This window comes from uncultured Mediterranea sp. (genome assembly GCF_902493215.1).
In the GTDB taxonomy this organism is placed as follows: Bacteria; Bacteroidota; Bacteroidia; order Bacteroidales; family Bacteroidaceae; genus Bacteroides.
This window is the reverse complement of record NZ_CABUOL010000001.1, coordinates 57,672-115,342: the sequence shown is the minus strand read 5'-3', so window position 1 is coordinate 115,342 and position 57,671 is coordinate 57,672. Positions and strand designations below refer to the sequence as shown.

The 57,671-nt window shown below is 50.7% G+C and carries 46 protein-coding genes and 1 tRNA gene (2 of these 47 cut by a window edge); 22 read left to right on the top strand and 25 right to left on the bottom strand.

The window, feature by feature from the left end; translation table 11 throughout:
• Nucleotides 1-1,043: the 3' portion of a hypothetical protein gene (locus RDO88_RS00445; RefSeq protein ID WP_307757474.1), read on the top strand. Its footprint begins 487 nt before the window's first position; only the last 1,043 of its 1,530 coding nucleotides appear in the window; its start codon lies beyond the left edge, outside the window; the stop codon is at nt 1,041-1,043.
• 28 nt (nt 1,044-1,071) lie between these two features.
• Here RDO88_RS00445 and lepB (RDO88_RS00440) read toward each other — a convergent pair whose 3' ends face one another.
• From lepB (RDO88_RS00440) to RDO88_RS00405, 8 genes are all read right to left on the bottom strand, one after another.
• Entirely contained in the window at nt 1,072-1,821 is a 750-nt protein-coding gene (lepB, locus tag RDO88_RS00440) for a signal peptidase I (protein ID WP_307757473.1), read from the bottom strand.
• Nucleotides 1,822-2,619: 798 nt separating this feature from the next.
• Nucleotides 2,620-3,783, bottom strand: a complete 1,164-nt coding sequence (locus RDO88_RS00435; protein WP_307757472.1) for a 6-bladed beta-propeller — start codon at nt 3,781-3,783, stop codon at nt 2,620-2,622.
• Nucleotides 3,784-3,821: 38 nt separating this feature from the next.
• Entirely contained in the window at nt 3,822-5,330 is a 1,509-nt protein-coding gene (locus RDO88_RS00430) for a transglutaminase domain-containing protein (protein WP_307757471.1), read from the bottom strand.
• Between the two features lie 35 nt (nt 5,331-5,365).
• On the bottom strand, nt 5,366-6,124 hold the full coding sequence (lepB, locus tag RDO88_RS00425; protein ID WP_307757470.1) for a signal peptidase I: 759 nt from the start codon (nt 6,122-6,124) through the stop codon (nt 5,366-5,368).
• Nucleotides 6,121-6,744, bottom strand: a complete 624-nt coding sequence (locus tag RDO88_RS00420; protein WP_307757469.1) for a hypothetical protein — start codon at nt 6,742-6,744, stop codon at nt 6,121-6,123. Before RDO88_RS00420 ends, lepB (RDO88_RS00425) begins: the two co-directional genes overlap by 4 nt.
• Nucleotides 6,745-6,831: 87 nt before the next feature.
• Nucleotides 6,832-8,007: a 6-bladed beta-propeller gene (locus RDO88_RS00415; RefSeq protein ID WP_307757468.1), complete on the bottom strand. Its 1,176-nt coding sequence runs from the start codon at nt 8,005-8,007 to the stop codon at nt 6,832-6,834.
• A gap of 9 nt (nt 8,008-8,016) precedes the next feature.
• Complete coding sequence (locus RDO88_RS00410; protein ID WP_307757467.1) at nt 8,017-8,409, bottom strand: hypothetical protein; 393 nt, start codon at nt 8,407-8,409, stop codon at nt 8,017-8,019.
• 12 nt (nt 8,410-8,421) lie between these two features.
• Complete coding sequence (locus RDO88_RS00405) at nt 8,422-10,209, bottom strand: O-antigen ligase family protein (protein WP_307757466.1); 1,788 nt, start codon at nt 10,207-10,209, stop codon at nt 8,422-8,424.
• Nucleotides 10,210-11,240: 1,031 nt separating this feature from the next.
• On the opposite strand from RDO88_RS00405, the gene RDO88_RS00400 reads away from it, so the two are divergent.
• From RDO88_RS00400 to RDO88_RS00375, 6 genes are all read left to right on the top strand, one after another.
• Entirely contained in the window at nt 11,241-12,716 is a 1,476-nt protein-coding gene (locus RDO88_RS00400; protein WP_307757465.1) for a VapE domain-containing protein, read from the top strand.
• 82 nt (nt 12,717-12,798) lie between these two features.
• Nucleotides 12,799-15,309, top strand: a complete 2,511-nt coding sequence (locus tag RDO88_RS00395) for a GDSL-type esterase/lipase family protein (protein WP_374043877.1) — start codon at nt 12,799-12,801, stop codon at nt 15,307-15,309.
• A 90-nt stretch (nt 15,310-15,399) separates the two neighbouring features.
• A complete protein-coding gene (locus RDO88_RS00390; RefSeq protein WP_307757463.1) occupies nt 15,400-15,534 on the top strand; it encodes a hypothetical protein in 135 nt (44 codons plus the stop codon).
• On the top strand, nt 15,535-16,026 hold the full coding sequence (locus RDO88_RS00385; RefSeq protein WP_307757462.1) for a CYTH domain-containing protein: 492 nt from the start codon (nt 15,535-15,537) through the stop codon (nt 16,024-16,026).
• On the top strand, nt 16,026-17,315 hold the full coding sequence (locus tag RDO88_RS00380) for a DUF4010 domain-containing protein (RefSeq protein WP_307757461.1): 1,290 nt from the start codon (nt 16,026-16,028) through the stop codon (nt 17,313-17,315). Before RDO88_RS00385 ends, RDO88_RS00380 begins: the two co-directional genes overlap by 1 nt.
• A gap of 156 nt (nt 17,316-17,471) precedes the next feature.
• The gene (locus RDO88_RS00375) at nt 17,472-20,012 is read left to right on the top strand and encodes a TonB-dependent receptor domain-containing protein (RefSeq protein ID WP_307757460.1); all 2,541 of its coding nucleotides are present in this window, start codon (nt 17,472-17,474) and stop codon (nt 20,010-20,012) included.
• A 95-nt stretch (nt 20,013-20,107) separates the two neighbouring features.
• On the opposite strand, the gene RDO88_RS00370 is transcribed toward RDO88_RS00375, so the two are convergent.
• Nucleotides 20,108-20,482, bottom strand: coding sequence for a DUF3127 domain-containing protein (locus RDO88_RS00370; protein WP_307757459.1), 375 nt, complete (start codon nt 20,480-20,482; stop codon nt 20,108-20,110).
• 175 nt (nt 20,483-20,657) lie between these two features.
• On the opposite strand from RDO88_RS00370, the gene dnaN reads away from it, so the two are divergent.
• From dnaN to RDO88_RS00335, 7 genes are all read left to right on the top strand, one after another.
• The gene (dnaN, locus tag RDO88_RS00365; protein ID WP_307757458.1) at nt 20,658-21,782 is read left to right on the top strand and encodes a DNA polymerase III subunit beta; all 1,125 of its coding nucleotides are present in this window, start codon (nt 20,658-20,660) and stop codon (nt 21,780-21,782) included.
• 131 nt (nt 21,783-21,913) lie between these two features.
• On the top strand, nt 21,914-22,687 hold the full coding sequence (locus RDO88_RS00360) for an exonuclease domain-containing protein (protein WP_307757457.1): 774 nt from the start codon (nt 21,914-21,916) through the stop codon (nt 22,685-22,687).
• A 12-nt stretch (nt 22,688-22,699) separates the two neighbouring features.
• Nucleotides 22,700-23,923: a bifunctional phosphopantothenoylcysteine decarboxylase/phosphopantothenate--cysteine ligase CoaBC gene (gene coaBC, locus RDO88_RS00355; protein WP_307757456.1), complete on the top strand. Its 1,224-nt coding sequence runs from the start codon at nt 22,700-22,702 to the stop codon at nt 23,921-23,923.
• 17 nt (nt 23,924-23,940) lie between these two features.
• The gene (gene recN, locus RDO88_RS00350; RefSeq protein WP_307757455.1) at nt 23,941-25,605 is read left to right on the top strand and encodes a DNA repair protein RecN; all 1,665 of its coding nucleotides are present in this window, start codon (nt 23,941-23,943) and stop codon (nt 25,603-25,605) included.
• Nucleotides 25,606-25,622: 17 nt separating this feature from the next.
• Nucleotides 25,623-26,363, top strand: a complete 741-nt coding sequence (gene rlmB, locus RDO88_RS00345; RefSeq protein WP_021846501.1) for a 23S rRNA (guanosine(2251)-2'-O)-methyltransferase RlmB — start codon at nt 25,623-25,625, stop codon at nt 26,361-26,363.
• Nucleotides 26,364-26,372: 9 nt separating this feature from the next.
• A complete protein-coding gene (locus RDO88_RS00340) occupies nt 26,373-28,073 on the top strand; it encodes a trypsin-like peptidase domain-containing protein (RefSeq protein ID WP_307757454.1) in 1,701 nt (566 codons plus the stop codon).
• Nucleotides 28,074-28,302: 229 nt separating this feature from the next.
• On the top strand, nt 28,303-28,677 hold the full coding sequence (locus RDO88_RS00335; RefSeq protein WP_075317285.1) for a RidA family protein: 375 nt from the start codon (nt 28,303-28,305) through the stop codon (nt 28,675-28,677).
• On the opposite strand, the gene RDO88_RS00330 is transcribed toward RDO88_RS00335, so the two are convergent.
• A complete protein-coding gene (locus RDO88_RS00330) occupies nt 28,645-29,898 on the bottom strand; it encodes a glutamate ligase domain-containing protein (RefSeq protein WP_307757624.1) in 1,254 nt (417 codons plus the stop codon). The two genes, RDO88_RS00335 and RDO88_RS00330, sit on opposite strands and share 33 nt — an antisense overlap.
• A gap of 130 nt (nt 29,899-30,028) precedes the next feature.
• Here RDO88_RS00330 and RDO88_RS00325 point away from each other — a divergent pair, with 130 nt between their 5' ends.
• Nucleotides 30,029-31,354: a PhoH family protein gene (locus RDO88_RS00325; RefSeq protein WP_307757453.1), complete on the top strand. Its 1,326-nt coding sequence runs from the start codon at nt 30,029-30,031 to the stop codon at nt 31,352-31,354.
• A 555-nt stretch (nt 31,355-31,909) separates the two neighbouring features.
• Nucleotides 31,910-33,001 (top strand): 6-bladed beta-propeller, encoded by a 1,092-nt coding sequence (locus tag RDO88_RS00320; RefSeq protein ID WP_307757452.1) that lies wholly within the window; start codon nt 31,910-31,912, stop codon nt 32,999-33,001.
• Between the two features lie 95 nt (nt 33,002-33,096).
• On the opposite strand, the gene RDO88_RS00315 is transcribed toward RDO88_RS00320, so the two are convergent.
• From RDO88_RS00315 to RDO88_RS00305, 3 genes are read right to left on the bottom strand one after another with little or no spacing between them, the layout of a single operon-like run.
• Complete coding sequence (locus tag RDO88_RS00315; protein WP_307757451.1) at nt 33,097-34,077, bottom strand: dihydroorotate dehydrogenase-like protein; 981 nt, start codon at nt 34,075-34,077, stop codon at nt 33,097-33,099.
• Nucleotides 34,078-34,095: 18 nt separating this feature from the next.
• Nucleotides 34,096-34,761: a YggS family pyridoxal phosphate-dependent enzyme gene (locus tag RDO88_RS00310; RefSeq protein WP_374043876.1), complete on the bottom strand. Its 666-nt coding sequence runs from the start codon at nt 34,759-34,761 to the stop codon at nt 34,096-34,098.
• A 15-nt stretch (nt 34,762-34,776) separates the two neighbouring features.
• Nucleotides 34,777-35,241: a DUF4494 family protein gene (locus RDO88_RS00305; protein WP_307757450.1), complete on the bottom strand. Its 465-nt coding sequence runs from the start codon at nt 35,239-35,241 to the stop codon at nt 34,777-34,779.
• Between the two features lie 242 nt (nt 35,242-35,483).
• Between RDO88_RS00305 and tpx the strand changes: the two genes are divergently transcribed.
• Nucleotides 35,484-35,984 carry a thiol peroxidase gene (tpx, locus tag RDO88_RS00300; protein WP_307757449.1) on the top strand — a complete coding sequence of 167 codons (501 nt, stop codon included), beginning with the start codon at nt 35,484-35,486 and terminating at the stop codon, nt 35,982-35,984.
• Between the two features lie 99 nt (nt 35,985-36,083).
• Here tpx and RDO88_RS00295 read toward each other — a convergent pair whose 3' ends face one another.
• From RDO88_RS00295 to RDO88_RS00285, 3 genes are read right to left on the bottom strand one after another with little or no spacing between them, the layout of a single operon-like run.
• Nucleotides 36,084-36,974, bottom strand: a complete 891-nt coding sequence (locus RDO88_RS00295; protein ID WP_307757448.1) for an undecaprenyl phosphate translocase family protein — start codon at nt 36,972-36,974, stop codon at nt 36,084-36,086.
• Nucleotides 36,975-36,989: 15 nt separating this feature from the next.
• Complete coding sequence (locus RDO88_RS00290; RefSeq protein WP_307757447.1) at nt 36,990-38,429, bottom strand: tetratricopeptide repeat protein; 1,440 nt, start codon at nt 38,427-38,429, stop codon at nt 36,990-36,992.
• A 20-nt stretch (nt 38,430-38,449) separates the two neighbouring features.
• Entirely contained in the window at nt 38,450-40,189 is a 1,740-nt protein-coding gene (locus RDO88_RS00285; protein WP_307757446.1) for a glutamine--tRNA ligase/YqeY domain fusion protein, read from the bottom strand.
• A 346-nt stretch (nt 40,190-40,535) separates the two neighbouring features.
• Between RDO88_RS00285 and phoU the strand changes: the two genes are divergently transcribed.
• The 3 genes from phoU (at nt 40,536) to RDO88_RS00270 (ending at nt 42,774) form a co-directional block, all read left to right on the top strand.
• The gene (gene phoU, locus RDO88_RS00280; protein WP_307757445.1) at nt 40,536-41,228 is read left to right on the top strand and encodes a phosphate signaling complex protein PhoU; all 693 of its coding nucleotides are present in this window, start codon (nt 40,536-40,538) and stop codon (nt 41,226-41,228) included.
• A gap of 374 nt (nt 41,229-41,602) precedes the next feature.
• The gene (locus RDO88_RS00275; protein WP_307757444.1) at nt 41,603-42,205 is read left to right on the top strand and encodes a riboflavin synthase; all 603 of its coding nucleotides are present in this window, start codon (nt 41,603-41,605) and stop codon (nt 42,203-42,205) included.
• Between the two features lie 35 nt (nt 42,206-42,240).
• Nucleotides 42,241-42,774, top strand: a complete 534-nt coding sequence (locus RDO88_RS00270; RefSeq protein WP_307757443.1) for a nitroreductase family protein — start codon at nt 42,241-42,243, stop codon at nt 42,772-42,774.
• Nucleotides 42,775-42,827: 53 nt separating this feature from the next.
• Here RDO88_RS00270 and RDO88_RS00265 read toward each other — a convergent pair.
• From RDO88_RS00265 to RDO88_RS13525, 8 genes are all read right to left on the bottom strand, one after another.
• A tRNA-Leu gene (locus RDO88_RS00265) sits at nt 42,828-42,909 on the bottom strand.
• A 277-nt stretch (nt 42,910-43,186) separates the two neighbouring features.
• Nucleotides 43,187-44,209 carry a S41 family peptidase gene (locus tag RDO88_RS00260; protein WP_307757442.1) on the bottom strand — a complete coding sequence of 341 codons (1,023 nt, stop codon included), beginning with the start codon at nt 44,207-44,209 and terminating at the stop codon, nt 43,187-43,189.
• Nucleotides 44,206-45,054, bottom strand: a complete 849-nt coding sequence (locus tag RDO88_RS00255; protein ID WP_307757441.1) for a DUF3316 domain-containing protein — start codon at nt 45,052-45,054, stop codon at nt 44,206-44,208. The genes RDO88_RS00260 and RDO88_RS00255 overlap by 4 nt, the downstream gene beginning before the upstream one ends.
• A gap of 30 nt (nt 45,055-45,084) precedes the next feature.
• Nucleotides 45,085-47,757, bottom strand: a complete 2,673-nt coding sequence (locus RDO88_RS00250) for a DNA gyrase/topoisomerase IV subunit A (protein WP_307757440.1) — start codon at nt 47,755-47,757, stop codon at nt 45,085-45,087.
• A gap of 421 nt (nt 47,758-48,178) precedes the next feature.
• Nucleotides 48,179-48,766, bottom strand: a complete 588-nt coding sequence (locus RDO88_RS00245) for a DUF4369 domain-containing protein (RefSeq protein WP_307757439.1) — start codon at nt 48,764-48,766, stop codon at nt 48,179-48,181.
• 97 nt (nt 48,767-48,863) lie between these two features.
• Nucleotides 48,864-49,748, bottom strand: coding sequence for a BT1926 family outer membrane beta-barrel protein (locus tag RDO88_RS00240; protein ID WP_307757438.1), 885 nt, complete (start codon nt 49,746-49,748; stop codon nt 48,864-48,866).
• Nucleotides 49,749-49,770: 22 nt separating this feature from the next.
• Nucleotides 49,771-52,605: a hypothetical protein gene (locus tag RDO88_RS00235; RefSeq protein ID WP_307757437.1), complete on the bottom strand. Its 2,835-nt coding sequence runs from the start codon at nt 52,603-52,605 to the stop codon at nt 49,771-49,773.
• 29 nt (nt 52,606-52,634) lie between these two features.
• Nucleotides 52,635-53,135 (bottom strand): helix-turn-helix domain-containing protein, encoded by a 501-nt coding sequence (locus RDO88_RS13525; RefSeq protein ID WP_374043875.1) that lies wholly within the window; start codon nt 53,133-53,135, stop codon nt 52,635-52,637.
• Nucleotides 53,136-53,560: 425 nt separating this feature from the next.
• Between RDO88_RS13525 and RDO88_RS00230 the strand changes: the two genes are divergently transcribed.
• Nucleotides 53,561-55,102, top strand: coding sequence for a glycine--tRNA ligase (locus RDO88_RS00230; RefSeq protein ID WP_307757436.1), 1,542 nt, complete (start codon nt 53,561-53,563; stop codon nt 55,100-55,102).
• A 108-nt stretch (nt 55,103-55,210) separates the two neighbouring features.
• Nucleotides 55,211-55,855 carry an FKBP-type peptidyl-prolyl cis-trans isomerase gene (locus RDO88_RS00225; protein ID WP_307757435.1) on the top strand — a complete coding sequence of 215 codons (645 nt, stop codon included), beginning with the start codon at nt 55,211-55,213 and terminating at the stop codon, nt 55,853-55,855.
• Nucleotides 55,856-56,187: 332 nt separating this feature from the next.
• Here RDO88_RS00225 and RDO88_RS00220 read toward each other — a convergent pair whose 3' ends face one another.
• On the bottom strand, nt 56,188-57,671 hold the 3' portion of the coding sequence (locus RDO88_RS00220; protein WP_307757434.1) for a serine hydrolase. The gene runs 367 nt beyond the window's last position; the window shows 1,484 of its 1,851 coding nt (coding positions 368-1,851); its start codon lies beyond the right edge, outside the window; it ends in the stop codon at nt 56,188-56,190.

The following is a 57,671-nucleotide window of genomic DNA, read 5'->3' as shown; positions in this document are numbered from 1 at the left end:
TGAGTAAGAATTTTGTGTTTGGCTATGGGGTACCTTCTGCGTGGTATATGGGATGGAATCGTTTGGATACGTTGAAAAAAGGAGATTGCTGGCATATGGCAAAATCTGTTTTATATCCATTGCGTGCTTTAGGTTATCCGGCTACGATTGATTATTCCCCTTGTTGGGGTAATACGACAGGTGGACACGCCTGGAACGTGGTTTATACCGGCAAACAAATGGTTGCTTTTATGGGAAGGGAAGAAACTATTTATAAATATAATCCGTTCCGTTTGTTTGATTTCAAAGATTCGGTCAAAATGCTAAGGGCTGAACCTTATCGGTATCCGGCCAAGGTTTATCGGAAAACATTCTCTGTGAATAAAAAGTGGAAGCAATTGTTGGAAGGAGTGGAACGTGCAGATATACCTGCATTTTTGAGGGATTGGCGTATGGCCGATGTAACAGAGGAATATTTTCCGGTTGCGGATGTTGAAGTAAAGTTGGATGCAAATGTCTGTCCAAATGAATTGGTTTATTTGGCTGTTTATTCAAGAGATTGGACAATTACGGCTGTACAGGAGTGTAGGGAAGATGGGAAAGTCCTTTTTAAGGATTTGAAACGGAAGATGCTGTATCTTCCGGTGGTTTATCGTGATGGCAGGGCATATCCGATAGATGATCCATTCATTATCGAAGCAGATGGTCGAAAGAGGGTGCTTGTCCCGATTCCAGGTGCTATGGTATCCTGCCGTATTCCCTACCTGTTGCCGTTGAGGCAGGAACTCTCTTGGGCTGTCGGAAAACGGAGCAGTTTGCCTAAGGACATATTTGACCGCCTTTACTCTGGTGAAAACCGCAAGAAACCGAAAAATGGTGAAACCTATTCACTTTATTATTGGGATAAGAATTGTTGGATGTTTGTCGAAAAAAGTCAGGTGGCTGGGAGTGAGTTGGTCTTCAGGCGAGTCCCAAAGAATTGCTTGTTGTTCTTAGCCGACAAGGAAGGACATTTCATAGGACGTTGTTTTACGGTGGAAAAAGGTGAAATGGTATGGTGGTAAAACCGTTTACAGATTATTCGAGGTCCTTTCAAAGTTTCCGGAACATCCGCTCCCACCGTACCTCCCCGCTGTCCGGATTGCGGGAGAACCAGATGAACTGTCCCACGCCGAGGATGAAGTCGTCGGGCAGCGGCCCCCAGAAGCGGGAATCGTAGGAGTCCAGGAAGTTGTCGCCCCGCATGAAGTAGTAGTCGTGCCGGAAGCGGTAGGTACGGACCACGGAATCACCCAGCAGCACCGTGTCGCCCCGCAAAGACAGTGTCTGCCGGGTCTCGTACTCAATGCAGCGGCGGTACTCCTTCCAGGCCGTGCTGTCCAGCGGGATTTCGTCCCCCTTGGCAGGCAGGTATAGGCTGTGCCTCCGCCCTTTCCACCACCAGCCGTACTCCTGCCCCGGCGTGGCCACGCACCGCTTGCAGTAGAACAGGTCGTTGCACAGCGTCATCCGTTCCTTGCTCCGGGCGTAGGGAAAGTTGAACACCACCACGTCGCCCGTCCTCACTTCCCGCCGTCCCTCCTTCCGCCGCACGGTGTATCCTCCCTGTCCGTCCTTCTGCCATTCCCGCCGCCCCGGTATCTGTAGCGAAGCGATGAGGTAATCTCCGCGAATCAGCGTGGGCGACATGGACCAGGTGGGGATGACGCACGAGGCGAACAGGTACAGGCGGGCCAGGACATAGAGTTGGAAAAGGGCGAAGAGAATCAGCAAACTCTTACTTATAGTATAAAATACCCGTTTGTATACCTTTATACCTTTTCCCTTCATATACTTTTCCATGAGGAGATGTTTTAATTGTGAAAATTGGAAGAAAAATGGGATAAGTATTTATCCAATTCGTTTATCAATACTGATGTCACTAGAAAAAAACTGTTGACCTGTTTAGTTCTTTCATTCCAAATGAACAAATAGGGAGTTTCAAGTTCGTCCGCTGGCAATGGTATCTTGTTTACTTTTAAATAAGGATGTTGTATGCGGTACACAGACAAGCCTTCAATGAAAGCCGAGTTCTCATAATCGGTAATAAACAATATGTTTTTCAAATGTTTGTAATTTTGCAGTTTGCTCATTAGAATATTGATGCAGGGCTGACAATGATTTTGTGATAACCTGACAATCAAGAAGGTATTCATATCATCTGTTATGGCAAAATCTATGTTCTGTTTCTGTTCAAGGATAATATTGGACAAATCGATGTATGTGCCATTATTTTTTATTGCGGCATTTATTACACTCTTCATTGCTTGGCCGTTATATGTCTCCGTTTTTGCTTTCTGTTGGCAGAATGCAAGCTCCTTTTGAATACTATGCAATATTTTGTTTTGTTTGAAAAACAAATACCATGTGCAAGACGCACATGCGATTAGGATACTTAACAGGATATAAATCAAGGATTTCATCATGTCTTATGGTTCCAAATGTAAATCAGTCAATAGTCTGTGGTAAAAAGACAAGCAAAGATAGAAAGACGGATGTCCTTTTATTCTTTTATTTGTCAATCTTTACCACAAACTATCGTTATGAAATTCAGCGTTTTCAGTCCTAAGGGTAAATAGTAACACGTCAAAATGTATATTCCTATTTGTGAGGCAATTCGTATAAACAGAGTATCGGATTGTCTTCCTCGTCGAGGTTCTCATACACACGAAGATACTCGTCTGTGAATTTGCCTTTAGGCAATATGTTATATTTGATGAGGTTGTCTATGTTCTTTTTGAACATGGAAGCTCTATGAACTTGTGCAATCATGGGAAGCCCGTTGACAGCCAGATAGCCGGTGTGTCCTCCTCCCAACACTCCGTTTGTTATCATAAAACATTCCGTCAACTCCTTTGTCTGTTTGTCCAACAGGAAAACAGATGGATTTGTCTGAAACATCAAGTAGGAATCGTTTTCTACGACATTCCCCATGCTATGTATGTATTTTTCCCGATCTATCATATCCAGAAAATCTTTGGGGCTGATGTTTTGTTCCAATAACGTTTGGGGAATTTCCCTTTCACCGAAGTCAATCGTGTATTTAGCTTTAGGCATATCTTGCTCTACGGTATAGATGGTATAGTTCAAAGGACATGTAAACAAAAGGTTTCTTGAAGCCGTCAATAATCGTCCACTACCGAAACTGTACCCGACTCCCTCCTGTTCGGCCTTAATATATCGTCCCTTAGGGAATGGAATTTCTTTCAAGTTTTGATCCTGTTCATTATAAATTCCCAATTTCTGCCTGCCCAAACTTCCGTTTTCATATAGATACACTCTGTCATTTATCACAGCTATGTTACTGAAATAGTTCGGTAAACTTTCTTCCTCGACAAACTGCCCCCGAAAATTGTATTTCATGATTTTGTAAGGAATGTCACATAATACGACCAACAAATCCTTATCAACACAGATATCTGTAATGGAGGCATATTCATGAGGCCCGTTGCCTATATCTTGAATGACATGTATAAATTTCCCTTTTTTGTCGTAGATGAAGATTTTCTTCAAAGAGCGGTCTAAAATAAAGAGCGTGTCATTTGCAATGCAAATTGCATCAATTTTGCGAATCAGTGCATCATCAGTCGTCTCAAGTGGAATCAGACTGCTACGTGCAAAAAAAGCAGTGTCAACTATGCTCTTTTTTTTACCTGAAAAAATGATTGTCTCCCCTTCGGCAGACGGATGGCCCCCTTGTTCCTTACAACTGTAAGCGGTAAAGAACAACATACATGCAAATATGCAGAATGTCAGTTTACGCATAGGCGATATATTTAACCAATTCATACATTCTCTCTTGTTTAATAGTAATTCAAGAGGCTGTCCCGGATAACCGCAATACGTTGGTTGAGAATCTTCTCAGGTATGGTAAACCACAACAGGGCATTACGGGGAATGTTATCATAAGTCTGGGAGGTCCGGGTATCTTCCGAAGCTTGTAGCGGAACAAATTCATCTGCCCCGACATCCCAATAATGCAAAGTGTACAGACTTTCCAATTTCTTGGGCCGTTTCGGGAAACAGAATGTCTGTCGGTTCAAAGTGTCGGGTATCAGTTTGTGGATTACATTGTTCCACCCGACATAAAAAGGAGCTGTCAGGCTGCGCAACCGTTTCCCGTCCGGCGCGTGCATGACGAGAAAAATGTTATCCCCGGCAGTGATTCCCAGACGGCAATCTCTACCCTCTCTCTCGCCAATGGCCACAGGAACCCAATTATAATGGTTGTAAATACATAGATAAATCAGTTCTTTTCCTCGCCCGACTTCCTTGTCAGCCGCCACTTGAATGGACACAGGGCGGTCGATATATTCACCCGTAACATCGTAAAGCAGGGGACTCTTCAGATAAGTGGTGTAACCGTCATCTTTAGCAGGCAAACTTATTTTGCGGGGTGAAAAACGGGAACGGTACACCTTGACCGGACGCAGGCATGTTACTTCGGCAAGGTGTTCTCTGTATTCTCCCGGCTGTTTCTCGCCCGGCCCGAAACAATGGAAGGTTCCCTGATTCCAGACAGCACACCACTTGTGTCCAAGATCCATTTTAGGCCAAATGGTCTGCTCCACCGATACGGGAATGCCACAAGCCCGCATGACGGTTACGCCCAGGTCACACATGGCATCACATTCCCCTTGGCCGAAATGCAAGGTTTCCTCCACCTTGGGATAGAGAGGCAGGTTAGGGTGTCCGTATCTGATTACCTCCTTCAGCTTGTCGTTGAGTAGCAGGCAGGCTTCCAGCGGCGTTTTCACGCCGGCCGAATCCAGCAGGGGGAGAAAAAGCTCCTGCATCCGGGTGCGCAGCGATGACAATTCTTCCGTCTGTGCCCGGTAGGGAAGGATGTATTCGCAGAAGATATCAAAAGGCACTTCGCGCACCCATGGCCTGTCCTTGATGCGAAAAGCGGCCTCGATGTGATCAATGAGGAAACGGCTGTCCACCGCCCGCACGTCCATCCTCACCTCCGTGTGGGGTTGGTATCCTTCACCGGTCAGGGAGTCGTGATAGCGGCTCACCTCCTCCGGAGTGGCAAACGTGGTGAAGTCCGGCCGGATGTTTTCCCGGCCCGGTGCCGCGTAATACTGCTTTCGTCCGTAGTGATAAGGCATATTCTCTATCAGAAAGCGGGCAGCCTCCCGCTTCAGGGAGTCACCGGCATAGTGGCGGAGCACCTGCTCCAGTTCAGCGCGGTTGTCGCCCGCCAGTTCCAAGGCCGTTTCCAGCCGGTCGGGATGGGAAAGACCGCAGGAAGCGGCCAGCAGAGCCGGGGCCATCCATCCGAGTAAGTTCTTCCAAAGTTTTCTCATGTGCATCTCCTTTTAGGATTGGTTATACGATTCTTTCAAAGTTTTCGGAACATCCGCTCCCACCGTATCTCACCGCTGTCGGGATTGCGGGAGAACCAGATGAACTGCCCCACGCCGAGGATGAAGTCGTCGGGCAGCGGCCCCCAGAAGCGGGAGTCGTAGGAATCGTGGAAGTTGTCGCCCCGCATGAAGTAGTAGTCGTGCCGGAAGCGGTAGGTGCGGACCACGGAATCGCCCAGTAGTACCGTGTCGCCCCGCAAAGACAGTGTCTGCCGGGTCTCGTACTCGATGCAGCGGCGGTAGTCCTTCCAGGCCGTGCTGTCCAGCGGAATCTCGTCCCCCTTGGCGGGCAGGTACAGGCTGCGCCTCCGCCCTTTCCACCACCAGCCGTACTCCTGTCCCGGCGTGGCCACGCACCGTTTGCAGTAGAACAGGTCGTTACACAGCGTCATCCGTTCCTTGCTCCGGGCGTAGGGGAAGTTGAACACCACCACGTCGCCTGTCCTCACTTCCCGCTGCCCCTCTTTCCGCTGCACGGTGTATCCTCCCTGTCCGTCTTTCTGCCATTCCCGCCGCCCCGGTATCTGTAACGAGGCGATGAGGTAGTCCCCGCGAATCAGTGTGGGCGACATGGACCAGGTGGGGATGACGCACGAGGCGAACAGGTACAGGCGGGCCAGGATGTAGAGCTGGAAGAGGGCGAAGAGGCTGAAAAACACATAAAAGGTTTTCCAGGCCAAACGCTTCAACTGTGGCCAGTTTATTCTCTTTCTGATTTTTTCGGTTACGGTCATACGGATAATCTGTCTGTCATAATCTCAAAGCACTTTTCGACCTCGTCCAACATTTCTTTATGTGGGACGTACAGGCATTCTATTTGCATGTCTTTATCCGTAATGAACAGATACGGCACACTCAACTCTTCCATAGGGATCGGAAAGAGTTTTTTGATGCGATAGCAAGGATAAGTGATGTGATGGTTTTCCTTGATTTTCTTAAGGAACCGCTTGTTGGTGTAATCCGCCAATAAGATAATAGATTGGTTGTCTACTTTGTTCAGCAACGGCAATATCACATCCAAGCAAACCATGCAGTTGGCTTGGGATATCCTTACAAGCAGGGTTTTGCGGGATAAAAGGTCTTGCAGCCGGATAGCCGTGTCCGTATCCGCATCATAGACCATCGTACCGGGGGGAAGGCTCAGTCCGTCGCTCCGCAAATAGGATTGTATGTCGTTTTTCAATTCAAACGAATCGAATTGGTGTCTGCCACTTTCCTGGTCTGCTTTTTGTTTGATTTCGTTTATGGCACTGACGAACCGTTTGCTTTGTGTCTGGGATACGTAATATTGAAACAGGTTTCCCAACAACAAGAACGAAATCAGACTGACAATTAGTATCTCCCTTTTTGTCATAGTAACTTTTACATTGAAAAAAATATCAGGCTGTCGTTCCCGTACTGATAAAAAAGAGCAAGCGTGCAACAGCCTGATATCATTTGTTTATTCTTTAAACTTCTGGATAATGATAACCGGATTGGATTCTTCGTCCATCTGCTGGAACTTCTTGAACAGGGATCTAGTATGTTCCGAATGAAATTCATAATCATCATAATTAACATGGCCATATCGGGCTCCAATAACCCAAGAACTTATTTCTTGGGATTGTACAATATATCCATTTTGTATATAAGAACGTATGGGGTTTATAACAAATTCTCCTAATTGGCTATTATACAATTTACGAGTGATTGCAATTTCCCCTGTTTTTCTATTATACACAATGACAATGTCCCCATCTTTGTCATGACATGAAAACAAAATATAATAACTAGATAATCCAATCCATTCTATCCCCGTAATGTAATTGTCTCGTATAGCAGCTGTTAAAGCAGTTACTCCATCGGCTTTAATATATTGTTCCGGCAAACGCCTATTCCCGAAATCCACTTTATAGACAGGCCGGGGAATACCGTTTTTCAGCAGATACAGCATATCATAAGGCCACATGGTGAACAATACTTCATTTTCTACTGCACTGGTATATCTATTAATACTCCATCCAGCTGTTTCTTGGTATTCAAATGGGAAGGAAGCTTTTGCCTCGTCTTTACCTTCTTCCGTATCTAGTTTGAACAGGGAGTAGTAGCCCATGTCAGTACGGCTACTGCTATTAAACAGATAAAGATCGTTTCCTTGAAAGAACATTTCTCTTCCCCATATTTTAGAAACATCTTTAGTGTACAAGAATTGACCGTCGTCATTATATATAAAGATTTTTTCTTTCATCTTGTCATAAATGAACATACGACCGTTCAATACTGAAAAAGCCGAGATTTCCAGATATTCTTCTGGACCGTTCCCTATTGCTCTAACTTTAGAGTATAAATGCCCTGATTCATCAAAAACATATACAGCTTTACTTAAGCCGTCCGCAATATAAATCCGATGGTTTTGATAGACTAGATTGGAGATTTCACCAATCAAGCAATCGTCCCTCGTTTCCAGGGGAACCACCAGTACACTATCTTCTACCCACGAGGAATAATCCATCTCCTTGGAGATGTTACTCCAATCAATGACGATTGGAGTAACATCCTGTAGATTGTTATTCTTTTTGTCGCTACACCCTATCATGAAGAGAGTGAGCAACGATATGAAAACAATATCCTTTCTCATGATGAAAAGTTAAGGAGTTTGACGGCAAGAGTATACTGTACAACCGTTTCCTTTATCAGGACATTTCTCATACAACCCATCAAGTGAAATTTTAGTATACTCAGCACCTAGTTGTTCATTACCATTCGTACTAATAATAATGTTACCATTTACACTGATATATTTGTATAGCGTACAAGTTTTAGGTTCACCAAGACGGTGTTCATAAAAGAATGGATTTCCTCCATTATTATTACTCTCAGTTCCACCTCCGCTTTCGGTCCCTCCGTTTTCAGTAAACGTCAGTACCGTTTGCATGAGCAACTCGTTTGCTTCGTTGGCATCCAAAGCAACTTTTACATTCACCAGTGCTACTGCACCTACGGCGACGATAATTGCCGTCCATTTCCAAAGTTTTTTCATAATCGTAACTTTTTATTGGTTAATAATTTGATTATATAGAGATGAAATCTCTGTTTTCATTTTTTCAACAGCCTTGGAATCCACCTTGGGAGGCTTGGTCAATACAATACGAGCCATCTCCAACGCCCGTTTCTTATTCAGAAAACCTTCTTCCAAGTACAGTTTGGTCAGCAGATAATAAGGATATATCCGTTCGGGAGCCAGTTGCAGGGAATATTGGAAGCACGCTTCCGCTTCCCGGTAATGGCCTGCTGCCTGATAGTACCGCCCTTGGACATTCCATACCGTCGGGTCGCAACTTACCATTTTCTCCCGCTCCAATATACGACATGCTTCCAGTGTACGGCCTCCCTTTTGCAACGCATTGGCATAATTACGCAGGAAAGCCGCATGCCCGCTCAAATAGGAATACAGCCCCCGATATTCTTTAGCGGCCACGTCATAAACCGACTGGCGGTACAACATGTCCGCACCTTGCCAATACCTGTATATTTCCGGCACCTTTCCGAGTTGCCACATAGCCACACCTCCACCCATGCCAACCAGCAAAGACACGGCAACCGTTTTCGGATAAGCATATCGGGAATGCTTACAAGAATGGGGATATACAGAAAGGGCACCGCATACCACGACCAGTATGCCAAACGGCAACACCTGTAACGGATAAGAAGCCAGCGCAAAGATAGCGAAGGCCAGCAAGGCACCGCATACGCCGTACTCACGCATTCTCATGCCCGAACGGAAGACAAGTACTCCCCAGCCCAGCACCAGCAACAACAGCACCACACCGCCCTCCAAGGCGAGTTGCAGGTAGTCGTTGAAAGCATATTCCACGTATCCCGCTACGCGCTTTTCGGTGTCCGTGGCCTGTCCCGAAGCGAAATAGTCCGCCTGCGCCCGACCGTAGACGGATGGGAAACGCCCCACGCCATACCCCGCAATAGGCTGTTCGCTGACGGCCCGAAAGGTGTTCTTCCAGATCAGCAGCCGCCCACGGGCCGAGTCGGCTTTCAGCAGGAACAGGCCTGTACCTGCAAGCACAATAACGACACATCCCGCCGCCACCCAGCCCGCCGTCTTGCGGGGATGTTTCCGGTAATATGCCCGCAACCGCCCCAACCATCCCTGCCGCATGGCCGCCACCCACAGCAGGCTGACGGCGATAGCTATCCACGCCGAACGGCTCATAGCCGCGGGAAGGATGCAAATCATGGACAGGATAGACAGGACGTGTAGGGAGCGGAGCCATCCGCGGGCGGTCAAGGCACCATACAGGGATATGGGAAGCAGCAGGGCCAGGTAGCCGGAGTAAGGGCCGGGATTGAAGAACGGCCCGGTGATGCGGAACAGCGGATGGCCGGGATTGGCCCATCCGTACAGTTGCAGCATGCCCCATCCCGCCAGTAGGCATCCCAACAGCGAAAGGCAGACGGGCAGGTATTCCCGGACATCCGGACAGAGGGAAAACATGATTCTCGCCGCCCACCACAGCAGCCACAACAACGCCGCATAAATGACCTTCCAGTCCGCTAGGTGGAGCGAATAGTCATAGCGTAACAAGTACCAGGCCACTCCCGCCGTAACTAGTCCGTCCGGCCAGGTGAAACGGAAGGTGCCGCTACGGAACTTCAACGCAAGTATCAGAGCCGTCACGCAGGCCAGTCCTGTCCCGACGGCCATCGGAAACAGACGGAAATAGCAGTCGTTGATGGCGAAAGGTACAAACGGACTGCACAGGGCACCGCATAGTATCAAGGATACCGACGCAGGCCAAAGACGGGATAATAGATACTGCTGCATACTTTTAAAAGACAGGTATTTGACTTGATGTTTCAATCTATGAAAATGGAGAGAATGGAGACTTCCTGCCACATTGTAACAGGAAGTTTATAAAGGGAATTTGAGTCGGACGGTAGAAAGTCTGCTACACAATGAAATACTGGTAGAAAGGAAGGGGACTGTTGATGTCTGCAAGAGGCTGAAGGTACAATTCCTCATTTGTGTTCCTATGACATAGCGTTTTTTCATTATTGTTATAATTTTGTTTCAAAGTTCAACAGAAAAAAGGTAAAAAGCAAACGTTTTGTAGATTTTTCTTGTAAATATGTCAAGAAACATGTTTTTACAGGAAACACCTCGGGTGGAGAGGAAGGAACGTTACATACCAGCAAGTTTATTCCCTTCCCAACAACCCCGCTTTTGCTCCATAACAAGGAATGTTATCGTGTATAAGATACCATCTTGTGCATGCTAACTATGAATGTTATTTCGCTAACTATGGATGTTGTCGGGCCAATGTAGGTAGTTGTTTAAGCTGGGCAAAGTAACCGTTTACTCAGCTTAAACCAACGCTTTGCCCGGCTTAAAGCATTGCTTTTCCCAGCTTGAACGGATGGTTTGGGCTGGGAAAAACGGGAACGCATCAGAACTCACCACAGATTACCCGGATTCACACAGATTGTTTCTGAAGTTCTGATTGTCAGATTCGGATAATCTGTGGTAAAAGTCTTTCGATATGCTTCTTTTGCCTTCACAGTTTCACAGTCTCTAAACAGCTGTCAATGAGATGGATTTTGTGAAGGATGAGGTGAAGGTGTGAAGGTTCATGAATTGAGAATGGAGAATTGAGAATTGAAAATGAATATCCGTATTCTTCGCTTTCACAACAAGTTGCTTATAATCAGTGTGTTGTAGTGAAACTTCACCGAGCCACACCGCTCATACTCGGTGAAAGATATAAAAGATTCTAAAGGCACTCCGTGAAGCCTCCGGAGGTCTTGACAAAGGTCTCGAAATGTTGTATCTTTACGGGAAATAAAACGCATCCGCTTATGAATCTGATTTATCAGTTAAGAAACCTGTTTACCCCTCGTCGGGAGGCAGACCTGCCTGCTCCCGCCAGTTCCTGCAAGGAGCTGCTTTCGAACCTCGACCAGCTCTGCGCCCGCCTGCCGGAGGGTGAAGCCTTCCTCATTACCGGCGACGGCGAGTTCACCGTCCGCCTCACCTGGAAACCGCAGACAGAAAAGCCTGCCAGACGGACTTTCAGCCTGAACGGACACAACGAGGCGGTGGAATGGATAGAGGACGGCGACACGACAGAAGAAAATAAGACAGAAGAACAAAAGGACAAAAAGGAATCGAAGCAGCGGCGGATGATGCAACGGCTTTCGCGCTACCTGAAACTGCACTACGCCTTCCGCTACAACCTGCTGACGGAGCGCACGGAGTGCGCCCGCCTGAATACGGAGGCTGCGGACGACTCCCACCACCTTATATATACACCCGTGGACAACCGTACCCTGAACGGCATCGCCCTCGGCGCGATGGAGGACGGTGTGGACTGCTGGGACCGTGATGTCAAACGCTACGTGGAGTCCGACCACGTGCAGGCCTATCATCCCTTTGACCTGTATTTCAAAAGCTTACCTGAATGGGATGGCAAGGACCGGGTGGATGAGCTGGCGAAGCGTGTTTCCGACAAGGACGTATGGATACGTTCCTTCCACCGCTGGATGCTGGCCGTCACGGCCCAATGGACAGGCACGGGCGACCGCGGCCGACGGGCCAACAGCGTGGCCCCGCTCCTCGTCAGCACCACGCAGGGCCTGGGCAAGTCCACCTTCTGCCGCCTGCTGCTGCCCAAGGAATTGCGTGATTACTTCACCGAAAGCTTCGACCTGACCAACGCCTCGTCGGCGGAGAACAAACTGGCCTCTTACGGCTTAATCAACCTTGATGAGTTCGACCGCCTGCCTGCCAGCCGTATGCCCCAGCTGAAGAACCTGATGCAGATGGAGGACCTGCGGGTACGCCGTGCCTACCGCCGTTCGGCGGAAGCCCTGCCGAGAATCGCCTCCTTCATCGGCACCAGCAACCGCCTCGACCTGCTGACCGACCTCTCGGGCAGCCGCCGCTTCATCTGTGTGGAAGTGGAGCGTCCCATCGATTGCACCACCCCCGTTGACCATGCCCAGCTTTACGCCCAGCTCTTATATGAACTAAAGAACGGCGAGCGTTGCTGGTTCAGCAAGGCCGAGGAAGCGGAAATCCAGGCAAACAACCGTCCGTTCTACCGCGTGACACCCGCTGAAGAACTGATAGGCAGCTGCTTCGAGCTGGCCGAGGCGGGCGAACAAGGTGCGCATCTGATGTCGGCGGCAGACATCTACGCCGTGTTGAAGAAGAAGAATCCGGCGGCATTGAAGGATTGTTCGTGTACGGCGTTCAGCCGCCTGCTGGCGCAGATGGGGAGGCGGGTACATACACGGTACGGCAACGGGTATTGGGTGAAAATAAAAAGGTGAGAATAGGCTTGGATATATCCGTAAAGTATGGTAGATTTGCATCTGACTAAAAAATAATCACAAGTTTATGATACGATTTAACATGAAATGGGGCATGGCGTTGCTGCTGTGCCTGATGTCGGTGGCCGTATGGGGAGCCGGCGAGAGAGAGCCTGTGCGCGTGGCGTGCATCGGCAACAGCATTACGTATGGAGCCGGGTTGCAGAATCCGTTCAGGGACAGTTATCCGGGAGTATTGGAACAATTGTTGGGTACGGGCTACGACGTGCGGAACTTCGGTATCAGCGGGCGAACGGCGTTGCAGAAGGGGGACCATCCTTACATGCGTGAGCAGGCCTATACCGAGGCACTGGACTTCGCTCCGAATATCGTGACCATCAAGTTGGGTACCAATGACACAAAGCCGTGGAACTGGGCGCACAAGGAAGAATTTGAACACGACCTGGCTGAACTGGTCCGTTCGTTCCAGACGTTGGAAACCCGTCCGAGAGTCATCCTCTGCCTGCCGGTTCCTGCGCCGGAAGGTGGCAAGTCCATCAACGAGGAGACGTTGGTGCGCGATGTGATTCCCGCCATCCGCAAGGTGGCCCGTCGTAGTGGGGCGGAGATACTCGACCTGCACGAGGCGTTGAAACCTTACTATCCCCGCTGTTTCCCCGACGGTGTGCATCCCGATGCGGAAGGTTCGCGGGTGATGGCCCGGACACTATATACTTGCATTACCAAACAACCGGCCCCCGAGGTGGAGGCATCGGGGGCTTTCCCCGGCAAGAAGTCGGCATGGAACGGTTACGACCGCTATGACTTTGTCTGTGCGGGCAGGGAGGCGATTGTGGTTGTTCCGCAAAAGGCGGCTCCCGGCAAGCCTTGGATCTGGCGGCCTGCCTTCTTTGGTGCTTTCCCCGCGGTGGATGTGGCATTGCTGAAGGAAGGTTTCCACGTGGCCTACTACGACCTGACTCATCTGTACGGCAGTCCGCGGGCCATGCGGCTGGGCGATGTGTTCTACGACCGGATGGTGGGTCGTTTCGGCCTCTCACCCAAAGTGACACTGGAAGGATTCAGCCGGGGAGGCCTGGTAGCATTGAACTGGGCGGCCCACCGACCCGACCGGGTAGCCTGTGTCTATGTGGACGCGCCGGTGTGCGACCTTTCGAGCTGGCCGGGTAGGGAGCGGAAGGATCTTTGGGCCGACATGCTGGCGGAATGGAAGGTGACGGACGAAGAAGTGACCTCCGATTTCAAGGGAAATGCTTTCCAGGCTCTTCCGACGCTGGCCAAATACAGGATACCCGTGATGGCAGTCTGTGGAGACAGCGACCAGGTGGTGCCCTACGAGGAGAACATGAAACGGCTCCGTGACCGGTACGCGTCGATGGGCGGCGTGGTGGAAGTGATTCTGAAGCCCGGTTGCGACCATCATCCCCACAGCCTGGAACAGCCGGAAGCGGTGGTGGACTTCATCAAACGCTATCAGAGCGGTGAGGCGAAGTACAGACGCATCGTGCGGCGCGGAACGCTGGCCAATGCCTTCTCCAAGTTTGAGCGGGAAAAGAAAGGGACGGTAGCCTTCCTGGGCGGTTCCATTACCGAGATGAGAGGCTGGCACAACATGATGATGGAAGACCTGAAGCAACGTTTCCCCGAAACGGCATTTACGTTCATCGAAGCGGGTATCGGTTCTACGGGCTCCACGCCCCACGCTTTCCGGCTGGAGAACGACGTGCTGCAAAAGGGAACGCCCGACCTGATGTTCGTGGAGGCAGCGGTCAACGACCATACCAACGGTTTCGGACCTGTAGAGCAGGTCAGAGGCATGGAAGGCATCGTGCGGCATGCCCTCGAAGCGAATCCCCGGATGGATATCGTCATGCTGCATTTCATTTACGATCCCTTTATAGACATGGCCGAAGCGGGCCGGCGTCCCGATGTGGTGCTCAACCACGAACGGGTGGCCAATCATTACGGTCTTTCTTCCATCGACCTGATTCAGGAAATCTTTGCCCGCATGAAGGACGGGCAGTTCACCTGGAAGGAGTTTGGCGGAACGCATCCGGCGTGGGGCGGCCACAAGTATTATGCGGCGGCTATCAATACCCTGTTCGATGCGGAACAACAGGAAAAGGCCGGATGGAAACCGGGACCTCATTCCTTGCCGGAGAGGCCGTTGGATGCTTTCAACTATGACAAAGGATGTTTCGTAGGGATAGACCAGGCTGCTTCGCTGAAGGGATTCCGGAAAGTGGACGACTGGACGCCGGAAGAGAAAAATGTGGAAGCCCGCAGAGGTTTTGTCCATGTTCCCATGTTGGTGGCCGAAAAGGCGGGCGCTTCCCTGCGTCTGGACTTTGAAGGACGTGCGGTCGGGCTTTTCTGTGTATCAGGCCCCACGGCCGGAGTCATCGAATACAGTGTGGACGGCGCTGACTGGAAGAAGCTGGATACGCATACCCAGTGGAGCAACGGCGTATATCTGCCGTGGGTATTCATGCTGGAAGACGAACTGCCTGCCGGGAAACATACCTTGAAACTGCGGATGACCAAAGGGGAGAAAACGGGATGCTGGATACGGAATTTTGTGGTGAATCGTTAAACGGTTCTGAAAATTCTTTCCGTTTCGCTTGCATTCTTCCCAAATTCTCTCTTACTTTGTTACACGTTGAACTTAAATGAAGGACATATTATGGGAAAGAAAGAAAAAAAAGTGATGCATACCCGTAGAGAAGAACAGCAGGGCAAGCGGGTGATGATTGGTCTGGGCGTGGCCGCCGTTGTTTTGGCCATCCTGATGATTGTAGCCTTTGCTTACCTGGCCTGAATGGGACAAGAAATAGAACGGAAGTTCCTGGTCGACGGAGAATACAAGTCGCAGGCCTTTGCCAGCAGCCGCATTGTACAGGGATACATATGCAGTGCGCGGGGTCGGACGGTACGCGTCAGGATTCGCGATACGCAAGGGTATCTTACCATTAAGGGAGCTTCGGATGCAGCAGGCATGAGCCGCTACGAGTGGGAAAAGGAAATCCCGCTCGTAGAGGCACAGGAGCTGATGAAACTTTGCGAACCGGGTGTGATAGACAAAACACGCTATCTGGTGCGCAGTGGCAGGCATGTGTTCGAAGTGGATGAGTTTTACGGCGAGAACGAAGGTCTGGTAGTGGCCGAAGTGGAACTTGCTTCGGAAACGGAGTCTTTCGAGAAACCGGGTTTCATCGGTCGGGAAGTGACAGGCGACGTTCGTTACTACAATTCACAACTGATGAAGCATCCGTATGCGGAATGGAAGATGCAAACGGATGGTGACAGATAATGGAGCAAATCTATCAATACCTGCCGGAAGAGCTGGTTACCTTTGTGCTGGTAACCTTGTTCTCTTTACTGATCGGGCTTTCACAGCGGAGAATCAGCTTGAAGCGCGAGGGGGAGACTACGCTCTTCGGTACGGACCGTACTTTTACGTTCATCGGTATTCTGGGTTATCTGCTGTATATCCTTGACCCGACGGAATATAGGCTCTTTATGGGCGGCGGACTGGTGTTGGGAGTGCTGCTGGCGCTGAATTACTATGTGAAGCAGACGCGGTATCATGTTTTCGGTGTCACAACCATTGTCATTGCTCTCATTACCTACTGTCTGGCACCGATTGTGGTTACCCAGCCTTCGTGGTTCTATGTGATGGTGGTGGTGACCGTTCTGCTTTTTACCGAGCTGAAGCATACCTTCACCGAACTGGCGCAGCGCATGAAGAACGACGAGATGACGACGCTTGCCAAGTTTTTGGCCATCAGTGGAATCATCCTGCCCATGCTGCCCAAATCAAATCTGATACCCGGCATCAACCTGACGCCTTATGCGATATGGCTGGCGACGGTGGTTGTTTCGGGTATATCCTATCTTTCTTATTTGTTGCGTCGCTATGTGTTCCACCGTTCGGGTATTCTGGTGTCCGGCATCATCGGCGGATTGTACAGCAGTACGGCCACCATTTCCGTGCTGGCACGCAAGAGCCGTACGGCTACGGCCGAAGAGGCGCCCGAGTATGTTGCTGCCATGCTGATGGCGGTCAGCATGATGTTTCTGCGTTTTCTGATACTGATCGGTATTTTCAGTCAGGCAACGTTGGCAGCGATTTATCCGTATCTGTTGGTTATGGCTGTGGTGGCTGCTGGAGTGGCCTTGTATCTGCATACGAAACGTCCGGCTCCCGTGACGGGAGAAGTTGAGGAAGAAGACAGCAGCAATCCGCTGGAGTTCAAGGTTGCCTTGATATTTGCCGTGCTTTTCGTTATTTTTACGGTGGCTACCCATTATACGTTGATGTATGCAGGTACAGGTGGTTTGACCCTGCTTTCCTTCATTTCGGGTTTCAGCGACATCACTCCTTTTATCTTGAACCTGTTGCAGGGTACCGGCGGAGTAGCTACACTTGTGATTACGGCATGCAGCATGCAGGCTATTATCAGTAACATTGCCGTGAACATGTGCTACGGCCTGTTCTTTGCAGGGAAAAAAAGCGCTTTGCGTCCCTGGATGCTGCGCGGCTTTGGGGCGGTCATTGGTGTCAATCTGGTTCTTCTCCTTCTTTTCTATCTGCTTTAATTCTCCATACTTTCTTCTTACTAACCTTTTTTAACTCCGAAACAGTCGTAGTTATAGGAAAAGCAATTATTTTTGTCAGGCCGTTTGTGATTTTAGGGCACATGCGGCGTCTGATACGATGTAAACAAGAATAGTCAACTCTTAAAAAGGAAACGCATGAAATTGAGAACAACCGTGCTGCTGTGGATATGTCTGATATCCGTGCTGGCAGTGGCACAAAATTCAGCTGTATCCACTTTTCAGCTGAAAGGTATCCTGCTCGATTCGTTGACGCAGGAGGGAGAACCATACGCTACCATTCGTGTGGCACGTAAGTCGGCACCCGACAAGCCGGTGAAAATGATGGTTTCGGATATGAAAGGACGCTTTCAGGAAAACGTGAAGGGAACCGGTGATTTCATTATGACCATAACTTCGGTGGGGCGTAATTCCATCATAAAGAATTTCTCGGTCAAGGCCGGGCAGAAGTTGGTGGACTTTGGGACAATGTATGTCACCGACGCGTCCAACGAACTGGGACAGGTGGAAGTCGTGGCACAGAAGCCGCTGGTAAAGGCTGACATCGACAAGATTGAGTACAATGTAAAAGACGATCCCGACTCCGAAACCAATACCCTGCTCGAGATGCTCCGCAAGGTGCCGCTGGTAACGGTAGACGGAGAGGACAACATCAAGGTGAACGGCAGCAGCTCGTTCAAGGTTTATGTGAACGGAAAACCCAACAACATGATGAGCAACAACCCGACGGAAGTACTGAAGAGCATGCCTGCCAATACCATCAAGCACATCGAAGTCATTACCAACCCGGGGCCGAAGTATGATGCTGAAGGTGTGGGCGGTATCTTGAATATCGTGACCGAAGGTGGCGGATTCGAGGGCTACACGGTAACGGTGAGCGGTAACGTGAGCAACCGTGGCGCAGGCGGAGGCTTGTTCGGAACGGTACAGAAAGGTAAGTTTACCGTGAGTGCCCGTTACAATTACAATTACAACAACAGTCCGCGCAGCTATTCGGGCGGTACGCAACGGGCTACGGACTCCAGTTCGGAAGTGGCCAATCTGGATTATGAAGGCAGCAGCAAGGGCAACGGCTCTTTCCAGTCGGGTAGTATGGAGGCCAGCTACGAAATCGATTCACTGAACCTGATCTCCGCTTCGTTCGGTCTGTGGGGCGGTGGAAACACAAGCAATGGCGGTAGCAACTATGTGGGTAATTCGCCGTTGGACAATCATCTGCTTTACAAGTACGGTATCGGTAATCATAGTAAATCGTCGTGGTACTCCATTGACGGTGGTGTCGACTACCAGCGTCTTTCGCCTACCGTGAAGGGACGGATGTTCACGTTGTCTTACAAGGTGAACACACGGCCGCAGACGTCGGATTCCTATTCCGAGTACGACATCTCCTACGGTCATGAAGACTGGACCGACTATCTGCGCCGTCTGCAGGATCAGCACAACGACGGCAGCCAGAATACGACTGAACACACATTCCAGGCCGATTATACGACGCCCATCGGCAAGATGCATACCATTGAGTCGGGCGTGAAGTACATCCTGCGCAACAATTCTTCGGACAACGACCGCTACCTGCGTACGGCCGCCGACCATTCGGACTATGTGTTCGATGAGGAATACAGTACGCACTACCGCCATCAGAACGATATCATTGCTGCCTATCTGGGCTATGGCCTGAAGTGGAAAAAACTGTCCGGCCGTCTGGGCGTACGCTACGAGCACACCATCGAGGATGTGAAGTATCTGTTGGGCCGCGGCGATGACTTCCGCAAGAACTTCGACGATGTGGTACCCTCCGCTTCGTTGGGTTGGAAGCTGACAGACTTGTCCAACCTCCGTTTGGGCTACAACATGCGTATCTATCGTCCCGGCATCTGGTACCTGAATCCCTACCTGAACGACAGCAATCCGTCCAGTCTCAGCCAAGGTAATCCGGAACTGGACAGTGAGAAAAGCCATGCTTTCGATTTGAGCTACAGTAACTTTACGCAAAAGTTCAATATCAATCTGTCGGCCCGCTATTCGTTTACGAACAACAGCATTCAGTCTGTTACCAACCTTGTGTCCGAGGATGACATCCCCGACCTTTCCGAGGACAAGAAGACAGGTAAGGATGTGCTTTACACAACTTATCAGAATATCGGAAAGAATCATAATTTCAACCTGAGTGCCTACGTCAACTGGAATGCTACCAAAAACACCCGTATCTATGCCAATCTGTTCGGCGGTTATACCAAGCTGAAGGGAGCGAACGGACTGGAGAACGACGGCTGGAACCTCTTTGCTTATGGTGGTGCGCAGCAGACCTTCAAGCACGACTGGCGCCTGAGTGTGAATGTATTCGGACAGACGCCGTGGATTATGTTGCAGGGAAAGGGTAGCAGTTTCTTCAGCTACAGCCTGAACCTGAACAAGTCGTTCATGAACCGCCGTCTGTCGCTCTCGGTTTTTGCCAGCAACTTTTTCCAGAAATACAATCGGTTTGACTCGCACATCGAAGGAAATGGATTCATACAAGACAGCTGGAACAAATATCCTCAGGTGCGTTTCGGTTTCAGTGTGAGCTACCGCATCGGCGAACTGAAAGCGAGTGTGAAGAAGGCTGCGCGTACTATCACAAACGACGATGTGAAGTCGGGCGGTGGCAGCGGCGCTGCTGGTGGAGGAGGCGGCGAATGATGTCGTCATGACTCCGGAAGTAAACAAGAATGAGGGTATCCCCGTATGTCGGGATACCCTCATTCTTGTTTTTGCATGTCCTCTGTCTGATGTCGTCAGAAGGGCAGATCGTCGGTCGAGTCTCCGCTCAGGAACTCGGGAGCTGCTGTAGGAGCCGGAGGAGGAGTCGGCATGCCGGGGACCGGTGCGGCGGCTTGTGCACTTACGCGTTCTACCTTCCAGGCACGGATACTGTTGAACCAGCGGTCCTGCCATTGGCGGGCGTCGATGTCGAACGAAACAGTCAGCTCTTCGCCCATCTGGATGTTGAACTGCTCGATTTTATCGGCTCCGAATACATCGAAGCACATTTTACGCGGATATTGGTCGTGGTTCTCTATCACGTACTCCTGTACCTTCCATTCGTTGCCAGTCTTGGATGTGCCGCTTCTGGGCTGCAATATGGCAATAATTCTTCCTGTAAATTCCATTGTAACTGTTCTGTTTTCTAATTTTTGATGGGGCGAAGTTACGTTTTTTTGGGAATATAGAAAGCATTCCACTCAGTTTTTCTCATCATATTCTTTGTCAGTAGGAAATTCTTTTGTTAACTTTGTGCAGAAAACTCCAACTGGATGAAATAAAAAACCAAAATATTACGGATATATGAAATTTATTGTGTCGAGCACTGCGCTTTCCGGTCATTTGCAGGCCGTTAGCCGTGTGATAAATTCAAAGAACGCATTGCCTATCCTGGATTGTTTCCTGTTTGACCTGCAGGACGGAACCTTGTCTGTCACGGCTTCGGACAGCGAAACGACCATGGTCACTTCGCTCGAAGTGAACGAAAGCGATACGGACGGCCGTTTTGCCGTTACGGCCAAAACGTTGCTGGATGCCCTGAAGGAAATCCCTGAACAGCCCCTTTCATTTGACGTCAATCTGGATACGCTGGAAATCAACGTGCAATACCAGAACGGAAAATACAGCCTGATGGCACAGAATGCAGATGAATTCCCCCAACTGACTATGTTGGGCGAAAATGCGGTCCGCGTGGAAATCGACGCGCAAGTGTTGCTGGGCGGCATCAACCGTTCTGTATTTGCTACGGCCGATGACGAGCTCCGCCCCGTAATGAACGGTATCTACTTTGACATTACGACGGAAGACATCACGATGGTGGCTTCGGACGGACACAAGCTGGTGCGTTGCAAGACGCTGGCTGCCCACGGCAACGAACGGGCTGCCTTTATCCTGCCCAAGAAGCCGGCCAACCTGATGAAGAACCTCCTGGCTAAGGAGCAGGGACAGGTGACCGTAGAGTTCGACGAACGCAATGCTGTCTTCACACTCGAGGGCTATCGCATGGTATGCCGTCTGATAGAAGGCCGTTATCCCAACTATAACTCGGTGATTCCGCAGAACAATCCCTACAAGGTGACGGTAGACCGCCAGTCGCTGATCGGTGCCTTGCGCCGTGTCTCCATCTTCTCTTCACAAGCCAGCAGTCTGATCAAGTTGCGCCTGAGCAAGAACCAGATTACCATCTCGGCACAGGACATTGACTTCTCCACTTCTGCCGAAGAGACACAGAACTGCCAGTACGACGGCAACGACATGAGCATCGGTTTCAAGTCGACCTTCCTGCTGGACATCCTCAACAACATTTCGGCCGAAGAAGTGGTTATCGAACTAGCCGATCCTTCGCGTGCGGGTGTCATCATTCCTGTAGAGCAGGAAGAGAACGAAGACCTGCTGATGTTGCTGATGCCGATGATGTTGAACGATTGAACAAACAAGTAGTATAAGGGCCGGCAAGGCCTGCGAGTTGGCAAGACAGTAAAGCGGCGAGGGACTTTGGTCGGCGTAACTTTAGGGTCTTGTCAACTCGTTCGTTTGTCGGCCGCAATTAAATTCTATTTATGAAACTAAACCTGAAGAATCCGCTGGTGTTCTTCGATTTGGAGACCACCGGTACCAATATCAACAGCGACCGTATCGTAGAAATCTGCTACCTCAAGGTCTATCCCAACGGAAACGAAGAGTCGAAGACGATGCGCATCAATCCGGGTATGCACATTCCCGAAGCGGCATCGGCCGTACATGGTATCTATGATGCCGATGTGGCCGACTGCCCCACGTTCAAGGAAGTGGCCCGTAGTGTGGCCAACGACATCGAAGGGTGTGACTTGGCCGGCTTCAACTCCAATCGTTTCGACATTCCCCTGCTGGCCGAGGAGTTCCTCCGTGCCGAGGTGGACATCGACTTGAGCCGGCGTAAGTTTGTTGATGTGCAGGTCATCTTCCACAAGATGGAGCAGCGTACTCTTTCTGCCGCCTACAAGTTCTATTGCGGCAAGAACCTGGAGGATGCCCATACGGCCGAAGCCGACACAAGGGCTACCTACGAAGTGCTGATGGCGCAGCTCGACCGCTATCCTGAAGACCTGCAGAACGACGTGAACTTCCTTTCCGACTTCTCGAGCTTCAACAAGAATGTTGACTTTGCCGGCCGCATGGTTTACGACGACCAGGGTGTGGAAGTCTTCAACTTCGGCAAGTACAAGGGCATGCCTGTCGCCGAGGTGCTGAAGCGCGACCCCGGCTATTACGGCTGGATATTGAACAGTGACTTTACACTGAACACCAAGGCCATGCTGACGAAAATCCGTCTGCGTGAACTGACTCAGAAATAAAAGAAAACGTTTATGGCAAATGTATTGAAAGGCAAGAAGATAGTCTTGGGCATTACGGGCAGCATTGCCGCCTATAAGGCCTGCTACATCATCCGCGGTCTCATCAAGCGCGGGGCGGAGGTGCAGGTGGTCATCACGCCTGCGGGTAAGGAGTTCATTACGCCCATTACGTTGTCCGCCCTCACCAGCAAGCCCGTCATCAGCGAGTTCTTCGCCCAACGCGACGGCACGTGGAACAGCCACGTGGACCTGGGCCTTTGGGCCGACGCCATGCTGATAGCGCCTGCTACCGCTTCGACCATCGGCAAGATGGCCAACGACATTGCCGACAACATGCTCATCACGACTTACCTCTCGGCCAAGGCGCCTGTATTCGTGGCTCCGGCCATGGACCTCGACATGTTTGCCCATCCGTCCACCCAACAGAATCTGGAGAAGCTCCGTTCCTATGGCAACCACATCATCGAGCCGGGTACGGGCGAACTGGCCAGCCATCTGGTGGGCAAGGGCCGCATGGAAGAACCCGAAAACATCATCCGTCACCTGGAGCGATACTTTGCGGCGCAGGAAGGTGACCTCAAGGGAAAGACTATCCTGATAACCACAGGGCCGACGTACGAAAAGATTGACCCCGTTCGCTTTATCGGCAACTATTCGTCGGGCAAGATGGGCTTTGCACTGGCCGACGAGTGCGCCAGCCGTGGCGCCCGTGTCCTGCTCGTGACGGGACCTGTACAACGCACAACCCGCTATCCGATGGCCGAAAGGCGCGATGTGGAGTCGGCCGCGCAGATGTACGAAGCCGCTACTTCGCTCTTCCCCCAGGCCGATGCCGCCATCCTCTGTGCGGCCGTAGCCGACTATACGCCCGAGCATGTGGCCGACGAGAAGATCAAGCGCGAGAAGACGGGCGACATGACCCTCGCCCTGAAACCTACACAGGATATTGCCGCCGCATTGGGCCGGATGAAGGCCGATTCGACCGAACGGAAAGTGCTGGTGGGCTTTGCGCTCGAAACGCACAACGAGCAACAGAATGCCGAAGACAAGCTGAAGCGCAAGAATCTGGACTTCATTGTCCTGAATTCGCTGAACGACAAGGGGGCAGGTTTCCGTTGCGACACCAACAAGGTGACCCTTATCGATGCCGAAGGCCGTAGGGAATACCCGCTGAAAACCAAAGATGAGGTGGCCGCCGACATCGTTGACCGGTTGGCCGAAGTATTGAATCAATAGAAACGGAGTAAGATACTATGTTGCGTTCGCTCTACATACAAAACTATGCGCTGATCGAGAAGCTGGACATAGGCTTCGGCAGTGGTTTCTCAGTCATCACAGGCGAGACAGGTGCCGGCAAGTCCATCATTTTGGGAGCCATCGGCCTGTTGCTGGGTCAGCGTGCCGACGTGAAGTCCATCCGCAAGGGGGCTTCGAAGTGTATCATTGAAGCGCGCTTCGACGTGTCGGCCTACGGCATGCAGCCCTTTTTCGAAGCCAACGAACTGGAGTACGAAGACGAGTGCATCCTGCGCCGCGAGCTCTATGCTTCGGGCAAGAGCCGTGCCTTCATCAACGACACGCCTGCCTCGCTGGTACAGATGAAGGAACTGGGCGAACTGCTCATCGACGTCCACTCCCAGCATCAGAACCTCTTGCTCAACAAGGAGGGCTTCCAGCTGAACGTGCTCGACCTGCTGTCGCACGACGACGCCGAGCTGGCCGCCTATCAGAAGTTGTACAACGACTGGCGGCAGGCCCGTCAGGACCTGGAGGCGCTTGTGGCCCGTGCCGAGCAGAGTCGTGCGGATGAGGACTATATCCGCTTCCAGCTGGAGCAACTGGAGGAAGCCAACCTTACCGACGGCGAGCAGGAAGAGCTGGAGCAGGAAGCGGAGATGCTGACCCATGCCGAAGACATCAAGGCCGGCCTCTATCGGGCCGGACAGGCGCTGAACGCCGACGAAGGCAGTGTGCTCGAAGCCTTGAAGGACTGCCAGAATACGATGATGGGCTTGCGATCGGTCTTTGCTCCTGCGGGTGAACTGGCCGACCGTCTGGACAGCGTCTACATCGAGCTGAAGGACATTTCGCAGGAGTTGGCCGACAAGGAAGAAGAAGTTGAATTCAACCCCGCCCGCCTTGACGAAGTGAACGCCCGCCTCAATCTCATTTATTCTCTCCAGCAAAAGCACCGTGTTGATACGGTCAAAGCACTGCTTTCCTTGCAGGAAAACTATGCTTTGCAACTTTCGGCCATTACGTCGTCCGACGAAGACATCGCCCGCCTCGAAGCGCAGGTAAAGGAGCTCTTCAGCCAGGTCACCGCGCAGGCACAGGTATTGACCGAAGCGCGCACCCGTGCCGCCCGTGAAGTGGAGCGGCAGATGGCCGCACGGCTGGTGCCGCTTGGCATGCCCAATGTCCGCTTTCAGGTGGAGATGGGCGTACGCAAGGAGCCGGGTGTGCATGGAGCCGATACGGTGAATTTCCTCTTCTCGGCCAACAAGAACGGCGTGTTGCAGAACATTTCGTCCGTGGCTTCGGGTGGTGAGATAGCGCGTGTCATGCTGTCCGTCAAGGCCATGATAGCCGGAGCCGTCAAGTTGCCTACCATCGTGTTCGACGAAATCGATACGGGTGTGTCAGGCGAGATTGCCGATCGCATGGCCGACATCATGCAGGAGATGGGCGACAACGACCGTCAGGTCATCAGCATCACCCACTTGCCGCAGATAGCCGCGCGCGGACGCGCCCACTATAAAGTATATAAGGAAGACAACGAGGTGGAGACGAACAGCCACATCCGTCGCCTGACCGATGACGAACGGGTGGAGGAACTGGCCCACATGCTGAGTGGAGCCACCTTGACCGAGGCCGCGCTGAACAACGCCCGTGCCTTGTTGAAACTGGATAAATAAACTAATAAGATAAACGAATGACAGACAAAAGCGAAATGATTTTCGGCGTCCGTGCCGTGATAGAAGCCATACAGGCCGGTAAGGACATCGACAAGATACTGGTGAAGAGAGACATACAGAGCGACCTGTCCAAGGAACTGTTTGCCGCACTGAAAGGAACACTGATACCTGTCCAGCGGGTGCCTGTGGAGCGCATCAACAAGATTACGCGCAAAAACCATCAGGGCGTGGTGGCCTTCGTCTCGGCCGTCACCTACCAGAAGACGGAAGACCTCGTACCCTTCCTCTTCGAGCAGGGCAAGAACCCGCTCTTCGTGATGCTCGACGGCGTGACGGACGTACGCAACTTCGGCGCCATCGCCCGTACTTGCGAGTGTGCGGCGGTCGATGCCGTCATCATCCCTGCCAAGAACAGCGTGACGGTGAATGCCGATGCCATGAAAACCTCGGCCGGTGCCCTGCATACCCTGCCCGTGTGTCGTGAGCAGAGCCTGAAGGAAACCCTGCAATACCTCAAGAACAGCGGCTTCCACATCGTGGCCGCCACCGAGAAGGGCGACTACGACTACACGAAGGCCGATTATACCGGCCCGATGTGCATCATCATGGGTGCCGAAGACAAGGGCGTTTCCTACGACAACCTGGCCTTGTGCGACGAGTGGGTGAAGATTCCCATGCTGGGCACCATCGAGTCGCTCAACGTGTCCGTGGCGGCCGGCATCCTGATTTACGAAGCTGTGAAACAACGAATTAATTGATATATGCCGATGAATAAGAAAATATTTTTGCTGTTTGCCATCTCACTGGTGGCTCAGTGGGCCTTTTCACAACCCAAGTGGGTGGAGAAGGCCAAGCGTGCCGTGTTCTCCGTCGTCACCTACGACAAGGATGACAAGATGCTGAACACGGGCAACGGATTTTTTGTGAGTGAAGACGGAGTGGCCCTGTCGGACTATTCCCTGTTCAAGGGTGCGCGCCGTGCCGTCATCATCAATTATGAGGGTAAGGAAATGCCGGTCGACGCCATCATGGGAGCCGACGATATGTATGATGTCGTGAAGTTCAAGGTAGCCATTACGGAGAAGAAAGTGCCGTCCCTGACACTGGCCGCTTCGGCTCCGGCTGTGGGCAGCGAGGTGTATCTGTTGCCGTACTCCACCCAAAAGAGCCGTACCTACACGGCCGGCAAGGTGAAAGCCGTAGACAAGGTAGCCGACAACTATTCATACTACACCCTCAACCTGCGGCTGAAAGACAAGATGGTCAGCTGTCCGCTGACAACGGTAGACGGCGCCGTGTTCGGTCTGGCACAAAAAGCCAGCGGACAGGATACGGCCAGCATCTGTTATGCCGTCGATGCCAACTATGTGATGAATCAGAAGATTTCGGCTCTGGCCTATGGTGACATGGCTTTGAAGGGCATCGGTATCAAGAAAGCATTGCCTCCCACCGAAGAAGAAGCGTTGGTTTTCCTCTATATGGCTTCTTCCCAGCTTTCGCCTGAGAAGTATATGGAAGTGCTCGACGATTTTATCCGCCAGTTCCCCGAAAACCCCGACGGTTATCTGCGTCGTGCTTCCCAGCGCCAGCTGACGGCCAACGATGATACTTCGATGGACAAGGTGTACGACGATATGGAAAAGGCGCTCGATGTGGCTTCCAAGAAAGACGGTATTTACTTCAGCCGTTCCAAGATGATTTACAACTACGTCCTGAATCATGCCGACAAGCCTTATGCTGACTGGTCGCTCGACAAGGCGCTTGAGGAGGCCCGTAAGGCCGTCAGCATCGATCCGCAACCGGTTTATGTACAGCTGGTGGGTGATATCCAGTATGCCAAGGGTGACTATCCGGCTGCTTTGGAAGCCTACAATACTGTGAACCAGTCCGATTTGGGTTCGGCCGCCACTTTCTTTACCACAGCCAAGATCAAGGAAGCTATGAAAGAACCTGCCGAAGAAGTGCTGGCCCTGCTCGACAGTTGTGTGGCCCGCTTCAACAAACCTTATACGCAGGAGGCGGCTCCCTATCTGTTGGAGCGTGCACAGGCCCGCATGGTAGCCAACCAGGCCCGCAATGCAGTGGTGGACTATGATGCCTACTATGAGGCGGTGAAGGGTAATGTGAACGATGTCTTCTACTATTATCGCGAACAGGCAGCCCTGAAGGCCCGCCAATATCAGCGTGCATTGGACGACCTGGCCAAAGCCATCGAACTCAATCCGAAGGAACTGACCTATCGGGCCGAGCTGGCTGTTGTCAACATCCGTGTAGGACGCAACGAAGAGGCCATCAAAGTCCTCAAGGATGCGTTGGCCGTCGATGCCAAGTATGCCGAAGCCTATCGCCTGATGGGTATTGCCCAAATACAGATGAAACAGAAGGAGGCCGCCTGCGAAAGCTTCGCCAAGGCCAAGGAGTTGGGCGACCCCAATGTGGATGCCCTTATCGAAAAGCACTGCAAGTAGATTTAGAGACCCGATAAAAAGAAAGAGGATGCGCGGTGTGCGTATCCTCTCTCGGGGCTTCCCCCTTCTTAGTTAAGTCTAGGTATGAAAAAAAGGTTATGAGTGAATATTGCTTTACGCATTCACTACTATAAATGCAGGCTGGAAGAAAATACTGCACGGTTGGAGAAAAAATTTTTCCCAACTGGAGGAAAGAGAAAAGATACACCGAACTAAAATTTACAAGAACATGAAGAAAGTAATTTGCAGTCCGAAGGCACCAGGTGCCATCGGACCTTACAGTCAGGCTATCGAAGCCAATGGAATGGTGTTTGTATCAGGGCAGCTGCCCATCGATGCGGCTACCGGCGTAATGCCCGAAGGGGCTGCCGCACAGGCCCGCCAGTCGCTTGAGAACGTAAAACACATTCTCGAGGAGGCAGGCTTGGGTATGGCCAATATCGTGAAGACGACCGTTTTCCTGGCCGATATGTCTCTCTTTGCCGACATGAACTCGGTATATGCCACTTATTTCGAGGGCGATTTCCCCGCCCGTTCGGCGGTAGCCGTGAAGGCGCTGCCCAAGGATGCCTTAGTGGAGATTGAGTGCATCGCGGTGCGCTAACAGGTCGGCCACAATGAAACTGCTGCCTCCCACGAAGATGAAGTCTTCGGGGAGGCTTTTTTCTTGTGCGGCCCTGACGGCGGCGGGTACGTCGGGGTAGCATTCTCCCTTCAATCCGGCCTCTTCGGCCTGTCTTTTCACTTCTTCAGCGGGCAGGGCACGCTTCACGCTGGCTTGGGTGAAGTAGTAGACGGCGTCACGTGGCAACATGGCCAGTACGCCGCGGATATCCTTGTCGTTCACCATGCCCATGACGATGTGCAGCCGGCGGTAAGTCTGTTGTTTGAGCTGCTCTACAATGTAGCGGATGCCGCCCACGTTGTGTCCTGTATCGCAGATCAGGGTAGGAGCATCCTGCAACTTTTGCCAGCGTCCCATGAGTCCCGTCAGACGGGTGACGTGCGCGAAGCCACTCCGCACGCTGGTACCGTCGATGCGGTAACCGGCTTCCTTCAACAGGGGCAGGGCGGTGAGTATCGTCTGTTTATTCTTTTTCTGGTACAGTCCTTTCAGTTCGAATTCGATGCCCGGATAGTCTTCGCGGTCATAGTCCTCGGCAAAGTAGATGGGGGCGTGCATCTCGGCTGCCTTGGCCAGGAAGACGGGCTTCGTCTCAGGAGTCGTTTCGCCGATGACTACGGGTGTGCCTTCCTTGATGATGCCTGCCTTCTCGCCCGCTATCTGTGCCAGCGTGTGACCCAGGAACTGCACGTGGTCAAAGCTGATGTTGGTGATGATGCACAGGTCGGGGCGGATGATGTTGGTACAGTCCAACCGACCTCCCAGGCCTACCTCGATGACGGCCACGTCTACCTGTTCGTCGGCAAAGTAACGGAAAGCCATGGCGGTGGTCAGTTCGAAGAACGACGGGTGGAGCGGTTCGAAGAAGGCCCGTTCCTTCTCCACGAAATCTATGACATATTCCTCTGATATGGGTTGCCCGTTCACGCGGATACGCTCGCGGAAGTCTACCAGATGGGGCGATGTATAGAGCCCCACGCGATAGCCGCTCTCCTGCAGGACGGCGGCCAGGGTGTGCGAACAGGAACCCTTGCCGTTGGTGCCCGCCACGTGGATGGTGCGGAAGCGGCGGTGCGTGTGTCCGAAGTGTTCGTCGAGGGCGAGGGTGTTCTCCAGTCCCTCCTTGTAGGCGGCGCTTCCTACCTGTTGGAACAGAGGCGCGCTGTTGTATAAGTAAGATAAAGTGCTCTGATAGTCCATCATTTGAAATATTTAACGGGAAACGAATCCTTTCTATCTACTAATTTGTTATCTTTATAGGCGACCAAGATAGCGGCTCATCCCCTATCTTTGGCGGGCAAAGATATTAACTATTTAAATCTTATGAGTTATGGGAGCCAAGAAAAATTTTGTAATCGACACGAATGTAATCCTGCACGACTACAAGTGTCTGAAGAATTTCCAGGAAAATGACATTTATCTTCCCATTGTGGTACTCGAAGAACTGGACAAGTTCAAGAAAGGCAACGAGCAGATCAACTACAACGCCCGCGAGTTTGTCCGCGAGCTGGACGAAATCACCGATGACAATCTTTTCACGAAAGGGGCTCCTCTGGGCGAAGGCCTGGGCAAGCTGTTCGTCGTGACGGGCAACGTGGAGTCCAAGCGCGTGTATGATTCCTTCCCCGAGCACAAGCCCGACCATCAGATACTGGCCGTGACCGACTGGCTGATGACGAAGTATCCCAAGACGAAAGCTATCCTTGTCACCAAGGACGTCAACCTGCGGATGAAGGCCCGCTCTGTCGGCATCCTCTGCGAGGACTACATTACCGACAAGGTGGTCAACGTGGACATCTTTGAGAAATCCAATGAAGTGTTCGAAGGCACCGACCCTGCATTGATCGACAACATCTACTCCTCGAAAGAAGGCATCGACATCAGCGAGTTCCCCTTCAGGGATGTAATCCATCCCAACGAGTGCTTCGTGCTGAAGAGCGACCGCAACAGTGTCCTGGCCCGTTATAACCCGTTCAGCCATACCGTGTGCCGCGTCAACAAGTCGAAGAACTACGGTATCGAGCCGCGCAACGCCGAACAGAGCTTCGCTTTCGAGGTGCTGAATGACCCCAATATCAAGCTTGTGGCGCTTACGGGTAAGGCCGGTACGGGAAAGACCCTCTTGGCCTTGGCCGCCGCCTTGCGTCAGATGAACGAATACAAGCAGATTTTGCTGGCCCGTCCCATTGTGGCCCTGTCCAACAAGGACATCGGCTTCCTGCCCGGTGATGCGGGCGAGAAGGTAGCGCCTTACATGCAGCCCCTGTTCGACAACCTGAACGTCATCAAGCACCAGTTTGCCGCCAGCTCCAGCGAAGTGAAGCGGCTGGAGGATATGCAGAAGAGCGATCAGCTCGTCATCGAGGCCCTGGCCTTCATCCGCGGGCGAAGCCTGAGCGAGACCTACTGCATCATCGACGAGGCACAGAACCTGACGCCCCACGAGATAAAGACCATCATCACCCGTGCAGGCGAGGGCACGAAGATGGTATTTACGGGCGACATCCAGCAGATTGACCAGCCCTATCTGGACAGCCAGTCCAACGGCCTTGTGTATATGATCGACCGCATGCGCGACCAGAACCTCTTCGCCCACGTCAACCTTGTGAAGGGCGAGCGCAGTGAGTTGAGCGAACTGGCCAGCAATCTGATGTAAGCATCCGATGCCCTATGGACGGGCATTCACTCTACTTGAATAAAGCAATGCTTTCTCCAGTGAAAAGCATTGCTTTTTTTATGGCAAAACATTGCTTCTTTTCAGTCAAAACATGGCCGCTTTTGAGGAGGAACATTGCCGCTTTTTGCCGATAGCAATAGATCCCTTTTCAGAAAGAAAGATTCCTCCTGCGAAGAGCAGGTATTTAGGCAGGGGAAAGTATCCGTTTATCCTGCTTAAACAATCAGATTTCCCTGCTCGGATAATCTTTTATCTGTCTTCAAGGGCCTCTTCTCGAGTGGGGGTATTTTGTTGGTTCCTATTCGGACGGGTGAATGCCGAACTTGTTATTTTGCATCTGATATGTTTGTTCGTTTCATTGTTTTGGCTTATCTTTGGATAAATAGATTACCATTGTTGTAAGTGGTTTGTATATAGAGATCTCTTAAACGGGGAATAAATGTTCGTGTAAAATAATTTGTTAGGATGAAGGTTGTCGTTTGTTTGCTTTGTTTTCTGCTATGTGCCTGTACCAATCGAAAAAATACGGGAGAAATGTCGGGATACGATTGTAGCCTGGACAAGATACCAGAGGTGGTTCGTTGCTACAAATCGTCGTTGTATAAGGATGTCAATGTACTGATACTCGATAGTTTGGCTCCTCCTTTGCGAGGAATTGTCAAGATGCAGGAGTGTGAGAAAGGTTTGTATGTGTTGGATGCGAGCAATGCGCTGTTTCTATTTGACAATCGGGGGAGATACCTGCGACAGATAGGTGGAGTTGGAAACGGGCCGGGCGAGTATCGGGCTATTTCTGATTTTGTGGTCGATCCGGTCAGTCAGTCAATCTATGTACTGGAATCCACCGTACAGGCCATATACGTTTATGATGGTGTGACGGGCCGCTTCACCCACTCCATAAAGCTGGACGACGAGGAGTATCGGAGCCGTTACCTTGGTTATTGTGACGGTTCCCTTTTTACTGATTTATATCCTAAAGGAGAGGGAAACTATCTTCTCCGGAAAGTGTCTTGGCATCGCAATGAACCTGATGAGTATTTTTTGGACCGTTCGGTGGACAACTTGGGCTGGCCACATGTTTCCGGCACCTCTCCATTCTATCAGTCGGGACATGGGAGCTTTTATTTTGTCCCGACTTTCTCCCGAAAAATTTACGAGTGGAGGACGGATGGCATCCGGCCTTTCTTTACGGTGGATAGCCGTGAGTGGATGGACCGTAGGACGGTGGACCGTGCTTTGGAAAAAGGGTGGAAGGAGCTGATAGATGCCAATCGGTTTTACAATCTTTCCTCTCTGGTGGTCAATGACCGTTTTGTTTTGTTTAATTGCCAGCAAGGCAATCAATTGAAGTATGTTTGGGCTGATATAACTTTGGGTGGAATGAAGAGAGCCAGTTTGTTGGTGGACGATGTCTTGTTTGTCAAGGAGGACGACGTTTGTCTGCCTGCCCGTTACGGTACAACGGATTTTAATGGTGATTACTATTACATGCAACCCAGGGAGATAGCCGGCTTCTGGAAACAGATGAAAGCTGAGAAGCTTCCGGTTGCTCTGAAAGGTAAGCTGAATGACGTACGGATGCTTCAGGATATGAATCCGGTTATTTTATATTATACATATAAATAGCTTCCTTGAGAGTTTCAGATAACAGAAAGGGCTACAGCACAATGGAAAAATCGTTCTTCCCAAGTGATGCAGCCCTACTTATATTTCCGCAGGAGTTATTCGTGCGAAGCGAAATACTTCAGGAACTGTGTACGTTCGAAAGTATTTACGCCCTTCACGTCGCCCACGTTCAGCTTGCCTTTGAATTGTGCGATGCTTTCCATACCCTTGCTTGCCATCCAGTCGGCCACGAATTTGTTGTATTCGTTGATGACGGCGGATGATTCCTTGTAGAGTACACTGCAAATCTCTACGGCCGAGGCACCGGCCAGAATGGATTTCACTACGCCTTCGGCCGAGTGAATACCGCCCGAGATGGCATAGTCTATCTTGCTGACAGCTGCCGAAGCGATGCCCGTCCAGCGGAGTGAGTTGGCCAGGTCGGCCTCGTTGCTGAACACGTCGCCTGCCACTTGCGTCATCTTGTCGATGTTGATGTCCGGCTGGTAGAAACGGTTGAACAGTACTACGGCGGCGGCTCCGTTGGCATAGAGCTGGTCGATGAGGGCCACAGGGTTGGTCAGGTTGCTGCCCAGCTTCATGATGACGGGCATCTTGACCGTCTTTTTGATGTGGCGCAGGATGTCGATGTGACGCTGCTCAAAGCTGCCATAGGTATATTGTACGTCGGTCTGCAGAGCCAGGATGTTGATTTCCAGGGCGTCGGCTCCGGCTTCCTCGATTTGTTTGGCAAAGTCGGCCCATTCGTCGTCCTTGTAGCAGTTGATGCTGGCGATGACAGGGATGTCGCATACCTTCTTGCTCTCGCGTATCAGGTTGAGGTATTCGCCCAACTTGTGCTGGCGGATGTAGCCTACAAGGTAGTCGCTTCCTTCGGGATACATGTTGGGATCGCCGTGCCAGTCGGCTTCCATCATAATCTGCTCCTCGAAGAGTGACTTCAGTACGATGGCTCCTGCTCCGGCTTCGCAGAGCTTCTGGTTCTTGGCGGCGCTGTCTGTGAGGCCCGAACTGCTGACGATGATGGGGTTTCTCAGGGAAAGCCCGGCGAATGTTGTTTGTAAAGTTGTTGCCATGATGTTCTATTTTTAAGATTAATAAATTCGTTCTCCGAAGATTTTGCTGCCAACGCGTACCAGTGTGCTGCCTGCGGCGATGGCTTCGTGGTAGTCGTGCGACATGCCCATCGAAAGTTCACAGAAGGCCTCGTCGTCGGCAAACCAGGCGGCCTTTACTTCCTGGAAGAAGTTACTTAAGGAACGGAATTCCTCCCTGATTTGTTCGACGTTCTCCGTGTTGGTTGCCATGCCCATGAGGCCGCACAGGCGGATGTGCTCCAGCTGACGCCATTCTCCGTCGGCCAGCATCTGGCGGCATTCGTCAAAGCTGAAACCGAATTTGGTTTCTTCGCGGGCAATGTGCAGTTGGAGCAGACAGTTCACTGTGCGTCCGGCTTTGGCAGCCTGCTTGTCCACTTCGGCCAGGAGCTTGAAGGAGTCGATGCCATGAATCAGTGCTACGTAGGGCACGATGTATTTCACTTTGTTGGTCTGCAGGTGGCCGATGAAATGCCATTCGATGTCCTTTGGCAGACTTTCGTACTTGGCCGTCATTTCCTGCACCTTGCTTTCGCCGAAGATACGCTGTCCGGCCCGATAGGCCTCTTCGATGGCCTCGTTCGGGTGGAACTTCGATACGGCTACCAGCCGTACGCCGGCCGGCAGCTCGTTCTGTATTTCTTTAATGCGTTCTCCTATCATAATCTTTCTGATTCTTTATACTTCCGGCTTGTCGTCGGGCTCAACGCTATAGGGATAAACGTCCATGAGTGGTGTTTCAGCCACAGAGGCTATCTGATAATCGGCCATGGTGCCCTTCATGCCTTCGTCCAGTTTCTTTACGGCGTCGCGCAGATCGGCTGCTTGTACCAGTACCTGGGTGGAAGTCTTTTTCTCGGCTCCGCTCTTTTCATCCAGTGTGATGAAGACAAGCTTGCACTTGAACCAGCGGTCGGCGGCCTCTTCATCACAAGGGAACAGTTCGCTGTAGTTGGCACGTTTGATGTCGGCCACGGTAAATTCGCCGCTGATGAACGGGGTGATTTCCTCAATGATGCGCGCTTCGGCTTCGGTAAAGCTCAGTGCGTCGACCAGATAGGGTTCGGTCACCTTCTTGTTCATACCGTTTTCCATTGTCTTTTCGTATCGAATCTTGCATTCGAACCATGTATGCATTGCCATAATGATCAGTCTTTTAGTTGTCTGTTGATTATAATACATCTGTTAATTCACCACAAAGATAAAACTTTTCGTACGAAGTACGCAAGATAAGTTTTAAGATTTGCTGCCGGTGGACGATTTTCGGTTTGCATTGGAATGTAAAGCCGTTGAAACGTTCTTTTAACAGGGTTGTGATACCTTCCTCCAAACTTTTTTCTACTTTTGCTTGTTATCAATAAGAACTTAAAGGAAAAAGAAAAATTATGGCAACAACAAATTTCAAAGGACAGCCGGTGAGATTGATCGGCGAATTTATACAGACGGGTACGGTAGCTCCCGACTTCGAATTGGTGAAGACGGATTTGTCTGCCTTCTCGTTGAAAGAACTGAGTGGAAAGAATGTGGTATTGAATATATTCCCGAGTCTCGACACGGCTGTGTGCGCGACCTCGGTCCGTAAGTTCAACAAGCTGGCCGCTTCGCTTCCCGATACGGTCGTATTGGCTATCTCGAAAGACCTGCCTTTCGCCCATGCGCGCTTCTGTACGACAGAGGGCATCGAAAATGTAGTTCCATTGTCGGATTTCCGCATTTCCGATTTCGATGAAAATTATGGCGTCTGCATGGCCGACGGTCCGTTGGCTGGTTTGCTGGCCCGTGCGGTGGTCATCATAGGTAAGGACGGCCGGGTAGTCTATACGGAACTGGTACCTGAAATTACGCAGGAACCGGATTATGACAAGGCGTTGGAGGCTCTGAAATAAAGAATTTCCCGAATACAGACGAGGGTGTGGCAGCGTAAGCATCAGGCTTATCGGGCCACACCCTCATTCGTATGGTAGGGATATAATGCGGAAGCGGATTTATTTGGCTGTCTTGGCCGACAGTTTCTCGAGGAAGTAGACCATCAGGAAACCAATCAGCATCAGGCCCACAGCTTCACCGATATAGGCATTGGGCAGGATGTTGGTTTCGATAGGCATACCGTGTGTGTTGTCTACAATCTCTTTCCAGGGCCATACCTTGTTGAGCGATCCCAACATGAATCCGGTCAGCACAGCCAATGTGATGTTACGGAAATGCTTCAGGGCAAACGACAACAGGCGTGAGAAGCTGGTGATACCGATGAGGGCACCGGCAGCAAAGATGGCCAGCGTCGTAACATTGAGTGTCTTCACCGCTTCCATGATGTAGAAATATTTACCCAGCAGAACGAGGATGAAGCTGCCCGAGATGCCCGGCAGAATCATGGCACAGATAGCGATGGCACCGCACAGGAAGATGAACAGCGGATGGGTAGATGTCTCGGCAGGTGTGGCAACGGTGATGTAATAGGCTATAATGGCACCGGCTATAAATCCGGTCACGGTTTTCCAATTCCATCCCTTGATGTCCTTTCCTACAAACCAGGTGGAGGCCAGTACCAGACCGAAGAAGAACGACCACACCAATATGGGGTGGTTGGTGAGCAGCCAGGTGATGACCTTTGCCAGTGAAAAGACGCTGATACCTATTCCCAGCAGGAGCGAAAAGAGGAAGTTTCCGTTGATTTTCTCCCAGAACTGCCCCCACTTGCCTGTGAAGAACAGACGGATGCTTTCCGCGTTTATACTTTTGATTGTTTCTATCAGTTCGTCGTAGATGCCTACAATGAAGGCAATGGTACCGCCCGAAACGCCGGGCACGACATCGGCCGCACCCATACCCATGCCTTTCAGGGTGACGAACAGGTAGTCTTTCAGTTTTCGTTTCATGATTGTCCTTTCTGTTTATATGTATCTTTTAGGGGTCATTAGCTTGAGATATTCTTCCATCAGAACCTGAAGCTCTTCCGGAGTGGCGTCCTGGACGAAAGAAGTGATGATGAACATTTCCTTCTGGCTGAGCGGTGTGGGGTTGATGTTGTTGTAATGCAGAGCCTCCTTGTCCTTTCCTGCCAGAAGACAGGTGACGACGAAGCGCTTGTAGAGGCCTGGATAGTCGGGATCCAATTCTTCGACCTTTTTCAGCGCTTCGATGGCATAGTCGAACATGAAGGCTTCGCAGCTGTACAGGGATATCTCCGACCAGGTATGAGCTTCGGGGACTAGTTCGGATATCTCTTTCCACATATTCAGTCCTGTCTTCTTTTCTCCTTCTTCGATGAAAATCAATCCGCCTATCAGCTGTGCGTCTACGTTACAATAATCATTGTCCAATGCCTTCAGGCAATGTTGCATGATGAGTTGCTTGTTTTCTTCCTTATTTATCTTCTTCAGGCAGACAGCTATCGTGGAGTGGAGGTTGGAACGTGCGATGGGGTCTTTCAGCGTATTTTCCTCTTTCTGGGAGAGCAGCAGAAAGTGGTAGGCTTTCTGCCATTCCTGCCTGTCGACGTGGTATTGTCCGCGGAGCAGGTGGACGTAGGCATTGGTAATCGCTTTGCAGCGGACAGCTTCGTTGTAGCATTCAAATGCCTTGTCGCTGTTGTTCAGCTCCAGAAAAGCATATCCTTTTATCAGATAGGCTTCTCCCATGTCTTCGTCGGCCAGCAGGGCATAGTCGCAAGCGTCTATTGCCTTTTCGTATTGTCTCATTCCCAAATGACAGCGGGCAGCTCCTATCCAGTATTGGGGCTGGTAGGGCTTGCTGTCAATCAGTCGGTTGTAGTATACCAGAGACTCCTGATATTTCTGCTGGTCCAGCAGGCTGTCGGCCATGATGGCACAGTACTCCTGGTCATCGGTATTCCAATGCCAGTGCGACAGCCAGTCGAGGGCACACTGCCGTTGTCCGGCTTCAAGATACATATAGGCTACGTCGATGAGATTCTCTCTGCTGTATTTGTCTTCCAATGTGTCCAGCATCAGTTCCGCATCTTGCAGGCGTCCCTCTTCAACCAGAAGTCGGGCACGCAGGATGATGACGTCGGGACGTTCTTCCGTGAGCTGGCGGGCTGTCTGCTGGGCATGAAGAAGATCGTACTGGTCCAGATAAAGATAGACCTGCTCCACGAGCAGTGAAGTGTTGCCGGGATGCAGTTTCAATCCATGATCGATGGCTTTGGCAGCATCATCAAAACGGTTGCGCCGGCTGTACCATTCAGCGATGTCGGCCAGGTCTTCGGCATCCATATAGATTGGTTTCTGCTCGGCCTGGGCAGCTTCAAATTGCTCGACCAGCTCTATCAGTTCACGGTCTTTGTCCGACAGCAGGTTCTTGTTTGCCATGTCTTGAAGTCCTTTATTGATTATTTGTTTATTTTACCCCACGTATCCTTCAGGCCGACTGTGCGGTTGAATACCATTTTCTCTGCCGTAGAATCCTTGTCTACGTTGAAGTAGCCGATGCGTTGGAACTGCAGGTAGGTGAGCGGTTTCATGCCGGCGGCAAACTTCTCGACGTAGCAGCAGGGGAGCACCTTCAAGGAGTCGGGGTTGATGATTTCCTTCATGGCTGTCAGTGCGTCGCAGTTCTTGGCTTCGCGGATGGCTGCCAGTTCGTCGCGTGGATTTTCTACCTTCCACAGACGGTCGTACAGACGTACTTCTGCTTCCAGGCAGTGGGCGCAGCTCACCCAATGCAGGGTACCTTTTACCTTGCGGTTGGCGCCGGGCATTCCGCTCTTCGATTCGGGGTCGTATTCGCAATACACTTCCACCACTTCGCCTGCCTCGTTCTTCTTGCAGCCGGTGCATTTCACGATGTAGGCATTCTTCAGGCGCACCTCCTGGCCGGGCGTCATGCGGAAATATTTCTTCGGAGCATCTTCCATGAAGTCTTCGCGTTCCATCCACAGTTCGCGGCTGAACTCAATGGTGTGGCTGCCTTCCTCGGGACGTTCGGGGTTGTTGATGGCTTCCATTTCTTCTACCTGTCCTTCGGGGTAGTTGGTGATGACAAGTTTCACGGGGTTCAGCACGGCCGAGATGCGGGTGGCACGTTCGTTCAGGTCTTCGCGCACGGCGCTTTCCAGCAGGGCGAACTCGTTGAGGGCATCGTAGGTGGTGTAGCCTATCTTGTCGATAAACTTATGGATAGACTCGGGCGAATAACCGCGACGGCGGAAACCGCAGATGGTCGGCATACGAGGATCGTCCCATCCGTTGACCAGCCCTTCCTTGACGAGTGTCAGCAGGTTGCGCTTGCTCATCAGCGTGTAGCTCAGGTTCAGCTTGTTGAACTCGTACTGGCGCGGACGGTTGTCGTCCAGGTCTTTGCCTTCCTTCAGCCAGTCGACAAAGAGGTCATACAGCGGGCGGTGTACCACAAACTCCAGCGTACAGAGCGAGTGGGTTACGCCCTCGAAGAAGTCGCTCTGGCCGTGGGCAAAGTCGTACATGGGGTAGGCTTTCCATTTCGTACCCGTACGGTGGTGCGGATGTTTCACTACGCGGTAGATGATGGGGTCGCGGAAGTGCATGTTGGGGTTGGCCATATCAATCTTGGCGCGCAGCACCATGGCTCCTTCTTCCACTTCGCCGCTGTTCATCTTCTGGAACAGTTCCAGATTCTCTTCGATGGGGCGGTTGCGGTAGGGACTCTCTACGCCGGGCTGGGTGGGAGTTCCTTTCTGTGCCGCGATTTCTTCGGACGACTGTTCGTCGATGTAGGCTTTGCCTTCCTTGATGAGGCGGACGGCAAAGTCCCACAGCTGCTGGAAGTAGTCCGAAGCATAGTATTCGTTACCCCACTGGTAGCCCAGCCACTGGATGTCTTCCTTGATGGCTTCTACATATTCCACGTCTTCCTTGGTGGGGTTGGTGTCGTCGAAACGCAGGTTGCAGACGCCTCCGTGGGCGGCGGCAATACCGAAGTCAAGGCAGATGGCCTTGGCGTGTCCGATGTGCAGGTATCCGTTAGGCTCCGGCGGGAAGCGTGTCTGCACTCTGCCTCCGTTCTTGCCGTTGCTCAAGTCATTTTCCACTATTTGCTCGATGAAGTTCAGGCTTTTCTTTTCGCCTGTCTCTTCGCTTTTCAGTTCTGCCATACCTCTTATACATTAATTTATTATGGCTGCAAAAATACGACTATTTTTGGTAAAAAGCCATATTGTCTGCATATATCCTCATTTTTACTTGCCAAAACGGCTTGAACCGGATGTACGCGACTTTCATTTTCTTCCATTTCTTGGCGTCTGTAACAGATTTGTAACTTTTTTGAAATACATACTTCATCTTATTTTCACAAGACTTTAACGGCCTTTCGCTTCCTTTGCAGAGCAAAAATGCCGTAGAATCGGCAGAGGTTTTGGCGAAGCTGGATTTTTTGATTATTTTTGGCTTCCGTTACCGATGGGTTGGTGTAATGCAATAACTAAATAAATAGAAAGCTTTATGGTAAAATTTATCGAAAGTGAACTCGTCTTGCTGAAAAAGGAGATAGACGAAATGTGGACCTTGGTTTATAATCAGCTCGACCGTGCGGGTGAGTCCGTACTGACGTTGGACCGTGAACTGGCCCAGCAGGTCCTGGTACACGAGCGCCGTGTCAACGCCTTTGAACTGAAGATTGACAGCGATGTGGAGGATATCATTGCCCTTTACACGCCGGTGGCCATCGATCTGCGTTTTGTACTGGCTATGCTGAAGATCAATACCAATCTGGAACGTTTGGGTGACTTTGCCGAGAGTGTGGCACGTTTTGCGATAGACGAAAAGGAACTGACGCTTGATGCAGACCTCATCAAGGACCTGCGCCTGCAGGAGATGATAGAACATGTACTGGCCATGCTCGAACTGGCCAAGCGTGCTTTGCAGGAAGAAAGTCAGGAATTGGCCACTTCGGTATTTGCCAAAGACAATCTGCTCGACGAAATCAATGCCAATGCTTCGGTTCTGTTGGCCGACTATATCGTCAAGCATCCAGAGAATGCCTTGTCCTGTATCAACCTGGCCAGCGTGTTCCGCAAGTTGGAGCGTGCCGGCGACCACATTACCAATATCGCCGAAGAAATCGTATTCTTCATCGATGCCAAAGTGTTGAAGCACCACAATACGGCTGACGAAGGTTATCCCAAAGAGAAATAAGGAAACAAGGGGGAAAGGGTTGGAGATAGCGGCGGGAAAGCTCGGACAGACCTTTCAAAATCCTAATAAAACCAAAAATATATGAGAAAACATGTTATAAGACATACTTTTTTATTTGGCTGGTGAAGCGAAAAGGGTCTATCTTTGCACCGTTATCCTGAAAACAATCTTTTTACCTTAAAAAAAAACTAATACCTATTGAAGACTGAAAACGGGACTTTGTGAAAAGCTCCGTTTTTTTTGTGCCTGTATCTCGGAGGGGCAGTCCTGGCAAAGATAAATAGGATCGGTTTGACATTTTCTTGCCACGCGGGCTTATAAATCGAGATTTATACCTAAATTTGTCCAGCATAACATTTTAAACGACTTATATTATGTTTTCCGGAATAGTAGAAGAATGCGCCACGCTGGTGGCTATGGTTAGAGAACAGGAGAATGTGCATTTCACGTTCCGTTGTTCTTTTGTAGGCGAACTGAAGATCGATCAGAGTGTGGCTCACAACGGTGTTTGCCTGACGGTAGTGTCGCTGACCGACGATACCTATACGGTAACTGCCATGAAAGAAACCCTCGACCGCTCCAACCTGGGACAGTTGCAGGTGGGCGACGAGGTGAACGTGGAGCGCAGCATGATGATGAACGGGCGTCTGGACGGGCACATCGTGCAGGGACATGTGGACCAGACGGCCACCTGCGTCGACATACAGGATGCGGAGGGAAGCTATTATTTCACCTTCCGTTATGCCTTCGACAAGGAAATGGCCCGTCGCGGATATATTACGGTGGACAAGGGCTCGGTTACGGTCAATGGCGTTAGCCTCACCGTATGCAATCCTACCGATGACACCTTCCAGGTAGCGATTATCCCCTATACGTTTGAGCATACCAACTTCCATGCCATCCGCATCGGCTCGGTGGTCAATCTGGAGTTTGACATCATCGGCAAGTACATCAGCCGCATGATTCAGTATCAGTAATCGCGTGGTCGTATCATTTGTCAAGTGCTGGAATCATGGATTTTCTGCAATTGGCGGAGGCCCGCCAGAGTGACCGCGCGTACGAACGCCGGCCGGTAGAGCGTGAGAAGCTGGAGCGCATCCTGCAGGCGGCCTGCCTGTCGCCTTCGGCCTGCAACGCCCAGCCCTGGAAGTTTGTGGTGGTCGACGACCCCGAACTGGCTCTGCGGGTAGGGAAAGCGGCGGCCGGATTGGGGATGAACAAGTTTGCCAAGGAAGCTCCCGTGCATATTCTGATTGTCGAGGAGTCGATGAATGTCACTTCCTTTCTGGGTGCAAAAATCAAGGACAAGTATTTTCCGCTGATAGACATCGGCATTGCCGCAGCCCACATCACGCTGGCGGCCGAGAGCGAAGGACTGGGCTCCTGCATCTTGGGCTGGTTTGACGAGAAGGAAATCAAACGGCTGGTGGGCATACCCGCCGGCAAACGTTTGCTGCTCGACGTAGTGGTGGGCTATGCTGCCAAGCCTAAACGCAAGAAGTCGAGGAAGGGACTGGATAAAGTGGTGTCGTACAACCACTATTGAAAAAGGAAAAAGGCATGCAAGCTGGATTGGAAATCGCTTGCATGCCTTTTTTGTGCGGGTGATAGGACTCGAACCTACACGCCTTGCGGCACCAGATCCTAAGTCTGGCGCGGCTGCCAATTACGCCACACCCGCAACGGTGTTTGCTTGTTCAGCGGGGCAAAGGTAAAAAATATTTTTTGTTCTTCCAACTATTCCCGACGTTAGTTTCTCATTCCCCGCACCCTCTTCCTGCTCTTCCTGGGTTCATGCATCCGTTTCCCGTGCTGGAAACGCCCGTTTCCCGTGCTGGAAACGCCCGTTCCCTGTGCAGGAAACGCTCGTTTCCAGCGCATGGTAACACTCGTTTCCTACAATGGTAACGGGCGTTTCTTTATAGAGGGAACGGATTAAGGTACCGTCTTGAGGGAAATCAAGGCTTCACTTGCAACAGGTTTCGGGCCTCTTCGATGAGGGTGTCTACCCGGCGTTCGTAGGCGGCCACGGTATCCATGTCCATCTTGATGTCGGGGTCGATGCCGAATTCGATGTGTTGCTTGTCGGCATCGAGGTGCGGACTGGCTGAAAAGCGCACCACCCAGCCGTTGGGAAGCTCGGAGGTGAAGGGGAGGCCCGAACCGCCGCCGCTCTTGTCGCCCAGCAGGGTGACGTTGGGCATGTAGCGCATGGCGTTGATGAAGTCGTTCGTGGCGCTGTAGGAGTGACGGTTGGTCAGCACGACGGCCTTCTTCTGCCAGCGCACGCCGTCCGACGGATCGACGTAGATGGGTCCCGGTTCGGAGAAGTCGTTGTGCCCTTTGCCTGTCTTGTGTTGGATGTAGCCCGTCAGTATGCGTTCGTTGGTGAAGCGGGCGGCGAAGCGGGTGGAGTAAGTGAGGTTGCCGCCGCCGTTGTTGCGCACGTCGATGATGAGGCCGTTGCAGGCGGCCAGGTAAGAGAGGGTTTCGTCCAGATTGCCTTCGCCGATGGCGTCGGAGAAGGAGGTGTAGGAGATGTAGCCGATGTTGTCGTCCAGAATGGTATATTTCAGTCCGGAGGAGATGCGGTAATCACGCCCCAGGTATCGTTCGACGAGGCTTTCGTCGTAGTTGCGCGGGTAGTCCAGATACCAGTCCCAGTAACGGGCGGTGTTCGAGGCCGAGTAGAGGTTCACGTGCCCGTCCTTCAGCTCGGCCAGCATGTTGCCCAATACTTCGAACAGACCGTCGCTGCTCATGTCGGGGGTAATCAGCGGCTGGTATTTGTCGCGGATGGCATCCCAGTCTATCTGCTTGTAGTCCAGGAAGCAGTATTGTTCGTCGATGATTTTCCAGAGAGCTTCGAAGTTGCCTTGGGGGGTATTGTCGAATTCTTCTTCGCGGATGCAGCCCGAAAGCAGGACGAGGAGGGCCGCCGTCAGCAGAAGCGGAGTGCGGAAGAAGGCGGATATTTTCATAAGGAGTGCTTTTTCTTGTTGGACAATAGGTAGAATTCCTTGACGAAACCTACCATGAACACATGCGAATAGGCGTGTGTCCTCAGTTCGTTGATGCTGGACTGCTGGGCGTCCCATACGTAGGCCAGGCGCATCTTCATCCGTCCTATGGGCAGGTCGGCGGTGAGCATCTGGCGCAGGGAAGGCTGGTTGTGGAGCGAGGTGAAGCGTACCACACCGTCGGCATGACCCAGCGAGAAGATTTCGTAGTAGGACTGCCCGTAGTGGGGCGAGAACATCACGCCCATGACAGGCAGATTGGCCTGATAGCGCAGGGTGATGGGATAGCGCTTGATGCGCAGGTCCCAGATGGCCATGACGGAAGCGTCGAGGTTGACGTAAGCCCGCGCTGAAGCCGGATTGTTGCCGTTGTGCAGGTTATAGACGAAGCCGCCGTTCAGGTCGGCCAGTCCGCCGGCCAGCAGGCGGAAGTGGTCGGTCAGGCGGAAGTGGTAATGCAGGCCATAGTTCCAGTTGACCAGCGCGGAGAGGGTATTGTTGTTGTCCACGTGGTTGTGGGTGTAGTTCACATAGCCCTGGAAAAAGCTTTGGCGCGAAAGGTTTCCGTCGGCCCAGCGGGTCATGCGCATGCTTTCGCGCGAGAGGCGGAACTCAATGCCTTGATACTCTTGTGGCGACAGGTAGGTGTCGTACATGTTGGCCGCACCCACGCCGTAGAGGGTGGCGCGGGTGACGTAGCGGGTCGGGTCGTTCAGGGTGATGGAATCTGCGGGTGTCTGTGCCGTCAGGTTCCCGGCGGTCAGGAGCAGGCCTGCCATGATTCCTGTCAGTTTGTGGTTCATCATCTCAGTTCATTCAATTTTGCTTTTCGTACGTCAGAACAGTTTCATCTGCCCCGTCAGTTCGTCCAGTATGTCTCCTTCGCTCTTGTCCTGATCGGGGTCCAGGTTCTCGGGTTCCTCTTCAGGTTCTTCGGCGACGGGTTGTGGTTCGGGCTGGCGGGTCGGTTCCAGTTCGTTGATGGTGTCGATTGTATAGGTTGTCAGTCGCTTGCCCTTGGCCTTGAAGCCTTTGACGGCGATGAACTCGTCGGCCTCGATGACCATCGGTTCGCGGAAGCTGTCGTGCCCGCCGAACACCACTTCCAGTCGCGGATAGTATTCGTCGGTCAGCAGGATGAGCTTGCTGTTCTTGTTGTCGCCCAGGTAGTTCTGCTTGCGGCTGCCTGCCTCGAAGCAGAAACGCTTGATGTAGGGGTAGTTCTGCTGGTCGGCATCGTAGAGCACGGCTGTCCATACTTTGTTCGGGTCGAACTTCTCCATGATGCGGATGCCGTCCTCGTAGTGGTTGTTCACGTCGAAGTTGGTGGTATAGAAGTCGCCGTTGTTCAGCACCACGAGGATGAGTTCGTCGCTCTGGTATTCGCCCAGAAACTCGCCGCGGCCGTCATAGTTGAGGCGGAGCACATCGCGGTCGAACCACACCTTGCGTCCGCCCAGCGTGGAGCCGCCGCGCTGCTTCAGCGTAATCTTGTGTACAGGGTTGCGTGTCAGCATGTTGCCGATGGCCTGGCGCCCCTTGATGCCTATCCGGCTGAAGTCTTCTTCGAAGATGATCTTGCGGATGCGCGGGTTGGGCTTCAGCGTGACCTTGATGATTTCGGCCTCACCGTTGGGGTTGGCGCTGAAGTACATGATTTTGGAGTCGGGCGTACCTTGCGTTACGTCGTACTCGCGGTCGCGGATGATGGACGTCACGGCAAAGCGCTTGATGTAGGTCGTCCCGTTCTTGCCGTCGCGGTAGCACACGTTGTAGATGGTGCGCTTGTCGTTTTTCTTGAAGACGTTGGCGTAAAGGATGTTCTTGCCCACGAATTTCTTGTCGGCCACAGGCGTGATGAGGTAGCGTCCGTCGCGGAAGAAGAGGATGACGTCGTCCAGGTTCGAGCAGTTGGCCAGGAACTCGTCCTTCTTCAGGCTGGTACCGATGAAACCTTCTTCGCGGTTGATGTAGAGCTTCTCGTTGGCCTCGATGACCTTGGTGGAGTCGATGGTGTCGAAATTGCGCAGCTCCGTGCGGCGGGGGAAGTTCTTGCCATACTTCTCCTTGAGCATGCGGAACCAGTCGACGGTGTATTCTACGAGGTTGGCCAGATGGCGTTCGGTCTCCTCGATGTCGGCCTTCATGCGGGCTATCTGTTCCTCGGCCTTGTCGGAGTTGAACTTCAGAATGCGGGCCATCTTGATTTCCATCAGGCGGAGGATGTCATCCTTCGTCACCTCGCGGATGAACTGCGGATAGTAGGGCGTCAGGCGCAGGTCGATGTGCTCGCAGGCGGCGTCCATGTTCTTGGCCTGTTCGAATTCCTTGTCCTTATAGATGCGTTCTTCGATGAATATTTTTTCGAGCGAGGCGAAGTGCAGGCTTTCGCGCACCTCGTCGCGGTGTATTTCCAGTTCTCGGCGCAGCAGGTCGCGTGTGTTGTCCACCGACTTGCGCAGCACGTCGCTCACGGTGAGGAAGTGGGGCTTGCGGTCGTCGATGACGCAGCAGTTGGGCGAGATGCTCACCTCGCAGTCGGTGAAGGCATAGAGGGCGTCGATGGTCTTGTCCGACGAGGTTCCTGGCGTCAGATGCACCAGTATCTCGACGTTGCCCGACGTCAGGTCTTCCACCTTGCGTATCTTGATTTTGCCCTTCTCGCTGGCCTTCACAATGGAGTCGCACACGCTGGCCACGGTCTTGCCGTAAGGTATCTCGCGGACGGCCAGAGTCTTGTTGTCCACCTTCTCGATGCGCGAACGTACGCGCACCGAGCCGCCGCGCTCACCGTCGTTGTACTTCGACACGTCGATGCTGCCTCCCGTCTGGAAGTCGGGATAGAGGCGGAAGTCCTCGCCGTGCAGGTAGCTGACGGCGGCGTCGCACAGCTCGTTGAAGTTGTGCGGCAGAATTTTGGACGAAAGGCCGACGGCAATACCTTCCACGCCCTGCACCAGCAGCAAGGGGAATTTGACGGGCAGGGTGACCGGTTCGCGGTTGCGGCCGTCGTAGGACAGCTTCCACTCGGTGGTCTTGGGATTGAACACCACGTCGAGGGCAAACTTCGAGAGGCGGGCTTCGATGTAACGGGGAGCGGCGGCGCTGTCGCCCGTCAGGATGTTTCCCCAGTTACCCTGGCAGTCTATCAGGAGATCCTTCTGTCCCAGCTGCACCAGTGCGTCGCCGATGGAGGCGTCGCCGTGGGGGTGGAACTGCATGGTGTGGCCCACGATGTTGGCCACCTTGTTGTATCGCCCGTCCTCCATGCGCCGCATGGAATGCAGGATACGCCGTTGCACGGGCTTCAGTCCGTCCATGATATGGGGCACGGCACGCTCCAGTATCACGTACGAGGCATAGTCCAGAAACCAGTTCTGGTACATGCCGCTCAGTTGATGCTTCACGTTTTCGTCCTTCGTGTCGGCGGGTTTGTAGTCCGAATGTTCCTCCTTGCCTTCGTTCAGGCTGTCCTGTTCTTCCAGGTTCTTGTCAAAGTCTTCGCTCATATTGCTTGGTCCGTATGCTGTCGTCGATTTTTCGTTGCTGGCAAAAATAGCAAAAGGTAGGCGCATTGACAAATGAATAGCGGCGTTTTTTCGTTCGTATGTGGTGAACTATCAGTTATTCTGCTCAAAGCGATGGATTCCTTTATGATGGACATATTTGTTTTTGTGCATTTTTGTCATAGACTGTGTTTACTTAAAGAGAATGTTTTGTGGCTTTAATGTTGTTTAAAGTTATTTCTTATAAAAAAGAGCATCAGTCCCCTTTTGCATGGGTTGATGCTCTGTAGGTAATTGCAGTGAGTGATTACCTGTTATAATTGAGAGAGAACTTATGGGGAGTTTTGAACGATTTTAAGTTAGTAAGTTCTTGTTCATATTCATTTTTCCATCTTGTTGAATCGTAATGTACCCACATATTTTTTTAGTCGGTAGTTAATTGTGCATTTACCAGGCTGTTGTCTGTTTCGGTCAAATGTATACCATAGCTTTTATAGATGTATTTTCCTAGCACGTTATCTTTGTTCATAAGAATTTGCTGCCGATAGAATTCGGAGAATTTGGTTTTAATCTTTTCCACTTGTATGTCTTTCATTAGTTTGATACTATCGTGTGTTGCTTGTAGTCCGTTTAAGAATTCCTGAAGTCTCAGGTTTAAGTTCGTCCCTTGTACGGTTACATATTCGCTGATATTTATATTGATTTCTCCTGGTTCAATAATAACGGGCATGGATAGTATGTCAATTGAATCCGTTGGATTGCTCAACCGGATAACAGCGATATAGGGCATTGATGCAGTATCGTTCCGCTCAAAAGATATAGTCATATTGGTAATATCCAGAGTATCCAATGTTTGATCATTATCATTGAGTAGATATGCTGTTGTGTATTGCGGAATGCCAATTTTTACATTTACAATACAATTGTCTGATATATTTGTTTTGTTGCTGTTGCAACAGGTAAACCCTATACCTGTGCATATTAATAGTAAAAGCAAAAGCTTATTTTTCATTTTGTTCTTTTTTTATTAAGAAAGGCGGCCTGCTAATGGTGTTAGTATGACCGCCTTTCTTCCATTAATTACGTTGCTTGTAAAACGTTTTTTACTTTCAGAATCTGAAACCAAACTTTAATACAGGCATGTCGAATATCTTGATGTTGTGATGCGACACGTTGTATTTGTCGAATCCTTTGGGGCAAATCTGTATAATGTCATAGCGGTAAGATACAGGTTGAAATTCCAAACCAATAATCAAACCTTTCGCCAGACTGTATTCCACACCGGCTACAGCTGCGCCTTTGATACCATACATTTGTCCGGCTTTTCCTGCAGCTAAATATACTTGTTCAGGAAGGCCTTCTTCATCATCATCTTCGCCGTCGACATACATTTTACCTGTATAAGGTTCTGTCGTTTCAATTCTCGCCATCTGGAAGCCTGCTACAGCTCCCAAATAAGGGTGAATGCGTGGATTGCTCGTTTCAAAATAGTAGTCAGATCCTACGGATACATACCAGTTGTTGGTCATTTGAGCATTGATGTATTTCTGTTCCGGGATTATCATATCAGGTACGGTTTCGTAGTCTCCTTCAACGTAGTCCTTTTTGGGAGTAATGCCGATATTCATACCGAATGCGAGGTTGAGTTCCCATGCATCAGTCAAGAAATACTTGCCTTGTAAACCGACAATGTTGACCAAACTATTGTTGTTGAATCCATTGATGTTCAGGTAGGCACCCAGTTCGCCCGATTCGTTGGAGCTTCCATTGGGAAGTCCTACCGAGCCTTCTGTGTTGGTGTAGTTGGGAAGAAGGTAAGAACCTGTGTTCTCGTTGTAGAACGGGCTGCTGTTACCTAATATCAACGACACTTGCCACTGACCTTTTTGGGGAGCAAACACTACACCCTCTTTTTGGCCGTAGTTGGCTTGTTGCGCCCCAAGAGGCGCAACAAGTGCAACAGACAATAAGATTGTGCAAAGTTTCTTAATCATTTTAGTTCAGTTAATGGGTTGTTTATTCAGCTGATAACTGTGCAATCATAGATTCCAAAGCTGCTTGTGCCTTATCCAATGCTTCTTTCTTACGATCGACCTTGTTCTGAGCATCTTCTACTTGTCTCTTGTAAGTTTCCAAAGTAGTGAGATTGCCACTATTCCAGTCTTCAAGATTCTTTTGGGCTTGCATCAGTTCTGTTTCTGCATTGAACAGTTCGTTTTCAGCACTTTGTACTGCAGGCTTTAAAATCAGATTGATATAGTTCTCAAGTGTTTCTGCAGACCATACGCTTTCGCCGGCGGCGATATAATCTTGTATTGCCTGATTATAGGTACGATACAAAACATTCAGAGGCGCATATTCGTTCTGTTTGTTTTCAACAGGTTCTTGCAGCGTTTCGATGTCAGCAATCAGAGTTTCATATGCCAATGTGTACTCGTCTTGTTTGGCTTGGATAGATCCTTCTAAGTCTTCAAAAGTCTTGGTTGCGGTATTAAGAGCTGTTTCTGCTTCTGCAATCTTGGCATTAATCAGTTCGCTGTTGTTGAGCCATGATTTGGCAAGACGAATCTGTTCTGCATATTTAAAGTATTCGCCCCATGCGCCGAATGCATCGCAATCGAGTAAATATTCATGAAGATTTTTCGCTTCGTCTTCATCAAAGTTTAGAATCAATTCTTTAATGTCAGCTTCTGTTAGTTCAATTAGGCGTGCAGTGAAATCACCGTAAGCATTTTCTCCGCTATATGCGCCTGTTCCATACAATGCATTTGAACGGTTGATGACTACTTGTGTAAGTGCAGCTTTGTCTAATATCAGTAAAACTTTGATATCCAGTTTTTGGCTAACCATGTAACCTGATTCGATATCATATGCTCCATTTGCAGCATAATAAATGTCGTTATAATCAATAGGCATCAATTCACTAATGGCTTCATTGTATTTAACGGCTTTATCTACAGTGCTTTCTGCTGCCTTCTGCATCTTTTCTCCAGCTTCTTGTGCAGCTGTTTGTAAGGCTACTAAGTTCAGATATTTTGTACCATTGGGGCTGTTCCATACGGCTATGTATGTATCATTTGCAGCTTGAAGAGCATCTTGATAGGTTTTATATGCTGTAGCGATTTCATCATTACGAGTCTTTTCAATAGCTGCTATTTCAGCTGCCTCATCATAGGCAAGGTAGTTGTCTGTTGCAGTTTGTAGCGCTTTTTGTGCATTTTCTACAGCTTTGGTTAATGCTGCAAGTGTAGTTTGATCTGTGCCTGTATATTCATTCAAACTCTTTTCCGCGGCATCTAATGTTGCTTGTGCATCTGTCATTGTTTTCTGCAATGCAGCCTTTTTAGCAGTCACTGTTGCATTAAGTGTAGCAGGATCTAATGCAGCATCAGCCTTCTCGTTAGCCGCGGTCTGGGCTTTGGTATAAACATCATCTGCAGCTGCTGCAATTTCGTTATATTTCTCCCAATCTTCTTGTTCTGTATCAGCATCTGCTGCCGCTTTCTTTGCAGCATTATACGCATCAACTTCCGGATTGAATACATCTGTAATCTCTTTCAATAAAGCATCGTAACCGCTGATTGCAGTTGGGTCTGCTTCATTATACTTATTCGTATTGTAGGCTTTTACGGCCTCTTTCCATGCAGGAAGCAGATTTTCATCTATGCGTTTCTTGATTGCAGCCTGGTCACCTTCGAGTTTGACAATGCGTTCTGCTGTCCAAGCATTGTCGTTCTCATCACGTGTCCAACTGCGGAACTCTTTTAACTTGGCAGTTAAGGCTTCTATATAGCTTACATAATTCCCTTCTTCATTATAAGTATATACACTTTCTTCTAAGAATTCCTCTATACCCTTGTTGATATATGAAGGATAGCCTGAACCGTCGCCATAATCGAATTCGACTGCTGCCAAAGTCTGTTCTTCACTTCTTAAATCGTAGATACTTTCGCGAAGTTCTGAAACTTTTGCCATGCGTCCTGAAGACAGGAACTCAGCAATCTGTTCTCCTGCTTTTATCTTCAACTCGATTATTTCTTTGTCTAGTGCTTCCCTTTTTTTGTTGACTTCATCCAGCTTATCATACAAGCTGTGCTGAGTCTTGTTGTTGGCTTGGAACTCTTCCAATTCTGTTTTTGCGGCTTCCAACGCTGCTTCTGCGCCGGCATATGCTGCTTCTGCTAATTTTAATTGCTTTTGTAGTTTTCTTGTATTCAGATCTTTATATTCTTCGATTTCGTCGAATTTAGCTTGATAGTCGTTCAATTTCCTCTGGGCCTCTACTAAATCGTCCAATGCATCATAATAAGCAGTAGTAGCTTCAGTCAATGCAGTTTTGTAGCCTGTCAATTTAGAGTCTTTGACACCTGCTAATGTAGCTAAAACCATCTCATAATTTGCTTTTGCAGTCAAAGCGTCGTATTCAGCTTTTTTGATTGCAGCTTCTGCCTCTGCAGCGCGTTGAGCTGCTTTTTCTTCCCATTCTTTTTGAATTCTTTGATTTTCTTCAATAATAGCTTGTGCATTGGCTTTAGCTTCATCAGTCTTGGCATTGATATAATCTGCTTTCGCCTGAGCAATAGCGGCTTCAGCCTTAATTTTTTCAGCTTCAGCTTGAATCTTTACAGCATTAGCTTCTTCCACAGCAGCTTTTGCTTGTAATAAGGCTGCTTCTGCCTGTACTTGTGCTACTTTGGCAGCCTCCACAGCAGCTTTGGCCTTCAGTAATTCCGCCTTCGCACCTCGTAAAATGCTGATACCTTCCGGCTCATCATTGTCAATACATCCGGTGAAAACCGGTGTCGCTCCTGCTAATAGCCCGGCAGCGATCAAATAAGTCCATTTTTTCATGATAGTAAAGATGTTTGATTAATAAAAAATTAAATAGTTGATAATCTATTTATGTTATTTTCTAGTCCTTTTAAATTCTCGCTACTATGGTATTTGGCGCGATAGTCTGTAGGAGTTATGTGCTCAAATTTCGTGAAGGCTGCATAGAATGTGCTCCTTGAGATAAATCCGCATTGCTTGGGTAAACTTTGTATGTTACATGTCCCTTTTTTAAGCAATTCTTTAGCGTAATTAATTCGGTATTGATTCAGGAGAGTCTTCAGGTTACATTTGAAATATATGTTGATTACTTTGGATAGATATGAAGTGTTGGTATATAACAATTGACTGAGCTTTGTTAAATTAATCTGTGGGTTTAAATAAACCTTTTTTTCTTCTAGGATGTAGAGAAAGTTATCATAGATTGATTTTATACGCTCTGTGTTGTAGATATCGTTTGCTTTGTTGTGGCAATCGTTCTGGTCTGGAGGCTGATTGTCTATATCGCTGATACCCAGTTGTGTATTTCTGTATGTTAACCTTTCTTTCATATAGGTGACTTGTTTTGTATGGCATTCGCAAACTTAAGTAAAAATTTGATTATAAAAAATTATTTCACCGATAATTATTTAATAAGTCGTAATTATTTTAAAAAGTAGGACAATTTAATGGTTTCCCGTTACATCGGTTCGTGAAGTAAAAGACTTTTGAATGAAACAATCTCTTGACTTGAGGACATGAATCATTTTTTTATATGTTTGGATGGTTTAAGCTGTTAGTTCTGTTAGGATGGTATATTTCCGGTAAAAGAAAATCGACTATTTTGTCTTGTACTGTCTTTAGATTAAGCTAGGATAGCTTGGAATAATAGATTTGAAAAATACATTTTCATTTGTTTCTACGCTTACCTTTATTTATCTTTGTGCCGTTTTATAATAATGTGTGGAAATTCAATTTAAATTAGATAAGAAAGATCATGGCACAAGAAGACGTTTTTAAGAAACTTGTATCCCATTGCAAGGAGTATGGTTTTGTGTTCCCCAGCAGCGAAATCTATGACGGACTGGGAGCCGTATACGACTACGGACAGAACGGTGTGGAACTGAAGAACAACATCAAACAATACTGGTGGCAGAGCATGGTGCTGCTCCACGAGAACATTGTGGGCATCGACTCGGCCATCTTCATGCACCCCACCATCTGGAAGGCCAGCGGACATGTGGACGCGTTCAATGACCCCCTCATCGACAACCGCGACTCCAAGAAACGCTATCGTGCCGACGTGCTCATCGAAGACCAGATAGCCAAGTACGACGAAAAGATAAACAAGGAAGTGGCCAAGGCTGCCAAGAAGTATGGCGATGCCTTCGACGAGGCACAGTTCCGTGCCACCAACGCCCGCGTGCTGGAGCACCAGGCCAAGCGCGACGCCCTGCATCAGCGTTATTCCGACGCCATGAACGCCGGTCCCGATTTGAATGAACTGCGTCAGATCATCCTCGACGAAGAAATCGTCTGCCCCATCAGCGGCACGAAGAACTGGACTGAAGTACGCCAGTTCAATCTGATGTTCTCTACCGAAATGGGTTCTACGGCCGACGGTTCCATGAAGGTGTACCTCCGTCCCGAGACGGCGCAGGGTATCTTCGTCAACTACCTGAACGTGCAGAAGACGGGCCGCATGAAGATTCCTTTCGGCATCGCACAGATCGGTAAGGCTTTCCGTAACGAAATCGTGGCACGCCAGTTCATCTTCCGCATGCGCGAGTTCGAGCAGATGGAGATGCAGTTCTTCGTGAAGCCCGGCACCGAGCTGGAGTGGTTCAAGAAGTGGAAAGAGACGCGCCTGAAGTGGCACAAGGCCCTGGGCTTCGGCGACGACCACTACCGTTATCATGACCATGAGAAGCTGGCCCACTACGCCAACGCCGCTACCGACATCGAATTCCTGATGTCCTTCGGCTTCAAGGAAGTGGAAGGTATCCACAGCCGCACCAACTTCGACCTCTCCCAGCACGAGAAGTTCTCGGGCAAGAACATCAAGTACTTCGACCCCGAAACGAACGAAAGCTATACGCCGTACGTCATCGAGACCTCCATTGGTGTAGACCGTATGTTCCTCAGCATCATGTCTGCTTCTTATTGTGAAGAACAGCTGGAGAACGGAGAAAGCCGCGTAGTGCTGAAGTTGCCTGCTGCCCTGGCACCTGTGAAGCTGGCCGTGATGCCGCTCGTCAAGAAAGACGGCCTGCCCGAGAAGGCACGCGAAATCATCGACGCGCTGAAGTTCCACTTCCATTGCCAGTATGACGAGAAAGACTCCATCGGCAAGCGCTACCGCCGTCAGGATGCCATCGGTACGCCCTATTGCGTCACCGTTGACCACCAGACGCTGGAAGACGGATGCGTTACCCTGCGCGACCGCGACACCATGAAGCAGGAGCGCGTGGCCATTGCCGACCTCGACCGTCTGATTGCTGACCGCGTAAGCATCACGTCGCTGCTCAAGACACTCTGATAATGAATGATGGAGAATTGGAAATGGAAGATGCTTCATTCCCAGTTCTCCATTTTCCAACTTTCAATTAACGAAGATTTTCAATAATCAATTATCAATTTTCACTTAATGAAGATTCTTAATTCTCAATTCAAGAAGCTGTTGCTTGTATTGCCTTTGGTGACTCTGTTCTTCGTTTCGTGCGAGGAGGTGCAGGAAGCCAGCAAGTACGACAACTGGCAGGCCCGCAACGAGGCGTTCATCGACTCTCTTTCCCGCGAACCCAATGTGTTTGTATCTAAGGAGGAAGATGCAGACCGCATGCAGGTGGGAGAGCTTTTCCGTATCAAAGATGATTTGGCTTCGACAACTGCCCAAGAAGTTTATATCTATTGCAAGAAGATTGTGGCAAATACGGAAGGACAACGTCCGATTTATACGGAAACGGTGTCTACCTATTATTATGGTACACTGATAACCGGTGATAAGTTTGATGGAACGTTTAATGGATATTCAGCCATAGACCAAGAGATACCTTCACCTCCCGATAAAGTCGTGACAGAGTTTGATTGGACGGCTGATTTTGCCATCGATAATTCGAGCTTGCGCACTGGTTGGAAGGCTGCCCTTCAGTTGATGAAGACGGGTGAACGCTGGATGGTATATTTGCCCTATCAGTCGGCCTACGGTACCAGCGGGAGCGGAAGTATTCCCGGTTATTCTACCCTGGCGTTCGACATCGTTCTCGATGATATTGTAACGGACGAGGACTGATTCCTCTTGCCTTCTTATAAAGAAAGCATAAGAAAGGCTTGCCGGTGGCGATGATGCTGTGGCAAGCCTTTTCTTTTTGCTCCATCGTGCCTGCCTTCTTATAGATATTATGTCAAAATAGATAACCGTGAAAAGTAGCTCTGTATTTTCAGGTGTTTTTCAGGTGCTACCTGAAAGGTTTTCAGGCCGGAATGCCACCTGAAAAAATAAGTACTGATTATCAGTGTGTTACTTGATTTCGGCGAAGAGGAGGCTATAAAAGACAAAGCGACACAATTTGGCTTGTGCCGCTTCGCTGTGTGTTCGTCATTTTTACTTCCTTTTGGAGTGCTTTACCTATACTTTTTCAGCGCTTTCACCCATATCCGGTAGCCATCCTCGTTGAGGTGCAGGCCGTCGGTGGTCAGTTCCTTGCGCAGTACTGAGGTGTTCGGCTCGGTGAAGAGCGGAAAGAGGTCGATGAAGTCAATCTGCCGCTCACGGGCCAGTTCCCGGAGCCGGGCATTGATTTGGGGAACCAGGTCTGTTTTCCCTGTCAGCAGACGGTATCGGCCGAAGCTTTCGTTGATGGGCAGTAGACTCTGCAGGTAGAGGCGGGTTTGAGGCGATTCGCGGCGGATGCGTTCTACTGTGTGGTCTATCAGGCCGGCGATACTGTCGGCCGTCAGCCCGTGGGACACGTCGTTGATACCTATCAGCAGGAACAGTTTTTGGGGATGCCCGGGCAGAATCTGGTGCAGGCGGTCGTACACACCCATCACCTCGTCGCCGATGATGCCGCGGTTCACCACGTGCTTCCAGCCCAGCCGCCGGCCCCAGTTGCCCCCGTTCTCCGTCAGGCTGTTGCCCAGCATCACGATGTCTTGTGAGGTGACAGGCGGTTCGTCCATAAACTGGAGGAAACGACGGTAGTAGTGGTCGGTGTAGGTACGTGGTACGGGCTGGATGGAGGCAGCTACGGCATTGGCTACCAGCGAGCGCAGGCGTACCACACTGTGTCCGTCTTTGGGGTGGACGGCGTTGATGAGCAGGATAACGCTGGTGTCCGTATCGGGGTCGATGACGATGCTGGTGCCCGTATAGCCCGTGTGGCTGTAGGTGTGGGGACCGAAGAGGTCGCCGTTGTTCGACGCATAGGCCGTGAAACAGTCCCAACCCAGCGTACGTCCCAGCGAGGCGGTGGCTCGGGGCACTGTACGCATGGCTTTCACCGTCTGCGGGCTGAGGATGCGCCGGCCGTTCCACTCGCCGCCGTTCTGCAGGGCTGCACAGAGCAGGGCAATGTCTTCGGCGCACGAGAAGACGCCTGCGTTGCCGCTGACGCCTCCATTAAGGATGCGTGCCAGCGGGTCGTGTGCCTGTCCGCGGAGCACTTGCCCGTCGGGCTGCTGTTCGGTGGGGGCAATGATGTGGCAGCCTTCGTCCTGTAGCCATTGTGGCAGACTGGTGTTCACCCAGCGGCCTTTCTTGTCCTGCTTGCAGGGCAGGTAGCCGGTGTGCTTCATGCCCAGTGCATCGAAGAGCTGTTCTTGGGCAAACTGGTTGAGCGGTTGTCCGCTGACGGTTTCGATGATGCGTTGCAGGGTAACGAAGTTCAGGCAGCTGTAGCGGAAGTCGGTCTGCGGTTCGAAGCCACGCCGGCAGGTGTCAATGTACTGCATCAGCGCGTCGGGGCAGGGTAAGCCGGCTGCCTGCTGAATCTTTGCGACAGGAGCATAGGCCGGCAGGCCCGACGTATGGGTCAGCAGGTCCTGGATGCGGATGGCCTTGGTGCGCTTTCCGTCTTCGCTCTGCCAGGGGCGGAAGTCGGGGATGT

Excerpts from the sequence above, each read along its gene's own strand:
- recN (WP_307757455.1), top strand. The coding sequence starts at position 23,941 with ATGTTGCGTTCGCTCTACATACAAAACTATGCGCTGATCGAGAAGCTG.
- RDO88_RS00405 (WP_307757466.1), bottom strand. The coding sequence starts at position 10,209 with ATGCAGCAGTATCTATTATCCCGTCTTTGGCCTGCGTCGGTATCCTTG.
- RDO88_RS00230 (WP_307757436.1), top strand. The coding sequence starts at position 53,561 with ATGGCACAAGAAGACGTTTTTAAGAAACTTGTATCCCATTGCAAGGAG.
- lepB (WP_307757473.1), bottom strand. The coding sequence starts at position 1,821 with ATGGAAAAGTATATGAAGGGAAAAGGTATAAAGGTATACAAACGGGTA.
- RDO88_RS00325 (WP_307757453.1), top strand. The coding sequence starts at position 30,029 with ATGGGAGCCAAGAAAAATTTTGTAATCGACACGAATGTAATCCTGCAC.
- dnaN (WP_307757458.1), top strand. The coding sequence starts at position 20,658 with ATGAAATTTATTGTGTCGAGCACTGCGCTTTCCGGTCATTTGCAGGCC.
- RDO88_RS00225 (WP_307757435.1), top strand. The coding sequence starts at position 55,211 with ATGAAGATTCTTAATTCTCAATTCAAGAAGCTGTTGCTTGTATTGCCT.
- tpx (WP_307757449.1), top strand. The coding sequence starts at position 35,484 with ATGGCAACAACAAATTTCAAAGGACAGCCGGTGAGATTGATCGGCGAA.
- RDO88_RS00250 (WP_307757440.1), bottom strand. The coding sequence starts at position 47,757 with ATGAGCGAAGACTTTGACAAGAACCTGGAAGAACAGGACAGCCTGAAC.
- RDO88_RS00390 (WP_307757463.1), top strand. The coding sequence starts at position 15,400 with ATGGGAAAGAAAGAAAAAAAAGTGATGCATACCCGTAGAGAAGAACAG.
- RDO88_RS00240 (WP_307757438.1), bottom strand. The coding sequence starts at position 49,748 with ATGATTAAGAAACTTTGCACAATCTTATTGTCTGTTGCACTTGTTGCG.
- RDO88_RS00375 (WP_307757460.1), top strand. The coding sequence starts at position 17,472 with ATGAAATTGAGAACAACCGTGCTGCTGTGGATATGTCTGATATCCGTG.
- RDO88_RS00400 (WP_307757465.1), top strand. The coding sequence starts at position 11,241 with ATGAATCTGATTTATCAGTTAAGAAACCTGTTTACCCCTCGTCGGGAG.
- RDO88_RS00275 (WP_307757444.1), top strand. The coding sequence starts at position 41,603 with ATGTTTTCCGGAATAGTAGAAGAATGCGCCACGCTGGTGGCTATGGTT.
- RDO88_RS00285 (WP_307757446.1), bottom strand. The coding sequence starts at position 40,189 with ATGGCAGAACTGAAAAGCGAAGAGACAGGCGAAAAGAAAAGCCTGAAC.
- RDO88_RS00360 (WP_307757457.1), top strand. The coding sequence starts at position 21,914 with ATGAAACTAAACCTGAAGAATCCGCTGGTGTTCTTCGATTTGGAGACC.
- RDO88_RS00245 (WP_307757439.1), bottom strand. The coding sequence starts at position 48,766 with ATGAAAAATAAGCTTTTGCTTTTACTATTAATATGCACAGGTATAGGG.
- RDO88_RS00415 (WP_307757468.1), bottom strand. The coding sequence starts at position 8,007 with ATGAGAAAGGATATTGTTTTCATATCGTTGCTCACTCTCTTCATGATA.
- RDO88_RS00290 (WP_307757447.1), bottom strand. The coding sequence starts at position 38,429 with ATGGCAAACAAGAACCTGCTGTCGGACAAAGACCGTGAACTGATAGAG.
- lepB (WP_307757470.1), bottom strand. The coding sequence starts at position 6,124 with ATGACCGTAACCGAAAAAATCAGAAAGAGAATAAACTGGCCACAGTTG.
- RDO88_RS00255 (WP_307757441.1), bottom strand. The coding sequence starts at position 45,054 with ATGATGAACCACAAACTGACAGGAATCATGGCAGGCCTGCTCCTGACC.
- RDO88_RS00335 (WP_075317285.1), top strand. The coding sequence starts at position 28,303 with ATGAAGAAAGTAATTTGCAGTCCGAAGGCACCAGGTGCCATCGGACCT.
- coaBC (WP_307757456.1), top strand. The coding sequence starts at position 22,700 with ATGGCAAATGTATTGAAAGGCAAGAAGATAGTCTTGGGCATTACGGGC.
- RDO88_RS00320 (WP_307757452.1), top strand. The coding sequence starts at position 31,910 with ATGTCGGGATACGATTGTAGCCTGGACAAGATACCAGAGGTGGTTCGT.
- RDO88_RS13525 (WP_374043875.1), bottom strand. The coding sequence starts at position 53,135 with ATGAAAGAAAGGTTAACATACAGAAATACACAACTGGGTATCAGCGAT.
- RDO88_RS00380 (WP_307757461.1), top strand. The coding sequence starts at position 16,026 with ATGGAGCAAATCTATCAATACCTGCCGGAAGAGCTGGTTACCTTTGTG.
- RDO88_RS00235 (WP_307757437.1), bottom strand. The coding sequence starts at position 52,605 with ATGAAAAAATGGACTTATTTGATCGCTGCCGGGCTATTAGCAGGAGCG.
- RDO88_RS00410 (WP_307757467.1), bottom strand. The coding sequence starts at position 8,409 with ATGAAAAAACTTTGGAAATGGACGGCAATTATCGTCGCCGTAGGTGCA.
- RDO88_RS00270 (WP_307757443.1), top strand. The coding sequence starts at position 42,241 with ATGGATTTTCTGCAATTGGCGGAGGCCCGCCAGAGTGACCGCGCGTAC.
- rlmB (WP_021846501.1), top strand. The coding sequence starts at position 25,623 with ATGACAGACAAAAGCGAAATGATTTTCGGCGTCCGTGCCGTGATAGAA.
- RDO88_RS00420 (WP_307757469.1), bottom strand. The coding sequence starts at position 6,744 with ATGACAAAAAGGGAGATACTAATTGTCAGTCTGATTTCGTTCTTGTTG.
- RDO88_RS00305 (WP_307757450.1), bottom strand. The coding sequence starts at position 35,241 with ATGGCAATGCATACATGGTTCGAATGCAAGATTCGATACGAAAAGACA.
- RDO88_RS00260 (WP_307757442.1), bottom strand. The coding sequence starts at position 44,209 with ATGAAAATATCCGCCTTCTTCCGCACTCCGCTTCTGCTGACGGCGGCC.
- RDO88_RS00385 (WP_307757462.1), top strand. The coding sequence starts at position 15,535 with ATGGGACAAGAAATAGAACGGAAGTTCCTGGTCGACGGAGAATACAAG.
- RDO88_RS00295 (WP_307757448.1), bottom strand. The coding sequence starts at position 36,974 with ATGAAACGAAAACTGAAAGACTACCTGTTCGTCACCCTGAAAGGCATG.
- phoU (WP_307757445.1), top strand. The coding sequence starts at position 40,536 with ATGGTAAAATTTATCGAAAGTGAACTCGTCTTGCTGAAAAAGGAGATA.
- RDO88_RS00395 (WP_374043877.1), top strand. The coding sequence starts at position 12,799 with ATGAAATGGGGCATGGCGTTGCTGCTGTGCCTGATGTCGGTGGCCGTA.
- RDO88_RS00435 (WP_307757472.1), bottom strand. The coding sequence starts at position 3,783 with ATGCGTAAACTGACATTCTGCATATTTGCATGTATGTTGTTCTTTACC.
- RDO88_RS00430 (WP_307757471.1), bottom strand. The coding sequence starts at position 5,330 with ATGAGAAAACTTTGGAAGAACTTACTCGGATGGATGGCCCCGGCTCTG.
- RDO88_RS00340 (WP_307757454.1), top strand. The coding sequence starts at position 26,373 with ATGAATAAGAAAATATTTTTGCTGTTTGCCATCTCACTGGTGGCTCAG.
- RDO88_RS00310 (WP_374043876.1), bottom strand. The coding sequence starts at position 34,761 with ATGATAGGAGAACGCATTAAAGAAATACAGAACGAGCTGCCGGCCGGC.
- RDO88_RS00330 (WP_307757624.1), bottom strand. The coding sequence starts at position 29,898 with ATGGACTATCAGAGCACTTTATCTTACTTATACAACAGCGCGCCTCTG.
- RDO88_RS00315 (WP_307757451.1), bottom strand. The coding sequence starts at position 34,077 with ATGGCAACAACTTTACAAACAACATTCGCCGGGCTTTCCCTGAGAAAC.
- RDO88_RS00370 (WP_307757459.1), bottom strand. The coding sequence starts at position 20,482 with ATGGAATTTACAGGAAGAATTATTGCCATATTGCAGCCCAGAAGCGGC.